This is a genomic window from uncultured Tenacibaculum sp., assembly GCF_947495995.1.
Taxonomy (GTDB): domain Bacteria; phylum Bacteroidota; class Bacteroidia; order Flavobacteriales; family Flavobacteriaceae; genus Polaribacter.
Genome location: NZ_CANMAX010000006.1, coordinates 1 through 57,671 on the forward strand (window position 1 = coordinate 1; position 57,671 = coordinate 57,671).

Annotated in this window: 47 protein-coding genes and 5 tRNA genes (1 of these 52 running past the window's edge); 21 read left to right on the plus strand and 31 right to left on the minus strand. The window is 30.8% G+C overall.

Translation table 11 applies throughout. The features are described 5' to 3' along the window. The 26 genes from Q1A15_RS15110 to Q1A15_RS15235 form a co-directional block, all read right to left on the minus strand. Positions 1 to 3,728, minus strand: a 3,728-nt coding sequence (locus Q1A15_RS15110) for a VCBS domain-containing protein (RefSeq protein WP_299625747.1), incomplete at its 3' end; no start/stop codon positions are given. 737 nt (positions 3,729 to 4,465) lie between these two features. Beyond that, positions 4,466 to 6,439, minus strand: a complete 1,974-nt coding sequence (locus Q1A15_RS15115) for an OmpA family protein (protein WP_299625750.1) — start codon at positions 6,437 to 6,439, stop codon at positions 4,466 to 4,468. 339 nt (positions 6,440 to 6,778) lie between these two features. Beyond that, positions 6,779 to 7,087 (minus strand): DUF3467 domain-containing protein, encoded by a 309-nt coding sequence (locus Q1A15_RS15120; RefSeq protein WP_299625754.1) that lies wholly within the window; start codon positions 7,085 to 7,087, stop codon positions 6,779 to 6,781. A gap of 50 nt (positions 7,088 to 7,137) precedes the next feature. Beyond that, positions 7,138 to 11,409, minus strand: a complete 4,272-nt coding sequence (rpoC, locus tag Q1A15_RS15125) for a DNA-directed RNA polymerase subunit beta' (protein ID WP_299625757.1) — start codon at positions 11,407 to 11,409, stop codon at positions 7,138 to 7,140. A 98-nt stretch (positions 11,410 to 11,507) separates the two neighbouring features. Then, positions 11,508 to 15,317 carry a DNA-directed RNA polymerase subunit beta gene (rpoB, locus tag Q1A15_RS15130; RefSeq protein WP_299625760.1) on the minus strand — a complete coding sequence of 1,270 codons (3,810 nt, stop codon included), beginning with the start codon at positions 15,315 to 15,317 and terminating at the stop codon, positions 11,508 to 11,510. Between the two features lie 221 nt (positions 15,318 to 15,538). Next, positions 15,539 to 15,913 carry a 50S ribosomal protein L7/L12 gene (gene rplL / locus Q1A15_RS15135; protein WP_299625763.1) on the minus strand — a complete coding sequence of 125 codons (375 nt, stop codon included), beginning with the start codon at positions 15,911 to 15,913 and terminating at the stop codon, positions 15,539 to 15,541. A gap of 45 nt (positions 15,914 to 15,958) precedes the next feature. Then, positions 15,959 to 16,477, minus strand: coding sequence for a 50S ribosomal protein L10 (gene rplJ / locus Q1A15_RS15140; protein WP_299625766.1), 519 nt, complete (start codon positions 16,475 to 16,477; stop codon positions 15,959 to 15,961). A gap of 21 nt (positions 16,478 to 16,498) precedes the next feature. Then, positions 16,499 to 17,191 carry a 50S ribosomal protein L1 gene (rplA, locus tag Q1A15_RS15145; RefSeq protein WP_299625769.1) on the minus strand — a complete coding sequence of 231 codons (693 nt, stop codon included), beginning with the start codon at positions 17,189 to 17,191 and terminating at the stop codon, positions 16,499 to 16,501. A 17-nt stretch (positions 17,192 to 17,208) separates the two neighbouring features. Then, positions 17,209 to 17,646 carry a 50S ribosomal protein L11 gene (gene rplK, locus Q1A15_RS15150; protein ID WP_299625772.1) on the minus strand — a complete coding sequence of 146 codons (438 nt, stop codon included), beginning with the start codon at positions 17,644 to 17,646 and terminating at the stop codon, positions 17,209 to 17,211. A gap of 68 nt (positions 17,647 to 17,714) precedes the next feature. Continuing rightward, complete coding sequence (gene nusG, locus Q1A15_RS15155; RefSeq protein ID WP_299625775.1) at positions 17,715 to 18,263, minus strand: transcription termination/antitermination protein NusG; 549 nt, start codon at positions 18,261 to 18,263, stop codon at positions 17,715 to 17,717. A gap of 2 nt (positions 18,264 to 18,265) precedes the next feature. Then, entirely contained in the window at positions 18,266 to 18,457 is a 192-nt protein-coding gene (gene secE / locus Q1A15_RS15160) for a preprotein translocase subunit SecE (protein ID WP_299625778.1), read from the minus strand. 15 nt (positions 18,458 to 18,472) lie between these two features. Further along, a tRNA-Trp gene (locus Q1A15_RS15165) sits at positions 18,473 to 18,545 on the minus strand. A gap of 53 nt (positions 18,546 to 18,598) precedes the next feature. Next, positions 18,599 to 19,786, minus strand: coding sequence for an elongation factor Tu (gene tuf / locus Q1A15_RS15170; RefSeq protein ID WP_299625781.1), 1,188 nt, complete (start codon positions 19,784 to 19,786; stop codon positions 18,599 to 18,601). Between the two features lie 62 nt (positions 19,787 to 19,848). Beyond that, positions 19,849 to 19,921, minus strand: a tRNA-Thr gene (locus Q1A15_RS15175). Positions 19,922 to 19,990: 69 nt separating this feature from the next. Next, positions 19,991 to 20,063, minus strand: a tRNA-Gly gene (locus tag Q1A15_RS15180). A gap of 20 nt (positions 20,064 to 20,083) precedes the next feature. Next, a tRNA-Tyr gene (locus Q1A15_RS15185) sits at positions 20,084 to 20,166 on the minus strand. Positions 20,167 to 20,208: 42 nt separating this feature from the next. Then, positions 20,209 to 20,282, minus strand: a tRNA-Thr gene (locus Q1A15_RS15190). 97 nt (positions 20,283 to 20,379) lie between these two features. Next, on the minus strand, positions 20,380 to 20,688 hold the full coding sequence (locus Q1A15_RS15195; RefSeq protein WP_299625784.1) for an HPF/RaiA family ribosome-associated protein: 309 nt from the start codon (positions 20,686 to 20,688) through the stop codon (positions 20,380 to 20,382). 5 nt (positions 20,689 to 20,693) lie between these two features. After that, positions 20,694 to 21,581, minus strand: a complete 888-nt coding sequence (locus tag Q1A15_RS15200; protein WP_299625787.1) for a tyrosine-type recombinase/integrase — start codon at positions 21,579 to 21,581, stop codon at positions 20,694 to 20,696. 83 nt (positions 21,582 to 21,664) lie between these two features. Next, positions 21,665 to 21,862 carry a 30S ribosomal protein S21 gene (rpsU, locus tag Q1A15_RS15205; protein WP_299625790.1) on the minus strand — a complete coding sequence of 66 codons (198 nt, stop codon included), beginning with the start codon at positions 21,860 to 21,862 and terminating at the stop codon, positions 21,665 to 21,667. A gap of 139 nt (positions 21,863 to 22,001) precedes the next feature. Next, on the minus strand, positions 22,002 to 23,390 hold the full coding sequence (locus Q1A15_RS15210) for an alpha-amylase (RefSeq protein WP_299625793.1): 1,389 nt from the start codon (positions 23,388 to 23,390) through the stop codon (positions 22,002 to 22,004). A 294-nt stretch (positions 23,391 to 23,684) separates the two neighbouring features. Further along, the gene (locus Q1A15_RS15215) at positions 23,685 to 24,842 is read right to left on the minus strand and encodes an acyl-CoA dehydrogenase family protein (RefSeq protein ID WP_299625796.1); all 1,158 of its coding nucleotides are present in this window, start codon (positions 24,840 to 24,842) and stop codon (positions 23,685 to 23,687) included. 35 nt (positions 24,843 to 24,877) lie between these two features. Continuing rightward, positions 24,878 to 25,762, minus strand: a complete 885-nt coding sequence (locus Q1A15_RS15220) for a helix-hairpin-helix domain-containing protein (protein WP_299625799.1) — start codon at positions 25,760 to 25,762, stop codon at positions 24,878 to 24,880. Positions 25,763 to 25,778: 16 nt separating this feature from the next. Continuing rightward, positions 25,779 to 27,374: an alanine/glycine:cation symporter family protein gene (locus tag Q1A15_RS15225; protein WP_299626221.1), complete on the minus strand. Its 1,596-nt coding sequence runs from the start codon at positions 27,372 to 27,374 to the stop codon at positions 25,779 to 25,781. Between the two features lie 162 nt (positions 27,375 to 27,536). Next, positions 27,537 to 28,541, minus strand: a complete 1,005-nt coding sequence (locus tag Q1A15_RS15230; protein WP_299625802.1) for a potassium channel protein — start codon at positions 28,539 to 28,541, stop codon at positions 27,537 to 27,539. Continuing rightward, on the minus strand, positions 28,538 to 28,759 hold the full coding sequence (locus Q1A15_RS15235) for a PspC domain-containing protein (RefSeq protein WP_299625805.1): 222 nt from the start codon (positions 28,757 to 28,759) through the stop codon (positions 28,538 to 28,540). The genes Q1A15_RS15230 and Q1A15_RS15235 overlap by 4 nt, the downstream gene beginning before the upstream one ends. 106 nt (positions 28,760 to 28,865) lie before the next feature. On the opposite strand from Q1A15_RS15235, the gene uvrA reads away from it, so the two are divergent. The 6 genes from uvrA to Q1A15_RS15265 all read left to right on the plus strand — a co-directional run bounded on the left by uvrA (position 28,866) and on the right by Q1A15_RS15265 (position 33,272). Beyond that, on the plus strand, positions 28,866 to 31,688 hold the full coding sequence (gene uvrA / locus Q1A15_RS15240; protein WP_299625808.1) for an excinuclease ABC subunit UvrA: 2,823 nt from the start codon (positions 28,866 to 28,868) through the stop codon (positions 31,686 to 31,688). Positions 31,689 to 31,944: 256 nt separating this feature from the next. Continuing rightward, entirely contained in the window at positions 31,945 to 32,196 is a 252-nt protein-coding gene (locus Q1A15_RS15245) for a hypothetical protein (protein ID WP_299625811.1), read from the plus strand. 175 nt (positions 32,197 to 32,371) lie between these two features. Further along, positions 32,372 to 32,545 carry a hypothetical protein gene (locus Q1A15_RS15250; RefSeq protein WP_299625814.1) on the plus strand — a complete coding sequence of 58 codons (174 nt, stop codon included), beginning with the start codon at positions 32,372 to 32,374 and terminating at the stop codon, positions 32,543 to 32,545. A gap of 77 nt (positions 32,546 to 32,622) precedes the next feature. Then, positions 32,623 to 32,784: a hypothetical protein gene (locus Q1A15_RS15255; protein WP_299625817.1), complete on the plus strand. Its 162-nt coding sequence runs from the start codon at positions 32,623 to 32,625 to the stop codon at positions 32,782 to 32,784. A 20-nt stretch (positions 32,785 to 32,804) separates the two neighbouring features. After that, a complete protein-coding gene (locus Q1A15_RS15260; RefSeq protein WP_299625820.1) occupies positions 32,805 to 32,972 on the plus strand; it encodes a hypothetical protein in 168 nt (55 codons plus the stop codon). Positions 32,973 to 33,074: 102 nt separating this feature from the next. Continuing rightward, complete coding sequence (locus Q1A15_RS15265; RefSeq protein WP_299625823.1) at positions 33,075 to 33,272, plus strand: hypothetical protein; 198 nt, start codon at positions 33,075 to 33,077, stop codon at positions 33,270 to 33,272. Between the two features lie 53 nt (positions 33,273 to 33,325). Here the strand turns inward: Q1A15_RS15265 and Q1A15_RS15270 are convergent, their stop codons facing one another. Then, positions 33,326 to 34,108, minus strand: coding sequence for a tetratricopeptide repeat protein (locus tag Q1A15_RS15270; RefSeq protein ID WP_299625826.1), 783 nt, complete (start codon positions 34,106 to 34,108; stop codon positions 33,326 to 33,328). Then, the gene (locus tag Q1A15_RS15275) at positions 34,105 to 34,665 is read right to left on the minus strand and encodes a sigma-70 family RNA polymerase sigma factor (RefSeq protein ID WP_299625829.1); all 561 of its coding nucleotides are present in this window, start codon (positions 34,663 to 34,665) and stop codon (positions 34,105 to 34,107) included. Before Q1A15_RS15275 ends, Q1A15_RS15270 begins: the two co-directional genes overlap by 4 nt. A 105-nt stretch (positions 34,666 to 34,770) precedes the next feature. Here Q1A15_RS15275 and Q1A15_RS15280 point away from each other — a divergent pair, with 105 nt between their 5' ends. The 7 genes from Q1A15_RS15280 (at position 34,771) to Q1A15_RS15310 (ending at position 48,065) form a co-directional block, all read left to right on the plus strand. After that, complete coding sequence (locus tag Q1A15_RS15280; RefSeq protein WP_299625832.1) at positions 34,771 to 35,190, plus strand: hypothetical protein; 420 nt, start codon at positions 34,771 to 34,773, stop codon at positions 35,188 to 35,190. Positions 35,191 to 35,617: 427 nt separating this feature from the next. Beyond that, positions 35,618 to 37,885 (plus strand): CHAT domain-containing protein, encoded by a 2,268-nt coding sequence (locus Q1A15_RS15285; RefSeq protein ID WP_299625835.1) that lies wholly within the window; start codon positions 35,618 to 35,620, stop codon positions 37,883 to 37,885. Positions 37,886 to 37,960: 75 nt separating this feature from the next. Then, the gene (locus Q1A15_RS15290; protein ID WP_299625838.1) at positions 37,961 to 38,395 is read left to right on the plus strand and encodes a hypothetical protein; all 435 of its coding nucleotides are present in this window, start codon (positions 37,961 to 37,963) and stop codon (positions 38,393 to 38,395) included. Between the two features lie 57 nt (positions 38,396 to 38,452). Next, on the plus strand, positions 38,453 to 41,140 hold the full coding sequence (locus Q1A15_RS15295) for a CHAT domain-containing protein (RefSeq protein WP_299625841.1): 2,688 nt from the start codon (positions 38,453 to 38,455) through the stop codon (positions 41,138 to 41,140). Between the two features lie 723 nt (positions 41,141 to 41,863). Next, a complete protein-coding gene (locus Q1A15_RS15300; protein WP_299625844.1) occupies positions 41,864 to 42,571 on the plus strand; it encodes a TIGR00730 family Rossman fold protein in 708 nt (235 codons plus the stop codon). A gap of 99 nt (positions 42,572 to 42,670) precedes the next feature. Then, positions 42,671 to 45,487 carry an aminopeptidase gene (locus Q1A15_RS15305; RefSeq protein ID WP_299625847.1) on the plus strand — a complete coding sequence of 939 codons (2,817 nt, stop codon included), beginning with the start codon at positions 42,671 to 42,673 and terminating at the stop codon, positions 45,485 to 45,487. Positions 45,488 to 45,611: 124 nt separating this feature from the next. Further along, a complete protein-coding gene (locus tag Q1A15_RS15310) occupies positions 45,612 to 48,065 on the plus strand; it encodes an alpha-ketoacid dehydrogenase subunit alpha/beta (protein WP_299625850.1) in 2,454 nt (817 codons plus the stop codon). A gap of 76 nt (positions 48,066 to 48,141) precedes the next feature. On the opposite strand, the gene Q1A15_RS15315 is transcribed toward Q1A15_RS15310, so the two are convergent. From Q1A15_RS15315 to Q1A15_RS15325, 3 genes are all read right to left on the minus strand, one after another. Beyond that, positions 48,142 to 48,909: an SH3 domain-containing protein gene (locus Q1A15_RS15315; RefSeq protein ID WP_299625853.1), complete on the minus strand. Its 768-nt coding sequence runs from the start codon at positions 48,907 to 48,909 to the stop codon at positions 48,142 to 48,144. 103 nt (positions 48,910 to 49,012) lie between these two features. Next, complete coding sequence (gene ppk1 / locus Q1A15_RS15320) at positions 49,013 to 51,010, minus strand: polyphosphate kinase 1 (RefSeq protein ID WP_299625856.1); 1,998 nt, start codon at positions 51,008 to 51,010, stop codon at positions 49,013 to 49,015. Positions 51,011 to 51,119: 109 nt separating this feature from the next. After that, positions 51,120 to 52,394: a DUF2851 family protein gene (locus Q1A15_RS15325; protein ID WP_299625860.1), complete on the minus strand. Its 1,275-nt coding sequence runs from the start codon at positions 52,392 to 52,394 to the stop codon at positions 51,120 to 51,122. A 38-nt stretch (positions 52,395 to 52,432) separates the two neighbouring features. On the opposite strand from Q1A15_RS15325, the gene Q1A15_RS15330 reads away from it, so the two are divergent. The 8 genes from Q1A15_RS15330 to Q1A15_RS15365 all read left to right on the plus strand — a co-directional run. Continuing rightward, on the plus strand, positions 52,433 to 53,260 hold the full coding sequence (locus tag Q1A15_RS15330; protein WP_299625863.1) for a redoxin domain-containing protein: 828 nt from the start codon (positions 52,433 to 52,435) through the stop codon (positions 53,258 to 53,260). Between the two features lie 98 nt (positions 53,261 to 53,358). After that, positions 53,359 to 53,994, plus strand: a complete 636-nt coding sequence (locus Q1A15_RS15335) for an NAD(P)H-dependent oxidoreductase (RefSeq protein ID WP_299625866.1) — start codon at positions 53,359 to 53,361, stop codon at positions 53,992 to 53,994. A gap of 100 nt (positions 53,995 to 54,094) precedes the next feature. After that, positions 54,095 to 55,537, plus strand: coding sequence for a sodium:solute symporter (locus Q1A15_RS15340; protein WP_299625869.1), 1,443 nt, complete (start codon positions 54,095 to 54,097; stop codon positions 55,535 to 55,537). Next, complete coding sequence (locus Q1A15_RS15345) at positions 55,530 to 55,712, plus strand: hypothetical protein (RefSeq protein WP_299625872.1); 183 nt, start codon at positions 55,530 to 55,532, stop codon at positions 55,710 to 55,712. The genes Q1A15_RS15340 and Q1A15_RS15345 overlap by 8 nt, the downstream gene beginning before the upstream one ends. Next, on the plus strand, positions 55,690 to 56,190 hold the full coding sequence (locus tag Q1A15_RS15350) for a cupin domain-containing protein (RefSeq protein WP_299625875.1): 501 nt from the start codon (positions 55,690 to 55,692) through the stop codon (positions 56,188 to 56,190). Before Q1A15_RS15345 ends, Q1A15_RS15350 begins: the two co-directional genes overlap by 23 nt. A gap of 2 nt (positions 56,191 to 56,192) precedes the next feature. Further along, the gene (locus tag Q1A15_RS15355) at positions 56,193 to 56,687 is read left to right on the plus strand and encodes a hypothetical protein (protein WP_299625878.1); all 495 of its coding nucleotides are present in this window, start codon (positions 56,193 to 56,195) and stop codon (positions 56,685 to 56,687) included. Between the two features lie 82 nt (positions 56,688 to 56,769). Continuing rightward, positions 56,770 to 57,210: a hypothetical protein gene (locus Q1A15_RS15360; RefSeq protein WP_299625881.1), complete on the plus strand. Its 441-nt coding sequence runs from the start codon at positions 56,770 to 56,772 to the stop codon at positions 57,208 to 57,210. Positions 57,211 to 57,310: 100 nt separating this feature from the next. Next, positions 57,311 to 57,671: the 5' portion of a Crp/Fnr family transcriptional regulator gene (locus Q1A15_RS15365; RefSeq protein WP_299625884.1), read on the plus strand. The gene runs 206 nt beyond the window's last position; 361 of the gene's 567 nt are visible here — the first part of the coding sequence; it begins with the start codon at positions 57,311 to 57,313; the stop codon falls past the right edge of the window.

Here is a 57,671-nt window from a genome sequence, read left to right on the forward strand (position 1 = left end):
GCACCTGGAATTGTAAAAGTAGCTCCCGTTAAACTTGTATTGGTTGTAACATCACTAAAACCTGCTGCCTCGGCTGCTGCATTATAATCTATCGTATACTGAGTAGGTGTTCCTGTTGTAGCTGTTACCGTTAAGGTAGCTGATGTATCTCCTACACAAACTGATGGATCGTTTACTGTAGCTACTGGATTGGCATTAATCGTAACTGTAAAAGCATCTGTACCACTACATCCATTCGCATCGATATAAGTGATCGTACCACTATAAGTATTCGCAGCAGCAGCTCCTGGAATTGTAAAAGTAGCTCCCGTTAAACTTGTATTGGTTGTAACATCACTAAAGCCTGCTGCTTCGGCCGCGGCATTATAATCTATCGTATACTGAGTAGGTGTTCCTGTTGTAGCTGTTACTGTTAGTGTAGCTGAAGTATCTCCAACACAAACTGATGGATCATTTACTGTAGCTACTGGACTAGGATTAACTGTTGTTAAAGTTACTGTATCTTCTTGTGAACACGAATTACCAGTGGTTGTAACTTCTACTCTATACACATTTCCAGCCAAACCACTAGAGGCTGCTATTGTTAGCATTGATGTACTAGTTCCTGAATATGGTGCTACATCTGTTAACGGTGTAGTACTTGCTCCGAGATACCAACGATATGTATAATCTCCTGCGGGTATAGCAATTGTTGTATCATCTCCAGTCCCTCCTGTTGCTCCAAAATCTGTAACTCTAGTTCCTGTGGCCGTGGCTGTAAAAACAAAATCTTCTCCATCACAAGCTATTCCTGGATCTGGAGTTATTGCAACTGTAAAAGTATCACTTACGATTTCACTTCCATTTGCTCCGTTATAACCTCCTTCTGTACTTCCGTTAGTTACTTGTCCTGGTGTCGCTGTTCCAATACCGTCAACGGTAGGATGACCATTCAAACGGCCATCATCATTATCGTCATTTCCTCCAGATTCAACTACATCATCACAACCATCATTATCACTATCTAAATCTAAATAATCTGGAGTTCCGTCCATATCTGTATCTCTTGCGAAACAATAGCTAAACTCAGTAAATTGCATAGTAACATTTCCTCCATTTCCGTTTCTCTTTCCTGCTACTATGATTATTGTATCTACGGCACCTAAAGATGTTACTGAAACCGCATTATCTGGTGCATTTGCTCCTCCAGCAGTACTTAAAACAGATTGAGGTCCATCAGGTTGAGAAAAATTAGCTCCAGGTATATTAATATTAGCTACTTCTAAAGGTACATTTACACCACTTAGTGAAGCTGAAAAATCTACACGATCGCTATTATCAATTCCTGCCCATTTAAAATCTGCTACCTGTATTGGTTTATCAAATGTAAACGTATATACTGCAACATCTAAAGTCGCAGCATCTGCTGGATATGATGTTCCTGCTGGAAAATTCGTTGTTTGTGGTTGGACATTAATGTAATTTCCGTCGACTCCTGCTGTTGGGCCTTGGCTTCTAACACCAGAATTCCAAACTGCATTGTTTAATACTTGAAAATTAAAAGTTCCTGTTACGGTATTTTCACTGTAAACATTATTTACTGTTCCAGAAGCACTTCCCCCTGCAGTCGTACCAGTATCGACTTGTGTAAATGTTTGTCCTAAAGCCACGAAGGTACCTGAAGGACAATCAAACTCTTCAGTATCTAAAATTCCATCATTATCATCATCTAAGTCTACTACATCAGAAATCCCATCTAAATCAGAATCTGTTCCAGAACCATTTATAGTAATAATTAAGTTTGCGTTATCAGTATTAAATCCATCAAATAAAGTATAGTTAAATGTATCAACTAATGATTGTCCGGATAATAAATTTTGAACAGCTGGATTAGATGTATCAATAATATAGTCATAACTACCATCTGCATTCATAATGATACTACCATATGTACCCGCATAAGAAACACCTAAATTACCTGCACTTCCATCAACTTGTGTAATTTGAATTGATGATTCTCCTTGCCAAAATATATCTGAAATACCTGCTAATTGTAAACCTTTATCGATGTCAGTTGCGTCTGGACCATAGTTATAACTTAAAACTAATTGATCTATAGGTTGATCGAAAAATACATTTACATTACCCGTAGCATCTTCTGGAACAGCGTTTCCTGTACCATAAAAAGTTCCTGTTGATGGATTAACAACTCCACCAGTTGTGATAAAATTAAAAGGAACAGAAGTGCTTGATAAAGATCCTTGTATATTAATCTGATCTTGCCATGTAGTACCTTGTGAATAATCGATATCAACTACTAAAAAACCTAAATTAAATACAGGTTTATTAAAATCTATCGTTAATGTAACATCAGCAGTTGGGCTGGTACTTGGATCGATTGTATATCGAAAATACCCTGTATGACCTCCGTTTGTTTGAGTTCTAAACACAACTAAATTTTGATCAGCTGCTCCAACATTATCTGGATCTTCAGTTGTAAAAGTTAGCGTTACATCGTTAGGTGCTGTACCAATAGTTCTCATTTCTCCATTTATTGATGCAGATACATCTACAAAAACGCCTCCATTAACAAATTCATTTTCCCAAACTAAAGTGTTTAAACCTCTATCTATTGCATCTACTGCGCCTCCTGGTCCAGGATCTGTAATTACATTCCCTACAGCGTTTGGATCTACAAAAGCAGTCATAGATTTTGTATTATCAACTGCATTAGGTAATTCATCTACTCCATTAATTGTAATTGTTAAATACGCATAATCGAAAATTGCACTATCTACGGACCGTTGTACTGTATATGAAATAATATCGTCAATACTTTCACCAGATCGTAAACCTGTTACTGCTGGATTTGTTTCATCTACATCATATGTATAACTTCCATCTGAATTAATAGTAATTGAACCAAATAAAGTCGTGTAACTTGTTCCAACAGAAGTTGGATGGACATCTACTTCACTAATTATTAAAGTTCCTGAAGGTGGTGCTGCTTCGTTAGCTAACACATTACCTGCGATAGTACCTGTATTATTTGCCATGACACTATTTGTATCATCTACAGCTACCAAGGTTGTATCAAATGCTCTAATTGTAGTTTGTGCACTTGCTGTGTCTGAATTTGTATCTGTTATTGTTATCAACATAGTTCTAACACCTTCTGTATACGGACTAGCTAAGTCTCCATAATAAAGTGTTTGTAAAAATGCTTCAAAATCTGCATTTGGTATAGCTCCACCAAATTGTCTTGTTACTGAAAATGTTGTGTCGGTTAATTGTGTAACTACGATAGTAGTACTTCCAACAAAATAAGTAAATGTATCATAAGGTGTATTGAAATAATATAAATCAAAACCTCCATCATTAATAGCCATTAACTCTTCATTGGGTGTATCTACTATGCCCGAAAAACTTATTGTAGCACTTACTATTCCTGCATCAGAAGTAACAGCAGGAGAGCTTGCTACCAAAAATACTCCCGTAGTCGTAGGAGTTATCAGAATACTATTATCATTACCAGCTGTATTTGTATTTAGATCTATTGTTGGTAATGCAAATATCGAAAATGGATTGGCATTATTCGAAGTGTTTATAGTTGAAGTCTTAGGCTTATAAACATAATAATGATTTGATCTATTATTATCTACCTGAATACTATCTTTATTTATAGATAATTCATACTCACCTCTATTATTAGCAAAAGCATTATTAAAGGTTAGCAGTGTAAATAGCACAAGTGTGATTGAGTTTTTTGCTATTAAGCTGAAATGCTTAAAAAAGCTAAGAAAACTTTGATAAAAAAATACTTTGTTAGTTCTGTTGTAAATATTAATTTTGAAACCTTTTAATTTACAAAGAACTATAGGGATTAACTTCCTAAAATAAATAATCATAATGATCAGTTTATTAATTGATTGTTACAACGCCCTGCTTTTGTATGTGCTCGCCAAAGTGTTACAATTGCGGGGTTTTTTATTTATGTCTAATTAATAAAAATAATTAGTGTATGTATATAGATGTATAACTACATATTATGTACGATTTAATCCAGTTAAAACAATATGTTTTAATTGCATTAAAAAGTTAGTATTAAAATTGAATAAGTAGTTAGTAAATTAAGATGTGATGTTCTTAAAAAATATCTTTTCCCGATTTAAGTTTTAAGATCATTTTAGCAAAATTGTCTGGAATAGTAATTCTTTTCATGTTTCGAGGGGCTTGTGAATTTTAATTATTAAAATATTTAAACTGATGATTTAGTGAATAATCATCTCATCTAAAAATAGTCATTAAATTTTAAATTAACAAATTTTAACAACTTACATTTACACACATTAAACTAAATATAGTTAATAATGTTAAGATCAGCGTATGCTTTTTAATAATTATTTAGGGGCTTGTTTTTGGTTTGTGAGTAGTAACTCAACATTACTAATATAGTAATTTTTTTTAAAAAATCAACTTTTTTGAATTAATTCTTAGGTTTTTGATTTGTAGATGAAACATTTTTTGCGCCTTTGACTATATAGAAATATGATCTTCTATTTTGTTGATGTTCTTCTTTTGAACAACGTTTTTGATTAGCGTCATCACAATGATTTAATAAACGATCTTCACCATATCCTATAGCACTTTCTATACGGTTAGCTGCTATTCCTCTAGAAATAATATAATCTCTTGTTGATTTAGCTCTATTTTTAGATAATGTTCTATTATATGCTTTTGTTCCTCTACTATCAGTATGCGACTCTATACGAATTACCATATCTGGATTATTATTCATAACCGTTACAATATGTTCTAATTCATATTCTGCATCTTCACGAATATTATATAAATCAAAATCAAAATAAATTGGATTGATAACTATTTGTGATTGCTCTTCAGGATTATCAACTATTAATGACTCTAAAGTTAAATCTGCTTGAATTGTCTTTTTATCAACATCTTCTGTAGCAGTATCTTTTTTATCGTTTCTATAATCTTCTTTAGACGCAGCTACAGTATAGTTATTTTCACATGCGATATCTTTGAAAGTATATCGTCCATCATTTTTTGTGATTTGTTGACTGACAGGCTCTCCTTTTTCATCTATTAAACGAACTGTAGCTCCTCCGATTGGATCTCCTGTTCTAGAATCTGTAACTATTCCTGTAATATCTTCTTTACATCTATAAATAACAAAACTGTAAATATCGTCATCTCCTTTTCCTCCTTTTCTATTCGATGAGAAATATCCATAAGATTTATCGTCACTAATCACAAAGCTAAAATCATCTAATGGACTATTTACTGGACTTCCTAAGTTAACTGGTTTTGTAAATGTAGCTTCTGATATTTTAGATTCGAAAACATCTAGTGCTCCTAAACCTAAATGACCATCTGAAGCAAAGTATAACGTATTATCTTTATCCACATAAGGAAACATTTCTCTACTTTCAGTATTGATTGTTTTACCTAAATTTTTTGGTGTTCCAAAAGTACCGTCATCTGCAATAGCAACACTATAAATATCTGTTGCTCCAAAACCACCAGGCATATCTGAAACAAAATATAGAGTTTTTTCATCTGAACTTAACGCTGGATGACCACAAGAATAATCGTCATTATTGAATGATAATTCCTCGAAGTTCTTCCATTCACCATCTATTTTTTGTGCCTTATATATTTTTAAGTGTGTAACTCTATCTTCGTCTCCTTTTAATTTATCTCCATCGTAATTATCTCTAGTGAAATAAAGCGTATTACCATCTTCACTTAATACTACGTTAGATTCATGGTAGCGAGTACTTATCTCTAAAAACTTTTGAGGTTCAGCTAATTCTAAACCTTCTGCAATATCACTAAATTCTTCTTCAGCAGTATATACATTTAAGAAAGGTTGATTATTCCATTTATACCTTCTTCTAGTTTTAGTATCGCCCGGTTTTGTAGAAGCAAAGTATAATTTACTATCGTAAATAAATCCACCAAAATCTGAAAACTCAGTATTTACAGATAAATTTTTAACATTTACAAACGTCTTCTTTCTATTGGAATATTCTACAAAATAATTTCGATTATTGACTAAAGCTAAAGCTCTGGAATCGTCACTATCTCTATCTTTTAATTTCTCTAACCAAAGATCAGATTCTTTAACCTTACCATTACTTTTTAATGTTTGTGCATATCTGAACAAATACTCTGGAGATACCTGATCTGAGTATTTTTTCATTAATATCTCATACCATTTTTCAGCTTCGTTCGAGTTTGTATTATAATAATAAGAATCTCCTAAACGGCTTATTACCAACTGAGAACTATCTCCTTTTTCATAAATGACTTTGTATAATTCTGCAGATTTCTTATAGGCAAATTCATTAAAATAGCGATCTGCCGCATATCTTCTTTGTGAATTAGACAATAGACTTACTAATACAAGACTAACAAATAAAATTCTTTTCATCGGTTCTCAATTGAAACTTAAGAGTATTTTTAACTTGCTCTAATGTTTATACTATATACTTTAGCTAAGTTATTAACTTAACTAATCTTTTAATTTCTAATATTTATAAGGTGAATCTTCTTAAGTTGAGGGGGATAAAAAAAGATTCTAAAAACAAAGTAGTAATAGTTTGGTTATGTTTTTAGAAGCTACTCAATACTTACATTATTTTTGGGATTACTATAGTTCTAAGCCACAAATATAATTTTTTTTACATAAAAAGTGAAAATAATACAAACTTTTAAGTTTCCTTAGTAATTGATAATCATAAAAAAAACGAGATAAATCTCGTTTTACTTTTTATGCTTCCCCCGTAGTTCCTCCAAAATTCATTGGAATTGGTGGTTGCTCATATTCTTTAATTTCACCATGAACTTGCTCAAATTTTCGCACATTATCGGCTAATGCTTTCGTTAATCTCTTAGCATGTTGTGGTGTTAAAATAATTCTAGATTTTACTTTAGCTTTAGGTACTCCTGGCATAATATTGATAAAATCTACAATAAACTCTGAAACAGAATGATTAATAATAGCCAAATTACTATAAGTTCCTTCAGCTACGTCTTGATCTAATTCTATATTAATTTGTGGTTCTTTATGATCTTCCATATTGATTTAAGAAAAAAAGACCTCTTAAATTAAGAGGCCTTTATATTGACTTATAAACTTTGTTGTATTTCATCTTTTGGTCCAACAATAATCTGCTCGTATCTTCTGATACCTGTACCTGCTGGAATTCTCTTACCAACAATTACATTCTCTTTCAATCCTTCTAGATTATCTATTTTTCCATTAACAGCTGCTTCATTTAATACTTTCGTAGTTTCCTGGAAAGATGCAGCAGATATAAATGATTTCGTTTGTAACGAAGCTCTTGTAATACCTTGTAATACTTGCTCTGCAGTTGCAGGTTGAGCATCTCTAGCTTCAACTAAGTTTTTATCTGCTCTACGTAAAATAGAGTTTTCATCTCTTAATTCTCTAGCCGTTACTAACTGTCCTGCTCTTAAATTCTCAGAATCACCAGCATCTTCAACAACCTTCATTCCATAGATCTTATCGTTTTCTTCGATGAAATCATTTTTATGGATTAATTGGTTCTCTAAGAATAATGTATCTCCAGAATCAATAATCTTAACTTTACGCATCATTTGACGTACAACTACCTCAAAGTGCTTATCGTTAATTTTTACCCCTTGTAAACGGTAAACATCTTGGATTTCGTTTACTAAGTATTCTTGAACAGCTGAAGGTCCTTTAATTCTTAAGATATCAGCTGGAGTTGTTGCTCCATCAGATAAAGGCATACCTGCTTTTATGAAATCGTTCTCTTGAACTAAGATTTGATTCGATAACTTTACTAAGTATTTCTTAATCTCTCCTGTCTTAGTTTCTACAATAATTTCACGGTTACCACGCTTAATTTTTCCGAAAGCCACAACACCATCTATTTCTGCAACTACAGCTGGGTTAGAAGGATTACGTGCTTCGAATAATTCTGTTACACGTGGAAGCCCCCCTGTAATATCACCTGCTTTACCAGATTTTCTAGGAATCTTAACTAAAGTTTCACCTTCTTCTACCTTATCTCCATTGTCAACCATTAAGTGTGCACTAACAGGCAAACTGTATGAACGTAATGCATTTCCGTCAGCATCTTCAATAATTAAAGATGGAATAATCTTCTTATTCTTAGAATCTGTAATTACTTTTTCTTGCTTACCAGTTTGCTCATCAATTTCAACAGAGTAGTTAATTCCTTGCTCTAAATTATCGAACTTAACTGTTCCACCGAATTCAGAAACAATGATACCGTTAAATGGATCCCATTGACAAACTACATCACCTTTCTTAATTGAAGTTCTTTCTTTTTCGAAAATAGTAGAACCATAAGGAATATTATTAGCACTTAAAGTAATACCAGTTTTCTTATCTACAATCTTAAGTTCAGCAGTACGAGAAATTACGATATCAATCTCTTTTCCTTCGTTATCTTTACCTTTAACTGTACGTAAATCTTCAATTTTAACATTACCTTCAAACTTAGCTATTAACTTGTTATCTTCAGAAATGTTTCCTGCAACCCCTCCAACGTGGAATGTACGTAACGTTAACTGTGTACCAGGCTCTCCAATCGATTGAGCTGCAATAACTCCAACCGCTTCACCTTTTTGTACTTTCTTAGCTGTAGATAAACTCTTACCGTAACATTGAGCACAAATTCCTCGTTTAGATTCACAAGTTAATGGAGAACGAACTTCTACTCTATCAATTCCTGCACTCTGAACATTTTTAGCTAATTTCTCAGTAATTAAATCTCCAGCGTTTAATAATACTTCATCAGTAGTTGGGTGATAAACATCGTGTAAAGAAACTCTACCTTCAATTCTATCAGCTAAAGATTCAACGATTTCATCATTTTTCTTAAGTGGAGTAATTTCTAATCCTCTTAATGTACCACAATCTTCTTCATTGACAATAACATCCTGAGATACATCTACTAAACGACGAGTTAAATATCCTGCATCGGCAGTTTTTAATGCTGTATCGGCTAATCCTTTACGAGCACCGTGCGTTGAGATAAAGTATTCTAAAATTGATAATCCTTCTTTAAAGTTAGAAAGAATTGGGTTTTCAATAATTTCTCCACCTCCTGCAGTAGACTTTTTAGGTTTCGCCATTAATCCACGCATACCTGTTAACTGACGAATCTGCTCTTTCGATCCACGAGCCCCTGAATCTAACATCATAAACACAGAGTTAAATCCTTGTTGATCTTCACGTAAGCGCTTCATTGAAAGTTCAGTAAGCTTGTTATTAGCTCTACCCCAAATATCAATTACTTTATTATAACGTTCTTTTTGAGTCAATAATCCCATGTTATAATTCATTATAATTCCATCCACTTCGTTATTAGCTTCAGCAATCATTGAATGTTTTTCTTCTGGAATAATGATATCTCCTAATGAGAATGATAAACCACCTTGGAAGGCAAATTTATATCCCATGTTTTTGATTTGATCTAAGAACTCTCCTACAGCTGGAATATCAGTAACTTTTAAGATACCACCAATAATTCCTCTTAAAGATTTTTTAGTTAAAACTTCATTAATGTATCCTGCTGCTTCTGGAACAACTTCATTAAATAAAACTCTACCTACTGTAGTTTTAATAATCTTAGTTACAACTTCACCATCTTCAACATCTTTCGTACGAACCTTAATTCCTGCATTTAAGTCTACTCTACCTTCATTGAAAGCAATAGTAACTTCTTCTGGTGAATAGAATGTTAAACCTTCTCCTTTGATTATTAATTCAGGAGTAGATTTACGCTCTTTAGTCATGTAGTATAATCCTAATACCATATCCTGAGATGGTACAGTAATTGGAGCACCATTTGCAGGGTTTAAGATATTATGAGAAGCTAACATTAATAACTGAGCTTCTAAGATAGCTTCTGGTCCTAAAGGTAAGTGAACCGCCATTTGATCCCCATCGAAATCGGCGTTAAATGCCGTACATACTAATGGGTGTAAACGAATCGCCTTTCCTTCTATTAATTTAGGTTGGAATGCTTGAATACCTAAACGGTGTAATGTAGGGGCACGGTTTAATAAAACTGGGTGACCTTTAATTACGTTTTCAAGAATATCCCAAACTACAGGCTCTTTTCTATCTATGATTTTCTTTGCAGATTTAACTGTCTTAACAATACCTCTTTCGATTAACTTACGAATTACAAAAGGCTTGTATAATTCAGCTGCCATATCTTTTGGCAATCCACATTCGTATAATTTTAATTCTGGTCCAACAACAATTACAGAACGTGCAGAGTAATCAACACGCTTTCCTAATAAGTTCTGACGGAAACGTCCTTGCTTACCTTTTAACGAGTCAGATAAAGACTTTAATGGTCTGTTTGATTCTGTTTTTACTGCTGATGACTTACGTGTATTATCGAATAATGAATCTACTGATTCTTGTAACATACGTTTCTCGTTACGTAAGATTACTTCAGGAGCTTTAATCTCCATTAATCTCTTTAAACGATTGTTACGGATAATTACACGACGATAAAGATCATTTAAATCTGATGTTGCAAAACGACCTCCATCTAATGGAACTAATGGACGTAATTCTGGTGGAATTACCGGAACTACTTTCATGATCATCCATTCTGGCTTATTCTCTCTATTCTTTTGAGAATCTCTGAATGCTTCAACAACATTTAAACGTTTTAAAGCTTCATTTTTACGTTGCTTAGACGTTTCTGTATTTGCTTTATGTCTTAATTGATAAGATAACTCATCTAAATCGATACGAGCTAAAAGTTCAATTAAACACTCAGCCCCCATCTTAGCGATAAACTTGTTTGGATCTGAATCTTCTAAATATTGGTTATCTTGTGGTAAAGAGTCAGCAATATCTAAATATTCTTCTTCAGTTAAGAAGTCTAATTTTTGTAATGGTTCACCTTCAGCATTTTTAGCAATACCTGGTTGGATTACTACATAACGCTCATAGTAGATGATCATGTCTAACTTTTTAGATGGTAATCCTAATAAATATCCCATCTTGTTAGGTAATGATCTGAAGTACCAAATGTGAGCTACTGGTACAACTAAGTTAATGTGACCTACTCTATCTCTACGAACTTTCTTTTCAGTTACTTCTACTCCACATCGATCACAAACGATTCCTTTATATCGGATTCTTTTATACTTACCACAAGCACACTCATAATCTTTTACAGGACCGAAAATTCTTTCACAGAAAAGTCCATCTCTTTCAGGTTTGTGCGTACGGTAATTTATTGTTTCTGGTTTTAAAACCTCCCCTTTAGATGCCTCTAAAATAGATTCAGGAGATGCTAAACCAATTGAAATTTTGTTAAATTTCTTAACAGTGTATTTTTCGTTCTTTCTTGCCATAATGAATTTGCAAAATGCTTTAAGCTATATTGCTTAAATTATAAATTATATAAACACTGAAACCTAGATTGTTTCTCAACAATCTAGATTATCTTTTTTTACTCTTCTAATTTAACGTCTAACCCTAAACCTTTAAGTTCGTGCATTAATACGTTAAATGATTCTGGTAATCCAGGTTCTGGCATAGTTTCACCTTTAACTATACTCTCGTAAGCTTTAGCTCTACCTAATACATCATCAGACTTCACTGTTAAGATCTCACGTAAGATACTTGATGCTCCATATGCTTCAAGAGCCCATACCTCCATCTCTCCAAAACGCTGACCTCCAAATTGTGCTTTACCACCTAAAGGCTGTTGTGTAATTAAAGAGTATGGTCCAATAGAACGAGCATGCATTTTATCTTCAATCATGTGTCCTAATTTGATCATATAAATTACTCCAACTGTTGCTGGTTGATCGAAACGTTGTCCAGTACCTCCATCATATAAATATGTATGACCAAATCTTGGAATTCCAGCTTCGTCAGTTAATTTATTGATTTCATCTAGAGAAGCTCCATCAAAAATTGGTGTCGCATACTTCTGACCTAATTTTTGACCTGCCCAACCAAGAACAGTTTCATAAATCTGACCAATGTTCATACGAGATGGTACCCCTAATGGGTTTAATACGATATCTACAGGTGTTCCGTCTTCTAAGAAAGGCATATCTTCTTGACGAACAATACGTGCAACAATACCTTTGTTTCCGTGACGTCCTGCCATTTTATCTCCAACTTTTAATTTACGCTTTTTAGCAATGTAAATTTTAGCTAGTTTTAAAATTCCTGCTGGTAATTCGTCTCCTACAGAAATTGTAAATTTCTCACGACGTAAAACTCCTTGTAAATCGTTAACCTTAATCTTATAGTTGTGGATTAATTCTACTACTAAAACATTAAGTTCTTTATCAGTTGTCCAAGTACCACTTAAGTGTGTGAAATCATCTACAGAATTTAACATCTTCTGTGTAAATTTCTTTCCTTTAGGTAATACTTCTTCTCCTAAATCGTTAAATATACCTTGAGAAGTTTTTCCACTTATTAAATGGAATAACTTTTCTATTAAACGATCTTTTAAATCTTCGAACTTAGATACAAAAGATGCTTCTAAAGTAGCTACTGCTTCTTTATCTCTAGCTCTCTTGTTCTTATCTTTTACAGCTCTCTTAAATAATTTCTTATTAATTACTACTCCTTTTAAAGATGGAGAAGCTTTTAAAGATGCATCTTTTACATCTCCTGCTTTATCACCGAAGATAGCTCTTAATAATTTTTCTTCTGGTGTTGGATCACTTTCTCCTTTTGGAGTAATTTTTCCAATTAAGATATCACCAGGTTTAACTTCAGCTCCAATACGAATCATTCCGTTTTCATCAAGGTCTTTTGTAGCCTCTTCTGAAACGTTAGGAATATCGTTAGTTAATTCTTCAGCTCCTAATTTAGTATCACGAACATCTAAAGAATATTCATCGATATGAATAGAAGTAAAGATATCTTCACGAACAACTTTTTCAGAAATCACAATCGCATCCTCGAAATTATACCCTTTCCAAGGCATAAAGGCTACTTTCATGTTTCTACCTAAAGCTAATTCTCCTTGCTGAGTTGCATATCCTTCACAAAGAACTTGTCCTTCTTCAACTCTATCTCCTTTTCTTACGATAGGCTTTAAGTTGATATTAGTTCCTTGGTTTGTTTTTCTAAATTTAATTAAGTCATAAGACTTTTCGTCAGAATCAAAACTTACTAAACGCTCATCATCAGTTCTGTCGTACTTAATAGTTACTTTGTTAGCATCTACGTATTCAACAACTCCATTACCTTCTGCGTTAATTAAGATTCTAGAATCTTTTGCTACCCTTCTTTCTAATCCAGTTCCTACGATTGGCGCATCAGGTCTTAATAATGGTACTGCCTGACGCATCATGTTAGATCCCATTAATGCACGGTTGGCATCATCATGCTCTAAGAATGGAATTAAAGATGCTGAAATAGAAGCGATTTGGTTTGGCGCAACATCCATGTAATTTACAACATCTGGAGTTACAACTGGGAAATCACCTTCTTCTCTTGCAATAACCTTTTCTCTATCGATTTTACCTTCTTCAGTAACTTCAATATTAGATTGTGCAAACTTCATTCCTTCTTCCTCCTCAGCACTTAGGTAAATAGGCTCTTCGTTAAGAACTGTTCCTTCAGATACTTTCTTGTAAGGAGTTTCAATGAATCCCATTGGATTTACTTTAGCGTAAACTGATAAAGAAGAAATTAATCCAATGTTTGGTCCTTCTGGTGTTTCAATCGGACATAAACGACCATAGTGAGTATAGTGAACATCACGAACCTCGAAACCTGCTCTTTCTCTGGATAAACCTCCAGGTCCTAATGCAGATAAACGACGTTTATGTGTAATTTCAGCTAATGGATTTGTTTGATCCATAAACTGAGATAACTGATTTGTTCCGAAGAAAGAATTAATTACAGAAGATAATGTTTTCGCATTAATTAAGTCAATTGGAGTAAACACCTCGTTATCACGCACATTCATTCTTTCACGAATTGTACGAGCCATACGAGCTAAACCTACACCAAACTGACCTGCTAGCTGCTCACCTACTGTACGTACACGACGGTTAGATAAGTGATCAATATCATCTACTTCTGCTTTTGAGTTAATTAACTCAATTAAGTACTTAACAATAGTAATGATATCATTCTTTGTTAATACTTTTTGATCTATATCTTCATTTAACTGAAGTTTTGTGTTCATTCTAAAACGACCAACTTCACCTAAGTTATATCTTTGCTCTGAGAAAAATAATTTATCAATAATACCTCTTGCAGTTTCCTCATCTGGCGGTTCTGCATTACGTAATTGACGATAAATATGTTCTACTGCTTCTTTTTCAGAGTTTGTTGGATCTTTTTGAAGTGTATTATGAATAATAGCATAATCTGCCATATCATTATCTTCCTTGTGCAATAAAATTGTTTTTGCACCAGCTTCAATGATTTCATCAACGTGCTCTTTTTCTAAAATAGTGTCTCGATCAAAAATAATCTCGTTACGCTCAATAGAAACTACCTCACCAGTATCTTCATCTACGAAATCCTCGTGCCAAGTTTTTAATACCCTAGCAGCAAGTTTTCTTCCTAATACTTTTTTTAATCCAGCTTTAGAAACTTTTATTTCTTCTGCTAAATCAAAAATCTCTAAGATATCTTTATCTCTTTCGTAACCAATTGCTCTAAATAATGTTGTTACAGGTAACTTTTTCTTTCTATCGATATAAGCATACATTACCTGATTAATATCCGTAGCAAATTCAATCCAAGAACCTTTAAAAGGAATTACCCTAGCTGAATATAATTTTGTTCCATTAGCGTGGAAAGACTGACCGAAGAATACTCCAGGAGAACGGTGTAACTGTGATACTACAACTCTCTCTGCTCCATTAATAATAAATGTTCCTGAACCGCTCATGTAAGGAATAGTTCCTAAGTACACATCTTGAACAATGGTTTCAAAATCTTCATGTTCAGGGTCTGTACAGTATAACTTTAACCTTGCTTTAAGAGGTACACTATATGTTAAACCTCTCTCGATACATTCTTGAATACTGTATCTTGGTGGATCAACAAAATAATCTAAAAATTCTAAAACGAATTGATTTCTTGTATCTGTAATTGGGAAGTTATCCATGAAGGTTTTATATAAACCTTCTTCTCCTCGTTCTTCAGCTTTTGTTTGTAATTGGAAAAAATCTTGGAAAGATTTAATTTGAATATCCAAAAAGTCTGGATAATCTGCCCCAATTCGTGAAGATGCGAAGTTGATTCTTTCAGTAGTTTTTGTCGTTGCCAAAAGAGTAACTATTTTTGAATTAAAAATATCTTATTAAACTAATAAAGTTTTTTTCTAAAATTTACAGTAGGTAATAAAATTAAGACCTATTACTGCAAAACACAAATAATTAGCTTGTGATTTTAAGAACAAATATATACACAAAATGGTTTAGGCCTAGAACAATTGTTCCAGAACCTAAACCTGTATTTTGTTATCCCACTTTATTGTGGGGAGTAAGCTTACTTTAACTCTACTTCAGCTCCTGCCTCTTCTAAAGACTTCTTAAGACCTTCAGCCTCATCTTTAGATACTCCTTCTTTTACTGGAGCTGGTGCGCTATCAACGATTCCTTTAGCTTCTTTTAATCCTAAACCAGTTAATTCCTTAACTAATTTTACTACTGCTAATTTAGAACCTCCTGCTGCTTTTAAGATTACGTCAAACTCAGTCTTCTCTTCTCCTGCATCAGCTCCAGGTCCTGCTGGTCCTGCTACTGCTACTGCTGCTGCTGCTGGCTCAATACCGTACTCCTCTTTTAAAATATCTGCTAATTCATTAACTTCTTTTACTGTTAAGTTAACTAATTGTTCTGCGAATTCTTTTAAATCTGCCATTTTAATTGTTTTAATTTTTTATTATTAGTTTATTAGTGCGCGTATTTATTTTTCTGATAACGTCTTTAAGATACCAGATAATTTACTACCTCCTGATTGTAATGCTGAAACAACATTCTTAGCTGGAGATTGTAATAATGTGATAATATCACCGATAAGTTCTTCACGAGATTTGATGTTTACAAGAGCATCTAATTGATCGTCTCCAATATAAACAGCTTCCTCAACAAAAGCTCCTTTTAACAAAGGTCTTTCTTTTGATTTCTTTCTGAACTCTTTAATTACTTTTGCAGGTGCATTTGCAGCTTCTGCAATCATCATTGAAGTGTTACCACTTAATACAGTAGGTAATTCTCCAAAATCTTTATCTGAAGCTTCCATTGCTTTTTCTAACAATGTATTCTTCACAACAGCCAATTTAACGTTAGCTTTAAAACAAGCTCTACGTAAGTTAGATGTAGTAATAGCATCTAAACCAGAAATATCTGCTAAATAGATTGTATTAGTATCTGCTAATTGTGCTGTTAAATCTTGTATTACTTGTGATTTTTCCTCTCTAGTCATGATATATAGATTTTAACCGCCTTATGAAACAGATTTCACATCTACAGGAACACTAGGACTCATAGTTGAAGACATAAAGATACTCTTTATATAAGTTCCTTTTGCTGCTGTTGGCTTTAATTTAATAAGTGTTTGAAGTAATTCATTTGCATTTTCAGCTATTTTAACAGCATCAAACGATGATTTACCTATAGCAGCATGAACGATACCAGTTTTATCAACTTTAAAGTCAATTTTACCAGCTTTCACTTCTTTTACTGCTTTTGCAACATCCATAGTTACAGTACCTGTTTTAGGGTTTGGCATTAAACCTCTAGGACCTAAAATACGACCTAAAGGACCTAATTTACCCATAACGCTAGGCATAGTGATGATAACATCTACATCTGTCCAACCTCCTTTAATTTTTTGAAGGTATTCATCTAATCCAACATAATCTGCACCAGCTGCTTGAGCTTCTGCTTCTTTATCTGGAGTAACTAATGCTAAAACTTTTACATCTTTACCTGTTCCGTGTGGTAATGTTACAACTCCACGAACCATTTGATTAGCTTTACGAGGATCTACTCCTAAACGTACTGCTAAATCAACAGATGCATCAAATTTTACATTTGTGATTTCTTTAATTAACGCTGATGCTTCACTTAAGTCATAAACTTTAGAGTTGTCAATCTTAGCACGAGCTTCCTTTTGCTTTCTTGTTAATCTTGCCATTATAATTCTCTTTTAGTTTAAGCAGGTGCATCACCTGTTACTGTTAATCCCATAGAGCGAGCTGTTCCTGCGATCATTCTCATTGCTGATTCAACTTCAAAAGCATTTAAATCTGCCATCTTGTCTTCTGCAATAGTTCTTACTTGATCCCAAGTAACGCTTGCTACTTTTTTTCTATTAGGCTCTCCTGAACCTTTCTTAATTTTGGCCGCTTCTAATAATTGTACTGCAGCTGGTGGAGTTTTAACAACAAATTCGAATGATTTATCAGTATATACTGTAATCACTACTGGTAATACTTTACCTTGCTTGTCCTGTGTACGAGCATTAAACTGCTTACAGAACTCCATGATGTTAACTCCGGCAGCACCTAAAGCGGGTCCAACTGGTGGCGACGGATTCGCAGCACCTCCCCTAACTTGTAGTTTAACTAGTTTACTTACTTCTTTTGCCATTGTTTAAGATTTAGTGATGTATTAATTTATGGAAGCTAATACACCTTTAAAATATATATGTGTAACAGTTATATTTTCTCTACTTGCATGTAGCTTAATTCTAATGGAGTTTTTCTTCCGAAAATCTTAACCATTACTTCAAGCTTACGCTTCTCTTCGTTTACTTTCTCAACTATTCCGTCGAATCCATTAAAAGGACCATCTACAACCTTAACAGTTTCACCTACAACGTAAGGAATAGCTACATTTTCTTCATTAACAGAAAGCTCATCTACTTTACCTAGCATTCTGTTAACTTCAGATTTTCTCATTGGTACAGGATCACCACCTTTTGTTTCACCTAAAAAACCAATTACACCTGTAACTGATTTTATTACGTGAGGCACCTCACCAGCTAAATTAGCTTCTACCATAATGTAACCTGGAAAATAAACTCTCTCTCTATTTATTTTTTTTCCGTTTCTGATTTGAACAACTTTTTCAGTCGGAACTATAACTTGACTTACATAATCAGACAAACCGTGTCTAGCGATCTCGGTTTCGATGTAAGACTTGACTTTATTCTCCTGTCCACCTATCGCTCTCACGACATACCATTTCATTACTGAATCAGCCATTATTAAAATAAATTAAAGAATTTATCTAAACTAGATTGAAAAACTTTATCAATAAAAGCAACAGCTAAAGCAAATACGATAGTAAAAACTGCTACTACTACTGTAGACTTTTGGGCTTCTTCTCTAGAAATCCATGTCATGTTAGTACTTAATTCTTCAAAAGAATCTTTAATGTATTGTATAAAGTTGTTCATCACTTATAAAATTTGCACGGGTTGAGAGGCTCGAACTCCCGACACCTGGTTTTGGAGACCAGTGCTCTACCAACTGAGCTAAACCCGTATTATAAAGACGTCCCGGCTGGGACGCCTCTAGTGTTTATTTACTAATTCTAATTAGTCTAAAATTTCAGTTACCTGACCAGCACCTACTGTTCTACCTCCTTCACGGATTGCGAACTGTAAACCGATGTTTAATGCGATTGGTTGGATTAAATCAACTGTAATAGTTAAGTTATCACCAGGCATTACCATTTCTACTCCATCAGGTAAGTTAATATTACCAGTTACGTCAGTTGTACGTACGTAGAATTGTGGACGGTAGTTATTATGGAAAGGAGTGTGACGACCACCTTCTTCTTTCTTTAAGATATAAACCTCAGCTTTAAATTTAGCGTGTGGAGTTACTGATCCAGGCTTAGTAATTACCATACCTCTTTTGATATCAGTTTTATCAATACCTCTTAATAAGATACCAGCGTTATCTCCAGCCTCACCTCTATCTAAGATTTGACGGAACATTTCAATACCAGTTACAGTAGAAGTTAACTTCTCAGAACCCATACCGATAATCTCTACAGCATCTCCAGAGTTGATGATACCAGTCTCGATACGACCAGTAGCAACAGTACCACGACCTGTAATTGAGAATACATCTTCAATTGGCATTAAGAAATCTTTCTCAGTATCTCTTGGTGGCTCTTCAATCCAAGTATCAACAGCTTCCATTAATTCTAATACTGTATCAACCCACTTTTGCTCTCCATTTAAAGCTCCTAAAGCAGAACCTTGGATTACAGGACTATTATCTCCATCATACTCGTAGAAAGATAATAATTCTCTAACTTCCATTTCAACTAGCTCTAATAACTCCTCATCATCAACCATATCAACTTTGTTTAAGAAAACAACGATACGTGGAATACCTACCTGACGACCTAATAAGATGTGCTCACGAGTTTGTGGCATTGGCCCATCTGTAGCAGCAACTACTAAAATAGCTCCATCCATTTGTGCAGCACCAGTTACCATGTTCTTTACATAATCGGCGTGACCTGGACAGTCAACGTGTGCGTAGTGACGGTTTGCCGTAGCATACTCTACGTGAGAAGAGTTAATTGTAATACCTCTTTCTTTCTCCTCAGGAGCGTTATCGATTTGATCGAATGCTCTCTGCTCAGAGAATCCTGCATCTGCTAATACTTTTGTGATAGCAGCAGTTAATGTAGTTTTACCGTGATCTACGTGACCGATAGTTCCAACATTTAAGTGTGGCTTCGAACGATCGTAAGTTGCTTTTGCCATGATTATTAATTTTAATTCTTAGTTAAATATATTTAGTGTTATCGTAAACTCTATTTTATTCGAGCCAATGACGGGACTTGAACCCGTGACCTCATCCCTACCAAGGATGCGCTCTACCAGCTGAGCTACACCGGCGTCACATTTACAGCTTTACTTTAATTTATACTCTATTACTAAAAATTAAAAACCGTAAATGATTTTTTGAGCGGGAGACCGGGTTCGAACCGGCGACATTCAGCTTGGAAGGCTGACGCTCTACCAACTGAGCTACTCCCGCAATATTGCATTAAGATTTTGTGGGGAGAGCAGGATTCGAACCTGCGAAGTCGAAAGACAACGGAGTTACAGTCCGTCCCATTTGGCCGCTCTGGAATCTCCCCTAGAAATCTTGATAATATTTTAATGAACTTTTGTTTTCTTAGAGCCGATAGAGGGACTCGAACCCACGACCTGCTGATTACAAATCAGCTGCTCTAGCCAGCTGAGCTATATCGGCTTATTGTTATAAAAAAACAATCCGTTATTTCTAACGGACTGCAAATTTAAAAAGTAATTTTGAATATATAAAACTTTTTGCATCTTTTTTATAAACTTTATAAAACTAAAGATACTCTTTTCTTCTCTTTTGACTTCTTTAATTGTCTCTTTAACGACTCAACGCCAAGACTTACGCCCTCTTCAAAGGTCTTGTTCATTTTTTTTACAATTAATTCATTTCCGGGGATATTTATTTTAATCTCTGTAAATTTATTTTCTTTATCACTTGTTTTTTGAACTTTCAAGAAAACTTCCGCATCAACTATCTTGTCGTGAAACTTATCTAAACCTCCTACTTTCTTTTGAATGAAATTAACTAAATCTCCATCTACTTTAAAATTTACGGATTGCGTGAATACCTTCATAATCTTCAGTCTTTTTTTTTGCTCCTAGGATGAGCTTTGTTAAACACTTGTTTTAATTGCTCCAAGTTATTGTGAGTGTAAACTTGGGTTGAGGCTAAACTAGAATGTCCTAGTAATTCTTTAACCGAATTTAGATCCGCACCTTGATTGAGTAATTGTGTGGCAAAAGTATGCCTAAGGATGTGCGGACTCTTTTTTGTCTTCGTCGAGACCTTACTAAAGTAACGATTTATTACTCGATAAACAAGTGTTTCATAAATTTTATTTCCTTTTTCGGTAATCAGTAAGTGTTCAGTATTTGTATTTATTTCTCTCTTTTCAGCAAGGTATTTTTCTAATGTTTCAATCACCGTTGGTATTAATGGAACTATCCGTTCTTTATTTCTTTTACCTAACACTTTAATTGTCTTACTACTTAGACTAACATCTGATCGTTTAATATTAATCAACTCTATTCTTCTCATTCCTGTCGAATAAAATAACTCTACTATGAGTTTATCTCTCAACGAAACAAAATCATCTTCATTAAATTCTACAAATACATTTTCCATTTCTTTAATTGAAAATGGTATTTCTTGCTTTTTTTGAGTTTTTAATGCCTTGTGTTTAGCCAAAGGATTAACTTCAATCTCTTCTATTTTCTGTAGAAACTTATAAAAAGTCTTTAAACTACTAACCTTTCTATTGATAGTTCTATTTGTAACACCTTGATCAACCAAACTAACAATCCAATTTCTAATTTGATTGTAATGAACATTCTCTAAACTCTCTTGATCAAATTCAACAACACAGAAATCTTTAAATGCGATTAAATCTGTTTTATAAGCTAACACAGTATGTGAAGAATATTTTTTCTCTAAAGACAAATACTCTAAAAAAGCATCAATAAACATAAGTTATGCGTAGTATTAATAAGCTAAAAATAAAAAAACCTGTACAAAATGCACAGGTTTTAATCTTATAATTAGAAATTGGTTTAACCAACTTCTTCTTGTGTTCTTAATCTTTGGATGTAAGAAGCTTTAATCATTTGAGCTCTTTTCGCTACAGATGGCTTTGTATACTGCTTTCTAGCACGTAAGTTTCTCATAGTTTTCGTACGATCGAATTTACGCTTGTAACGTTTTAAAGCTCTATCGATATTCTCACCTTCTTTTACTGGAATAATTAACATGGTTTTGCACCTCCTCTCATACGTATCTTTTATATTTTTAACTTAAAATCAGAAACTTAACTGATTTTAAAGATTGTAATCTTATTTTTTCGGACTGCAAAGATACATATTAAATCATATATTCCAACTAATCAATAATTTATTTTGGAGACCAAACCGTGTAACTTTTTGGTGGTGCTTGAATTTTAACCCACTTACCTCCTTGAGTTACAGGTTGCCAATTAGAGTTACCTGTATAGTCTTTTATTCTAGTATTAGACCAATTAGTTTCAATCCATCTTTCTTTCCAAGAATTAGAGTTATTTATATAAACCACTAAACCAGCATTATTATGACCATTTCTTCTTGCTACATATTCATCATTATCCACATGAAGAATAGATGTACTTCCTCCTGCTAAATTATTATGAATCCATATTAAGTTATTTAACTTCGTTTTACTTAACCACTCTTCATAGTCTCTGTAGAAAATAGTCGGGTAACCTTCGTGAGTTAAAATGTAAGCATAAGCTAATAATTTACCATTGTAAATTTCATCTGTATCATGATTTGCAACAAACGTTACTGCTTTACTAGAATTTCTTTTCCAAAGCATATCATCGTTTAATCTATTTAGATTATTTCCTTGAAAAGCATCTCTCATTCTATAATAACAAGCAAAATCGAAAGCAGAAACTTGTGCTTCACCTGACCACCAATCTAATGTACCAGCATTTCCATCCCAATACTCTCCAACAGAAAAACCTCCAACTGCGTTTTTCCACTCTCTTACGACCCAAGGTGCAAATCCTTTCACATAATCAAATCTCCAACCATCGAATCCCATAACATTTTTATAGTATTTAGCTACACTATTTGATCTTTTCCATAACCAATCTTGAACATAAGGTTGGCAATGACTTAAATCTGGGAAACCACCAAAAACTCCTGAATCGCTATTACAATTTGCATTTGGGTGGAAATCACTGTTGCTTCTGAAAAACTTACCTGATTTCGGATTAAAATCTGTGTAATAAGGTGTGCCTGTGTAAGGGTTATCTTCTAAAGCTCCTCCACTATTATGATTAATTACAATATCAGCAATTACACTTAACTTCGCATTGTGTGCACTACTAATTAAACTTTCTAACTCTGTTTTTGAACCGAAACGAGTTTCTACACTTCCCATTTGATCATACTGACCGAAATCGTAATAATCGAAAGGATCATATCCCATAGAAAAAGCTCCGTTTTGCGCTTTAGAAACCGGTGGTAACCAAATTGCATCTATTCCTGCATCACTCCAACTTTGTACTTTACTTTCAACTTTCTCCCACCAAGTACCACCAGCAGGAACATCCCAATAAAATGCTTGCATCATAACACCAGTACCAATAGGTTTTAAACCTTGTCTGGCTTTGAGGTTTCTTTCTTCTGAACTATTTTCCGATGAAGTTTCATTGTCAATTATAGCAGTATCTGTATCATTTGTTGAACAGGAATAATTGACAAATAGAAGAATTACTAAAAATTTAATAAGGGTTTTCATATTGATTTGGTTTTTGTTTTGAATCAAGGTATTCAATGAAAACCAGATTACGAAATCGATGTCGATCCGAAATCGATTTCGTGTTAATAAATTAAACAAATCGTAATGAAAACAATCTAAAAATACTGTTTTAACAAATTATAAAACCAAAAAAAGAGAATACCTAAGTATTCTCTTTTTTCTAAAATTATCACCTACTACTGTTTTTAAGTTGCAGGCTTATACTCTTTTTTATCAATTATCATTTTTGCAATGTGAGGACACATTTTTGCAAAAAAGAAATTGATATTTAGCTTACGTAGCTGGCTTGTACTCTTTTTTATCAATTATCATTTTTGCAATAATCTCTTTTAAGATTTCAGATGTTCCACCACCGATTGGACCTAATCTACTATCTCTAAACATTCTTGCTAATGGATAATCTTCCATGTAACCGTATCCACCTAATAATTGAAGTGCGTCATAAATTACTTCATCAGCTATCTTAGTAGATAAGAATTTACTCATACTAGCTTCTTTTACGACATAAGTACCATCGTTCAATCTTTTTGTAATCGAATAATTGTACTCTTTACACATATCAACCTTAGAAGCCATTTCAGCTACTTTATGTCTTAATGCTTGGAATTCGTTAATCTTTTTTCCAAAAGCTTCTCTTTCGCTCATATATTGTAATGCATACTCAAGTGCATATTCTGCTCTTGCATGTGCATTTACTCCCATAATTAAACGTTCTAAAGCAAAATGTTGCATAATGTAAGGAAAACCTTTTCCTTCTTCACCCATTAAGTTTTCTTTTGGAATAACTACATTATCGAAAGCAATTTCTCCTGTATCAGAAGCTCTCCATCCTAATTTATTTAACTTAGTTGATGAAACCCCTTTAGTATCTCTATCTACCAAGAAAATACTCATTCCTTTATATTTATCGTTAGGATCTGTTTTAGCAGCAACGATTAAATAATCTGAGTACACTCCGTTTGTGATGAATGTTTTAGATCCGTTGATTACGTAGTTATCGCCATCTTTAATTGCTGTAGTTCGCATTCCTGCAACATCACTTCCTCCAAAAGGTTCAGTAATACATAAGCAACCAATCATTTTTCCTTCAATACTTGGTGTTAAGTATTCTGTTTTAATTCTATCATCTCCTTCTTTTTTTAGGTGTGTCATTGCTAGATAAGCATGCGCCCACATAGCAGCAGCGAAACCTCCAGAATTAATTCTTTGTAATTCCTCTAAAAAGATTACTGTATAAAATAAATCTAAATTTAATCCTCCATATTCCTCTGGTTGGTACAGACCGAAATATCCCATTTCACCGAACTTCTCCCAAATAAAGCGATCTATAGTTCCTGTCTCTTCCCATTTTTCAATGTGAGGAACTACTTCTTTCTGTAAAAAGTCTCTGAAACTTTTACGAAATGATTCATGTTCTTCAGTAAAATACATACTGTTAATAAGTTTTAATTAAGTTGTTGTTTGTTTTATTCTGCCATCAAATATAAGACTATTCTCTGGTATTTTTTTTGAGGGAAATCTTTAATATTTCTTAATTCTTCTATATTTTGAAGTTCAGCAACCTCATCTCTGTAATCAAAAATTTTCTTACATAGCTCATAATCAATATAAGGCAAATTTAATATTTCCTTGAAAAAAGCTGTATTTACATTGATTTTTTGAATCTTAGGTTTGTCTTTGATTTCGAAATTCTGAAGAATTTCTCTAGCTAAACCTTTGTCTAAGCCCCAAACTTCATAAAGTTGATCTTTGAAAGTAAATCCTTTTAATTTAGAACGGTACTTAATAATTCTCTCCGCAATTACTTCTCCAACACCGTTTACGGTAGTAAAATCTTTTAAATTAGCTTTATTAATATCGTTTGTAGAAGCAACAACTATTGAAATCTTTTCTGATTTTTGTAATTGAGACTTATTTTCTTTTTTGGGTACTTTCTTTTTTACCCAATCTGGAAATTTAAAATAAGGAGAAATGACATTTAGCAAACTATCGGAAACTTTCGTTACCTCTTGAAACTCTTCAGCAGAATTCACATATTTATTCTGTTCTCTAAATTTATGCAGCCTATCTATTTCTTCTAGAGACATTCCCAATCGTTCTCCTTTGTAGTCTGATATAAAATTAGGATTGAATGGAAATACTTTATTTTGCTTCTTTATCTTTTCTTCTTTTAAACTATCAATTTCCGATTGTAGCGTAACTACTTCATCAGAATTAACATCAATGACATTATCTGGAGTCACATCAATAAAAAAGTAAGCAAGTTGAAATATTACTATGAGCAGCAATAAAACAAAAATCCCATTTCGTTGGCTTTTTGTATACCAGAAATGGGATTTAAAATTTTTCATATGATAATTTTATTCACTATCCTTTGATAGCGTCTAAATATCTTTTTAATTGTTTTTTAACTACAGGCATTAAGAAGTATAATCCTACCATATTTGGGAATACCATAGCAAAAATCATTGCATCTGAGAAAGCCCAAATAGATCCCATACTTGCAGCTGCACCGATTACCACAAAAGTTAAGAATAAAACCTTGTATGTTAAATCAGCTTTCTTACCTCTACCGAATAAGAATTTCCAAGATTGTAATCCGTAGTAAGACCAAGAAATCATAGTCGATACTGCAAATAATACTACTGCTATTGTTAAGAACACGTTAGAATAAGGAATATATTGAGCAAATGCTTTAGATGTAATTCCAGCTCCTTCATAAGCTACACCGTCAATTAATACAGCTCCTGTTCCGTCTCCTCCATATTCAAAAACTCCACCTGTATTGAAAATAATAATAACTAAAGCAGTCATTGTACAAATTACAACTGTATCAATAAATGGCTCTAATAATGCTACTAATCCTTCTGATGCTGAATATTTAGTTTTAACAGCAGAGTGAGCAATTGATGCAGAACCAGCACCAGCTTCATTCGAGAATGCTGCTCTTTTAAAACCTTGTAGTAATACTCCAATAAAACCACCAACAGCTATTGACTTAGGGCTAAATGCTTCACTGAAAATTAATCCGAAAGCATCATCTACTAAAGAGAGATTACTAAAAATAATATATAAACATGCAAGAATATAAACTACAGCCATAAGAGGAACTACTTTCTCTGTTACAGTGGCAATACGCTTAATACCACCGATAATAATGATACCAACTACTAAAGCTAAAACTAAACCAATAATTGCTCCTGCACTAGTACTTTGTAATCCTAATAAATCTTTAATTACTACTGTTGCTTGATTCGATTGTGCAGCATTACCTCCACCAAAAGAACCTCCAATACAGAAGATAGCAAATAACACTGCAGAAATTTTACCTAACATTTCAAAACCTCTCTCCTTTAAACCTTTTGAAAGGTAATACATTGGTCCACCATAAACAGTACCTTCCTCATCTACATCTCTATATTGTACACCTAAAGTACATTCAACAAACTTTGTTGACATTCCTAACAAACCACAAACGATCATCCAAAATGTAGCACCTGGACCTCCTAATGCGATTGCTAATGCAACTCCTGCAATATTACCATTTCCTACAGTACCAGACACTGCAGTTGCTAAAGCTTGGAAGTGAGTTACCTCTCCTTCTTTACTTTCATCTCTAATAGTTTCAATTGAATCACCACCTGGAGTTGAATCACCATAAGCAGTTTCAACTACCGCTTTGTCTAAATCGTCGTATTTTCCTCTTACTACATTTATAGAAGTTAGAAAGTGACGAATATTTGGAAAACCGAAATAAATTGTAAAAAATGCAGCACTAAAAACTAATAGTACTAATACGAATGGAATATTTGGATCTTTCCAAACAGGAAAGAAAATTACTTCACTAAAAAAATTAGAAATTGGTTGAAATGCCTCATCAATTTTTTGATCTAAACCTTTCTCCTGGGCGAAAGTTAGCATCGGCAATAACCCCAATAGTAATGCCGTTAGTTTTTTATTCATCATGTGTAAATAATAGTTTTGTTGAATTAGTAGCTCGCAATATCTTAAAAAACTGAACTTTTAACAAGTTTTTCTCGTTAAAACTAATTTTTATTGCTTTTTAATTCAAATCGTTCTGAAAATTTTATGAAGTAAAATGAAATATTAGAAATGCTCTATTTATTAGAATAATTCTCTCAATTTAGTAATTTGTTCTGGTCTTCCTAATACAATTAGATTTCCGTTTCTTTCTAGTTTCAATGAAGCATCTGGATTTATAATATACTCCTTATCAGGTGTTTTATATCCTATTACTGTACATCCTGTTTTCTTTCTTAAATCTAAATCTAAGATTGTTTTATTAATATATTCTTTAGGTAAATCATTAATTGCTATTTCCTCTAAATTAGCTGTAGTATCACCTTCTATAGTTAATCGGTCTACAAATTCAATAACATCAGGAGTTACAACCAAAGAAGCCATATGTGCACCACCTAATTTATCTGGCATAATAACATTGTTAGCTCCTGCAATTTTTAATTTACTATAAGTACTTTCCTTTGATGCTCTACTAATAATCTTACATGATTTATTTAATTGACTTGCCGTTAGAACCACAAATAAATTATCAGCGTCTGAAGGTAAAGCTGTAATTAAATATTTTGCTTTTCCAATTCCTGCTTTAATTAATGTTTCATCTGAAGTTGCATCACCTTCTACGTTAAGTACTCTTTTTTCGTCTAACTGTTTTATAAGCTCCTTGTCTTTCTCTATAACAACTACTTTCCTTTTATAACTTTTTAATTTTGCTAAAGCTTGTTTTCCATTTCTACCAAAACCACAAACAATAGTATGTCCTTGTAATTGTTCAATTTGTTTTTGCACTCTCTTATTTTTTAGATGACGAAAAAAATCTCCACTAATTAAATATTCTGAAAACGACGAAACAGCATATCCAAAAGTGAATAGACTTGATAATATTAAAAATGTTGTAAATATTTTTTCTTCTGTAGAAAAAGGATGGATTTCTCCAAAACCAACCGTAGTAACAGTAATTACTGTCATGTAAAAAGCATCTACTATTGAATAATCAAACAATAATAAATACCCTAAAATACCAACAGAAAAGATTATTCCTGTAAAAAAAAGTGCTTCATGCAATCTTGATTTTAAAACTAATCGAATCATAGGTCAAACACAGAAGTTCTTTTGGTATAAATTTTATCTTTCAATTTTAAGACAAATGCTAATATTAAATACAAACCGAATGATAAACCTACGGTTACAAAAGAAAAGTAAATAAAGAATAATCGAACGTTTACCACACGCATTCCTAATCGATCTCCTAATCTTGAAGAAACATCAAAACCATATCTTTCAAAAAATTGTCTAAGCGACACTACCATAACCCTCAAATTTATATGCAAGATACAGTTAAATTTATTTGTTATCAAGATCAATTTAATAATCAGATTGTATTCAGTAAATTTGTGTTTTGTCAAATTGATTACATTGAAAGAACAAGAATTCATTGAAGTATACGGAGCAAGAGCTCATAACTTAAAGAATATTGATATTAAAATCCCTCGTGAAAAACTAGTTGTAATTACTGGTTTAAGTGGTAGTGGTAAGTCTTCTTTAGCTTTTGACACTATTTATGCTGAAGGTCAACGAAGATATATTGAAACTTTTTCTGCTTATGCGAGACAATTTTTAGGTGGATTAGAACGGCCTGATGTTGATAAAATTGACGGATTATCTCCTGTAATTTCGATAGAACAAAAAACTACGAATAAAAGTCCGCGTTCTACTGTTGGAACAATTACAGAAATTTACGATTTCTTACGTCTTTTATTCTCTAGAGCTTCTGATGCATATTCGTATAATACAGGAGAAAAAATGATTAGTTACTCTGATGATCAAATCAAAGAATTAATCTTAAAAGATTTTGACAACAAACGAATTGCAGTTTTAGCACCCTTAATCAAATCCAGAAAAGGTCATTATCGTGAATTATTTGAACAAATTTCTAAACAAGGTTTTGTTCGTGTTCGTGTAGATGGTGAAATTAGAGAGATTGAAAAAGGCATGAAATTAGATCGATATAAAACTCATGATATTGAAGTCGTTATCGATCGTCTTGTGGTAAACAAAGATGCAGAAAAGCGTTTAGAAGAAACTATAAAAACAGCTTTATATACTGGAAACAATATCTTAATGGTTATTGATGTAGATGATGTACAACCAAGATATTTCAGTAGAGAATTAATGTGTCCAACATCTGGAATTGCGTATCCTAATCCAGAACCTAATACATTTTCTTTTAATTCACCAAAAGGTGCTTGTGAAAAGTGTAACGGACTTGGTATCACCAATGAAGTTAATCTTAAGAAGGTTATTCCTGACGATACTGTTTCTATAAAAAATGGTGGAATTATTCCGTTAGGAGAGCAAAAAAATAGTTGGATTTTCAAGCAACTTCAAAATATTGCAGAACGTTACAAGTTCAAACTAACCGATCCTATCAATAAAATTCCAAAAGAAGCTTTAGATGTTATTTTAAATGGAGGAAAAGAAACTTTTAAAATTCAATCTAAAACAGCAGGAGTTACTCGTAGTTACGAAATAGATTTTGAAGGGATTATTTCATTCATCACAAATCAATATAAAAACTCAGATAGTTCTTCTATTAAAAGATGGGCTAAAGGTTTTATGGATGAAGTAAAGTGTACAAAATGCGAAGGAAAAAGATTAAAGAAAGAAGCATTACACTTTAAAATTGCTGATAAAAACATTAGTGATTTAGCTCAAATGGATGTTAACGAACTAGCAAATTGGTTTGCTAATATTGAAAAGAAATTGAGCGAAAAGCAAATTACAATTGCTTCAGAAATATTAAAAGAAATTAGAACCAGAATTCAATTCTTACTTGATGTTGGATTAGATTATCTAACTCTAGATAGAACTTCGAAATCTTTATCTGGTGGTGAAGCACAGCGTATTCGTTTGGCCACTCAAATTGGTTCTCAATTGGTTGGTGTGTTGTATATTTTAGATGAACCAAGTATTGGTTTACATCAACGAGACAATCAAAAATTAATTGACTCTTTAATTAAATTGAGAGATGTTGGTAATTCTGTTTTAGTCGTTGAACACGATGAAGACATGATTAAACATGCAGATTATGTTTTAGATATTGGTCCGGGAGCTGGTAGACATGGTGGTGAAATTGTAAGTAAAGGATCTTTTGAAGATTTAACAAAACAAACAACATTAACTGCCGATTATATTGCGAAAAGGAAAGCTATTGAAGTTCCAAAGCAACGAAGAAAAGGAAACGGGAAATCTATTAAGCTAACTGGAGCTTCTGGAAATAACTTAAAAAATGTTTCTGTTGAATTTCCTTTAGGAAAAATGATTTGTGTTACAGGAGTTTCTGGTAGTGGAAAATCTACATTAATTAATGAAACCCTTTACCCTATTTTAAACGCTCATATTTATCGTGGTGTAAAAAAACCAATGCCATACAAAAACATAAAAGGTTTAGAGCATATTGATAAAGTTATAGATATAGATCAATCTCCTATTGGTAGAACGCCACGTTCTAATCCGGCAACTTATACTGGTGTTTTTGGAGAAATCCGTAGTTTATTTGCTAAAACTCCTGAAGCTTCTATTCGAGGATACAAACCTGGCCGTTTCAGTTTTAATGTAAAAGGAGGGCGATGTGAAACTTGTCAAGGTGGAGGATTGCGTGTTATTGAAATGAATTTCTTACCAGATGTTCATGTTGAATGTGAAACTTGTCAAGGAAAACGTTTCAACAGAGAAACACTAGAAATTCGTTATAAAGGAAAATCTATTTCAGATGTTTTAGAAATGACAATTAATGAAGCTGTAGATTTCTTTGAACATATTCCTAAAATCTATAGAAAGTTAAAAACTATTCAAGATGTTGGTTTAGGTTATATAACACTCGGACAACAATCTACTACATTATCTGGAGGAGAAGCTCAGCGTATTAAGTTAGCTTCTGAACTTTCTAAAAGAGATACTGGAAACACCTTTTATATCTTAGATGAACCAACTACGGGTTTACACTTTGAAGACATTCGTGTATTAATGGAAGTTTTAAATAAACTAGTAGGAAAAGGTAATACCGTTTTAATTATTGAACATAATTTAGATGTAATAAAATTAGCCGACCATATTATAGATGTTGGTATGGAAGGTGGAAAAGGTGGAGGACAAATTCTTGTTACTGGAACTCCTGAAAAAGTTGCAAAACATAAAGAAAGTTACACCGCTAAATTTTTAAAGAAAGAACTAAATTAGAATTCTTTCTTCATTAAAAAAAACATAAAAACCATTGATGATATTTAATCATTAGTGGTTTTTTATTTTTATATTTATCCGGTATGAAAGAGTAAAAAAAATTGCATCCTCTATTTCATTTTTTATCTCAAATAACAACAAATTGAATCCTGTAATCTATATAGATTATGGTATAAAATATTTTTCGCGAAGAATAGACACAAACCTTGAGTGTCTTTAAATGTTCAAGGATTGAATCATTTTTAATTTAAAATTTATGAAAAAATCAATCTTAAACTTAGGAAAAGCTTTAAATAAAGCTGAACAAAAAAACATTAGTGGGGGTATGTTTAACCCATTTTGTTCTTGTTCTAGAAATTACCAATTAGGAGACGAGTATAACAATAATGGAAGTGTTATACAAGAATGTACATTTGCTCCAGATCAAAGCGGACCAGGCGAACCTTTCTTTGGTGCTTTATGTTTAGGTGTAGTACACAATAACAATATTTGTTGTCCATTTTTTTAATCTAAAATTTTAAAGGAACATAAACTGTACTGATAAAAGTACTGGTTATCTTATTTATAAATTTCATTGAACTAATATTACTATGATATGTATATATCACTTGTTCTATTATGTTCATGAATGGATAATGCTACATATTTTCCAAAAAAATTAACCTAATTGAATATCAAAAATTATGAAAAAATCAATCTTAAATCTAGGAAAAATATTAAACAAGGAAAGTCAACAACAAATAACAGGTGGATACAATTTAGGTAGATGTATCGATAGTTGTTATGAAAGACATACAGGAGAAGAAGCTATTGAATGTGAAATGACTTGTTATATCGCACACGGAAGTACTTTTTAAATCAACAAAAACAAGACATGAACCTTGGTGTCTATAAAATATTCAAGGATTTAACCCAAATTTAAAATCAAGAAAAGATGAAAAAATCAATCTTAAACTTAGGAAAAGCTTTAAACAAAATTGAGCAAAAAAACGTTAATGGTGGAACACAATATTATTGTCCTGGAGGTTACAATCCACCTGGTGTTGTATTACCTAGATGTCCTGCGTTTTGTATTCAAGGAAACTGCTTATTTTAAACAATTATAACTTATAAAATATGGAAAAATCAATTTTAAAATTAGGAATTGCTTTAAACAAAGCAAAACAAAAATCAATTCAAGGAAAAGGTCCTGTTTATAGTTTAAGAGCATGTGAATGTGGTTTTTTTGGCGTTGTAAAATTCCAACCTTGTGATTGGCATAATCGTCATATTAACTGTGGCTAACTTTTAAATAAACCTTAGTCATATTAATAAAACAGAACCGGAATTTATTATTTCTGGTTCTGTTGATACAATCAATAAAATTAATCTCAAATTATTATCAACATGAAAAAAACAATTTTAAACCTAGGAAAAGCTTTAGCTAAAAATGATCAAAAAACAATTTCAGGAGGAAGTAGTAATTGTGGAGGATATTACTGTTATGCTCCATCATCTGCTAATTGCGGAACTTGTGAAGAATTCTTAGCATTATCTTTAGAATGTCAATTACGTGTTATTTCTCATGCAGCTTGCTACCAATAGAAATAATAATTAATAAAAGAAGCGCCAAAATGAATTCATTTTGGCGCTTTATGTTATATATTTTTTAAAATCTCTTCTGCTTCTTTAAATTTAAAGAGTTTCTCTTTTACTATTTTACTAAATACTTTTTTAGCAGATTTTTTATTGTCAGACTTTAAATACAAAAGTCCTTTATACCAATATCCTTTTTCCGCATCTATTAAATCACTTTTAATCAACTGATCTAATGTTTGCTCTGCCTCTGTAAACTTTCCTAATTCAATTTCAGTAATTGCTTTATAGATAAATAGGTTACTATTTTCTTTACCTTTTGCTTCTGAAGTAAAAATTGTTAATGCCTTTTCATAATCCTTGGCTTTAAATAATTTTTCAGCTTCTACTAACTTATTGTCTGAAGTTTCACTTCTAGTAACAAAAGAAGGAAGATTCTCTATTTGAATATTATCAGCGTATAATGTTTGAGAATCTATATCTGCTTTCAGAAAAACATTAAGCGTAAGAATCAAAGCAACTGCGGCAGCAAAACCAGAAACTAAAGCTATAACTTTACTATTACTTACTCTTTTTTCTTTTGATGCTTTTTGTATAGCTTGTTTGATTTTATCTACTTCAGGACTCTTATATAAATCTTCATATTCCTTCAGTTCTTCTACATCAATATTTTCAGCAAAGCTCCAACTTTCATCATTTAATGATTCAAACAACTGCTTTTCCAGAAGATAATTCGATTTAAATTCACTATCATCTTCTATTCTTTTTAAGAAACTACTTTTTTCATCTTCTGAAAGCTCATCTCTTAAAAAACGTTCTATTAATATGTCGTCTTCTAAATTCATAATTCTTGTAACGAGAGATATCTTTTATCTCCTCTAATTAGGTCGGTTAATTTCTTTTTGCACTTAAACACTCGTTGTCTCACAACCGTTTCAGAATTATATTCTGTACTTTCAACAATCTCTGCATACGGTACTTTTGCAAAGAAAAGTGATAGTATCTTCTTACAGTTATCTGAAACTAGATTTAATTTTTCTAGAAACAATTCGTGTCTTTTTTGTTCAACTAAAGCATTTGCATTTTCTTTAGCGTCACTTACTAGTTCAATAACCTCCTGATTTGTTACCCGATTTTTTTTACTATTTAACTCTCTACGCCATAAATTTTTACAAACAGTAAATAAATATGCATCAAAATTACTATTGATTTGTATACCTTCTTTCTTATGACGAACTGCGATTTGCAATAACGCTTTTTGAAAAACATCTTCAGCATCTTCTACTCCTCCTTTATTTTGAAGTATGAATCTTTTTACTTGAGTAAAGTTTGTACTATAAATTTTTGAGATGATTCTTGAATTTCCTTCAACTAGCGCATTTAAATATAAACTACTATCCATTTTTTCAATCTGATACACAAAAATAAAATTTTATACTTTTGCGCGGGTAACATTTTAAAGTTTTATAAACAAGGGGACAACGAATATATATAAAAACAAAATATTATGAAATTATTACAATTAGTAAATCGTACAATTTTAGCTTTAGTCTTGTTAGTGTGTTTTAGTTTTGTTGATAAAGACACTAAAGAAATCAATTCTAAAACTACATCTACAGTTGAGTGTATTAGAATCTGTTATAAACCTGGTATAACAGATAATGAGAAAGCAAATATTAGAGAATGTATTGCTAAATCTAATCATTTTACTTTTATAAGAAAAAAACACGTACAAGGTTTGCTAGGTGATTGTGAAATCTGGGAATTCCAAAGATATACTCCAATATTTCACAAAGATCATAGAGTCATCTCTGACAAAAGGGACAAAGAGGTAATATGTGATCATAGCGACTTAAGATCAGCTTATATTTTTGATAACTGCCCAGAAGAAACAGATGAAGATGAACCGTCAATATCTAATTTTTAATATTAAATTTTTAATAATTATTTTGACTGTTAGTTTTAAAACTAACAGTCAAAATAATTTAAATCTAACAGATTATTTTAAAACCAAAAGTTTTAATGAAACTAAAGCTGATAGTGTTTTGGAAACTCTGAAGAAAGATTCTTTAACCTATACTAATTTTGCTTTTCAATGTTCTAGATATTTTTACAAGAAAAAGAATAATTTTAAATTAGCAATAAAATATGCAAAATTAGAATTGTTTTTTTTAGAAAAAACAAATTCTAAAATTAATAAGCACTACCATAGCTCAATATATCGACTAGGACTTTATCAACTATATAACAACGATATAGAAAGTGCAATAAAAAATTTCAAAAAATCAAGTTTATTAAAAAAATCCCCTTTAAGAACAGGGCAATCGCTATGTCAATTAGGCTATTGTTATCAAATGAAAGGAGATTTTTTGAATTCTTTTTCGCATTATAAAAAAGGAATAGATTTACTTCATAAAAATGAAGAAATATATAGTGCTACTGTACATTCTTTAAACCTTACACAAACCATACTTAAATTAAAAGATAAAAATTTTGTGTTAAAAGCTATAGATCTTGTAGAAAAATCAGCTAATTTGATTTCTAAAACTGATGAAAAAAACAGTTTAATTGAAAGAATGATTAAATTAAGTCTTGCTAGCTTATATTCAGAAAAAGGAATTGACAATTTTGAGAAAGTTAGTTTTCTTTATAAACAAGCAATAGCTTTATCAATTAAAGCCAACGATAATCATACTGCAGCATTGGCATACATGAACATAGGAGAACATTATCTTGAAAAACAAAAAGATAGTGCTTTATTCTTTCTAACAAAAAGCTCAGATTACACTTCTAAATTTTCCAATCAAGAAGTAGATTATATTAAAGCCGGAACTTTTCTAAATAAAGCTAAATATTTTGAATTTAAAAAAGATCTTAACTCTAGTTTAGAAAATATTGACAGATCTATAAACACTTATTTTTCAAAAAAAAATAATGAAATAGAATATATTAATTTCTCAAAAAATTATTACAAAAAAAACACACTTGAAGCTTTAAGATTTAAAGTTTTTTTACTGACTAAAAATTATAATAAAATTAAAAATATTTCTCTTTTAAAAGAGGTAATAAGAATAATTGAAATTGCAGATAAACTTGTAGAAATAATACTAGAAGATAGTACAGAATCTAGCACACAATTTTCTTGGAGAAATGATGTATCTAAAATATACAATTATGGTATTTATGCAGCTAGAACTTTAGGTAATGATGATTTACAATTTCAGTATTTAGAAAAAAATAAAGCTTTTTTGTTAACACAAAGTATTAATGATAATAACTATTCTTTAAACCTGCCTAACCACATTGTTAACAAAGAAATAGAGTATAAAAAACAAATTTTAGAGCTAGAGAATAAAGCTTCTATAAACAAACAATTAAAAGATTCTTTGTTTGATATAAAATTTAATTATCAAAACTTTAAAGATTCTATACAATTAGCGTATCCTAAACATTTTGAAAGTAAACAAAAAGTACAATTAACTTCTTTAGATAAAGTACAAAAAACTATAAATGATAATACAATTATTATTTCCTATGCTTTACAAGATGAAGAAATTATTGATAATATTTCTTCTGGTTTACTAATCTCAAAAAACCAAACAATTCCTTTTGCTATTTCAAATATTGATACGTTACAAAAAAAATTAAATCTATACCGTCAACTTGTTGCTAAACCTTTAAATACAAAGGAAGAAATTAATCAGTTTAGTAAAGTATCTCATTATTTGTATCAAAATTTATTTCCAACAAAAGAAATTCAAGAACTTATAAAAGGAAAACAACTTACTATTATACCCGACAATCAATTACAAAATATTCCTTTTGAAGCTTTTATTACTGATACATCTTCTAATTCTTATTTAATTGAAAGTAATAATATTAGTTATGCGTACTCAATGTCTTTTTCTGATATAAACAACAATATAGAAAGAACTCAAACAAAAGAATTTGCTGGTTTTGCCCCGATTAACTTTGAGAATCAAAAATTAACTTCTCTCGAGTACTCTGAAAAAGAAATAAATACTATTAGCAATAATCTTAACGGATTAAGTTTAACTGGAAACAGTGTTACTAAAGACAGTTTCTTTAAAAATGCTTCAAATGCTAAAATTATTCACCTAGCAACACATGCTGATATTTCTAAAAAACCTGTCATACATTTTAGCAAAGATTCTTTGAATTTACATGAATTATATACTTATAAAAATAATGCTGATTTAGTTGTATTAAGTGCTTGTGAAACCAATCTTGGTGAACTTAAAAAAGGGGAAGGTATTTTAAACTTAGCTCGTGGTTTCTTTTACTCTGGATCTAAATCTGTAGTTTCTTCTTTATGGAAAGTAAACGATGTTGCCACAACTTCATTAATGTCAGATTTTTACGCTAATTTAAAAAATCATCAATCTAAATCAGAAGCCATAAATAATGCGAAACGTAATTATTTAAAGACACATACACTTTCAGAAAAATCACCATATTATTGGGCGTCTTTTATATTAATCGGTGACACTACTCCTACTTTTGAAAGTGATTATACAATCTATTGGATTATTGGTAGTTTATTATTTGGTGTTTTACTCTTTTTTTTAGGAGTTAAAACTCTAAAAAAGAAAGAAAAATAATTTTTATAATTTCGCGAGGGTAACATTTTAAAGTTTTATAAACAAAGGGGAAACAATATATAAAAACAAAATATTATGAAATTATTACAATTAGTAAATCGCACAATTTTAGCTTTAGTTGTATTGTTGTGTTTTAGTTTTACATCTGAGTCAAACCTTTTTAATGAATCAGAGAAAAGTAAAAATATAAATTCAAATTATCGTTACATAAGAATTACTAAAATAAATGGTGAAACACCTTATGATTTTGACCCTCGTTGCTTTGAGAATATTTTTCTATTTATTAGAAAAATAGATGAAGGTGCTTTTGTAAAAGGTGATCAAATATGGGAAGTTATAATTAAACAAGAACAAAATACTTATCGCGCTTTGGGACTTGGGGATGATCTAGAAGACGATCCTAATAAACCAGATCCAACTATTTGCTCAGAATTCAGATATCAATTCATTCCTCCACCTAATGTTTCAAAAGATATTATTTTCGGTAATAATCATATAAGTCAAGAATAATTTAAAAAACATTAATTTATATAGCTTCATGTAAATTAATGTTTTATTTTTCATTTTATGTTCTATAGAAAAATACTTTTTGCAAGCTTATTAACTTGTATTAACATTTATTCTCAGTATTCATCTGTTAATGATATTTTTATTCTAGAAGAAAAACTAGCTGTGAATCATAAAACTATTGATAGCATTACATCTAAACTAAAAAACATCAATAAAAAAACTTTGTTTTTAAATAGTATTTCAAGTTTTTTCTTCAAAAAAAAGCAATATGATTTAGCTCTTAAATACGCAAAAAAAGAATTAGAATTTTATCCAAACAATGAGCTAAACGATTCCGATTACCATAATGCTTTATATATTACTGCTTTTTACAGTAAAAAAAATGGTGACCTTAATAATGCTTTGATTCTTTTTAAAAAAGCATCCAGATTAAACTTTTTCCCCAAAAAAAAAGCTCAAGCTTTATGTGAAATTGGATATTTATATAGATTATACGGAGAAAATAAAAAATCTTTAGACTACTACATTAAAGGTGTAGAACTATTAAAAAAACATGGAACATTAGGAAACGTAATAACTAACTCTGTTAACTTATCATTAAGTTCTTATAATTTAAACGATAATAAAGACATAGAAACTGGAGTATATTATTTAGAAAATGCTAAAACTCTTTTAAAACAAAATCCTCAATTATATACTAATAGGAGACAAAATGCTATTTATACTTGTCTTGCTAACTTATATGCCAAATTAAACAATTCATCCAAAGCATCTTTTTTTTATAAAAAGATAATATCCCTAGCTATAAAAAAAAATAATTATTATCAATTAGCTTTGAATTACATGAATTACGGGGAACTTTTACTTCTTTCTAATAAAAAAGAGTATATACATTATATTAATAAAAGTTTAGAAATAACAAAAAACTACGATATAAAAAACAAAAAATTAATTAATGCAGAAAATTATAGAATATTAAGTAAAAGCTCACTGAATTCAAATAATCTTTTACAGGCATATCATTATATAAACAAATCAATACAACTAAGTTTAAATTTAACTAACGAAAATCTGACACCAAACAAATCTCAATTAATCAAAACTATCGATCGACTAAATCTATTAACAGCTCTAAGTACAAAAATAAAAATACTTAAACAACTCTATTTAAAAAAGAAGAATTCTAAATTTTTAAATCAAATAATAGAAACAGTAAACATTAGTGATCAACTTGTTGAAATAATACTAGAGGATAGTACAGAATCTAGCACACAATTTTCTTGGAGAAACGACGTATCCCAAATATACAATTATGGAGTTTATGCAGCTAGAGTTTTAGGTGATAAAGATTTACAATTTCAATATTTAGAAAAAAATAAAGCTTTCTTATTAACACAAAGTATTAATGACAATAATTATTCTTTAAACTTGCCTAACCACATTGTTGAAAGAGAACTTCAGTATAAAAAGCAAATTTTAGAGCTAGAGAATAAAGCTTCTAAAAACAAACAATTAAAAGATTCTTTGTTTGATATAAAATTTAATTATCAAAACTTTAAAGATTCTATACAATTAGCGTATCCTAAACATTTTGAAAGTAAACAAAAAGTACAATTAACTTCTTTAGATAAAGTACAAAAAACTATAAATGATAATACAATTATTATTTCCTATGCTTTACAAGATGAAGAAATTATTGATAATATTTCTTCTGGTTTACTAATTTCAAAAAACAAAACAATTCCTTTTGCTATTTCAAATATTGATACATTGCAAAAGAATTTAAATTTATACCGTCAACTTATTGCTAAACCTTTAAATACTAAGGAAGAAATTATTCAGTTTAATAAAGTATCTTATTATTTATATCAAAATTTATTTCCAACAAAAGAAATTCAAGAACTTATAAAAGGAAAACAACTTACTATTATACCCGACAATCAATTACAAAATATTCCTTTTGAAGCTTTTATTACTGATACATCTTCTAATTCATACCTGATTGAAGACAATGATATTAGCTACGCATATTCAATGTCTTTTTCGAATATCAACAACAATATCGAAAGAACTCAAACAAAAGAATTTGCTGGTTTTGCTCCGATTAATTTTGAAAATCAAAAATTAACTTCTCTTGAGTATTCTGAAAAAGAAATCAATACTATTAGTGACAATTTAAATGGATTAAGTTTAACAGGGAATAGTGTTACTAAAGACAGCTTCTTTAAAAATGCAGCTAATGCTAAGATTATTCATTTGGCGACACATGCAGATGTTTCTAAAAAACCTGTAGTACATTTCAGCAAAGATTCTTTAAACTTACATGAGTTATATACTTATAAAAATAATGCTGATTTAGTTGTATTAAGTGCTTGTGAAACCAATCTTGGTGAACTTAAAAAAGGGGAAGGTATTCTAAACCTAGCACGTGGTTTCTTCTACTCTGGATCTAAATCTGTAGTTTCTTCATTATGGAAAGTAAATGATGTTGCCACAACTTCATTAATGACCGATTTTTACTCTAATTTAAAAGATCATCAATCTAAATCGGAAGCATTAAATAATGCGAAACGTAACTATTTAAAAACACATACACTTTCAGAAAAATCTCCATACTATTGGGCTTCTTTTATCTTAATTGGAGACACTGCTCCTACTTTTAAAAGTGATTATACTTTATACTATATCATAGGCTTTTTCGTACTTTCTCTTCTTTTTTTATTTTTTTTCAAAAAAAGAGGGTAACAATTTCATACCAAATGAACATAAGGGTGTAAATAACAAATTTCAAGAGTTATTTCTCATTACATATAGTTTATATGTTTGTTTGGTTTAATCAAAAAATTGCTAGAAAAAGAAACAAATTGTTATGAAACATCAAACGGGGAAATTGTGAAGGGAAAAAGTTTATGAAAAGGAAAACGTAAAAAAGTTAGTGATGAAAAAGAAATCTTTTTTACAAAACAAAAGGAGAAACCAATGTTTCTCCTTTGTTTGTTTATAATACTTCGTAATTTGAAAAATCATCATATTATCAGATACAACTTATACTAATTAAAGATATTTTACTTCTGAAGATGATTGTACTTAACTATTTCATAGGATTTATAGGCTTTATTTACTTTTTTCATTTTTTTTCAGAAAAAGAGGGTAACAATTTCCTTCCAAATGAACATAAGGGTGTAAATAACAAATTTCAAGAGTTATTTCTCATTACATATAGTTTATATGTTTGTTTGGTTTAATCAAAAAATTGCTAGAAAAAGAAACAAATTGTTATGAAACGTCAAACGGGGAAATTGTGAAAGGAAAAGTTTATGAAAAAGAAAACGTAAAAAAGTTAGTGATGAAAAAGAAATCTTTTTTACAAAACAAAAGGGGAAACATTAGTTTCTCCTTTGTTTGTTTTTAACACTTCGTAATCTAAAAAAAAGCACTAAATTAGCAAGTCCTTTAAAAATTGATAAAATGACAAACGACGATAGAAAAATCCGTGAAAAGCTACAGCAAAAAACATGGAATGAGGTAAAAACAAATGATTCTTGGGCTATTTTTAAAATCATGTCTGAGTTCGTTGATGGATATGAGAGATTAAGTAAAATTGGACCATGTGTTTCTATTTTTGGTTCTGCAAGAACTAAACCTGATCATAAATATTATAAACTAGCTGAAGAAGTTGGTTATCAACTTACACAAAACGGATTTGGTGTAATTACAGGTGGTGGACCAGGTATCATGGAAGCTGGTAATAAAGGAGCAAATAGAGGAAAAGGTACTTCTGTTGGTTTAAATATCGAATTACCTTTCGAACAACACGATAATCCTTGGATTGATCCAGGAAAGAGTTTAGATTTCGATTACTTTTTTGTTCGTAAAGTAATGTTTGTGAAATATTCTCAAGGTTTTGTGGTAATGCCTGGTGGATTTGGAACTATGGATGAGCTTTTTGAAGCGATTACATTAATTCAAACACATAAAATTGGTCGTTTCCCAATTGTTTTAGTTGGTAAAAAATTCTGGAGCGGATTATTAGATTGGATTAAGAATACTTTATTAGAAGAAGGAAATATTAGCGAAGGTGATTTAAAATTATTTAGAGTGGTTGATACTGCTGAAGAAGCTGTTGAGCATTTCAATAAGTTCTATGCGAAGTATCAATTAAAACCAAACTTCTAATACGCTTACTGTTAAAAAAACAGAACATACTTAAGTTTAAAAAATAAACTTTATCTTCAACTCGTTGTTTTTACAACGAGTTTTTTATTTGAATGTAAGTTGATTAAGAAGATACTATATACTACCCTCCTATCATTATCTTTCTTTGCTGTAAGTCAGGAAAATTCACATGAGATTTCTGCAAGCTTAGACATGGATAAAAACCTACTCCATGTTGAGCAAAAAATCATGTATCATAATACATCAAAGAATTCTCTAACTAGCATTTTTCTTCATAACTGGAGTAATAGTTTCAAAAACAATAATACTCCTTTAGGAAAAAGATTAATTAAAGACTATAAGAAAGATTTTTATTTCGCAGATGATAAAGATCGTGGTTATTCTAAAATACATACTCTAACTAGTAACAATCAAGAATTAGATTTTCAAGAAGTGAGAAATCAAAACGATATTATTGAAATTCAACTGAATTCTTCTTTACAACCGAAAGACAGCATAGCAATATCTGCAAATTACACTATTAAAATTCCAAAAGCACAATTTACAGGTTACGGTAAAACTGGCGATGGTTATCATTTACGTTTTTGGTATTTAACTCCTGCGATTTATCAGAATGGCTGGCAATTAATGAGTAATTTAAATATGGATGATTTGTATGAAAATGTTGCAGATTTTTCAATAAACTTAGATATTCCAAAAGATTATTATTTAGAAAGTAATCTGTATCAATACGAAACAGAAAAAGCTAATTCGAAAAACTATTACTTGATAGGAAAACGAAAAAAAGACATTATTTTAAGTATTAGTAGACGAAATAAATTCCGTGTTTTCAAGACTATATCTTCTCAAATCAAGACTGATATTTTTGATAAACGGATCGACTTAACTCTAGCTAATAAAATTGTAAATCGCCAAATATCTTTTATTGAAGATTTTATAGGAACTCACCCACACGTAGAAATTCTAGTAGATGGAAATACTGTAAACAAAAATTCTTTGAAAGATATTTATGGTATTCCTAATTGGTTACGACCTTATCCTGAAAATTTCAAATGGGAAATCAGATTTTTTAAAGCTTTAACTAACAAATATATTAACGATGTTCTTTTGCTAAATGACCGAAAAGATTATTGGTTGTGTGATGGAATTGAAACATTCCTAATGATGGAATACATTAATAAATATTATCCTGATGTAACTGTATTTGGTCGTTTTTCTAAAATATGGGGATTCAAAAGTTACAACTTAGCGAAATTAAAACAGAACGATCGATATTCATTTTTCTATCAATTTAGCGCAAGACGATTTTTCGATCAGCCTTTAACAACGAGAGCAGATTCATTGTCTAATTTCAACAGAAAAGTGGTGAGTCAGTATAAAGCAGGTTTAGGATTCAAATATTTAAAAGATTTTATTGGTAACGATATTCTTAAAAAGTCATTTAAACAATTCTACAAAAACAACGCATTAGAACTTACTAGTTCAGAAACATTCAGAAAGATATTAGAAAGTAATACAGATAAAAAACTAGATTGGTTTTTTGGCGACTATGTAAATACAAGTAAAAAAATTGATTATAAACTTAAAAGAGTTCAGCAGTTAAAAGCTGAAGATTCGCTACTCGTAACAATTAAGAACAAACGTAATATTACGGCACCAGTTTCTCTGTATGGAATTAAAAATGATTCTATACGCTTTAAAACTTGGGTTACCGATGTAGATAGTGTAAAAACTGTAAAGATTAAAGCTGGTGACTATGATAAATTGGCTTTAAACTATGAACAAATTTATCCGGAGTATAATTTCTTGAACAATTATAAAAAACCGAATAATGCGTTCATTAGTAAACCTATTCAATTTCGATTTTTAAAAGATATTGAAGATCCAAATTACAATCAAGTATTCTTTAATCCAAATGTAAAATTTAATTTATACGACGGAATGATTCTCGGTGTAAATTTTAACAACAGAGCAATTATTCGCCATAACTTCGATTTTAGTATTACACCAAACTATGCATTCAGAAGTGAAAATTTAACCGGATCTTTTTCTTTAGGATACGATCATTTTTTGGAAGAATCTAAAATTTATAAAATTAGATATGGAATTAGCGGTAGTAATTTCCATTATGCACCAGAGTTGAGCTACAACACCTTCTCTCCTTTTGTAAACATTCAATTTCGAAGGAATTCTCTCCGTGATGTTGGAACTAAATTTTTACTTTCTAGAATTGTATACGTAGACCGTGAAATAAATCCAACCGATACTGAAGTAGAAAGTGATAAATATCAAATTTTAAACTTTAGATATATTTATAGCAAACCTGATGTTATTAAGCGTTTTCAATATGCTATTAACGGAGAATTTGCAGATAATTTCACAAAATTCTCTACAGATATTCGCTATTTAAAATTCTTTACAGAAAAACAAAGTTTTAATCTACGCTTCTTTGGTGGTGTTTTCTTGTATAATAATTCTGAAGGTGATTTTTTTAGTTTTGGTCTGAACCGTAGTTCTGATTATTTATTTGAACAAAATCTATTCGGAAGATCAGAACGATCAGGATTATTCAGTCAACAATTTGTAGTTTCTGATGGAGGTTTTAAATCCTTTTTTAAAACTCCTGTTTTTGCAAATCAAATGTTACTATCTGCCAATACAAGTGTAAGTGTATGGAGATGGGCAGAAATATATAATGATTTAGCAATGTTAAAGAGTAAGAATCAGAATGCCAAATTCTTCTATGAAAATGGAATTCGATTAAACTTTGTCCCTAATATCTTAGAATTTTACTTTCCAATTTATACCAATGAAGGTTTTGAAGTGAATCAAAGAGCATATCCACAAAAAATCCGTTTTGTGATCACAACGAGTTTAGATCGTATTTATAATTTTTTACGTCGTGGTTTATTATAGATAATTCAACAAAACACCTCTTTTTTTTCTTTTTTTACGATTTATTCAAAAAAAAAGCCAATTTTTAAATTTCATTTAAAAAAACTATCTTTGCAGCAATAGCCAAAATTAAAACTTTTTATATATGACTGTAAAAGTAGCTGTACCAAACTCACAACAGATATCATTCGAAGATTTTAAAAAAGAAGTATTAAATGATTATCGAATCGCTAAACTGAGTCGAGAATGCAGTTTACTCGGTCGACGAGAAGTCTTAACTGGTAAAGCGAAATTCGGGATTTTTGGTGACGGAAAAGAAGTACCACAGTTAGCAATGGCTAAAGCCTTTAAAAATGGTGACTTTAGATCTGGATATTACAGAGATCAAACTTTTATGATGGCCATTGGAGAGCTTACTGCTCAACAATTCTTCGCAGGTTTGTATGCACATACAGACATTAAACAAGAACCAATGTCTGCAGGTCGTCAAATGGGTGGACACTTCGCAACACATTCTATTGATGAAAATGGAAAGTGGAAAAACTTAACACAACAAAAGAACTCTTCTTCTGATATTTCTCCTACTGCTGGACAAATGCCTAGATTATTAGGTTTAGCTCAAGCTTCTAAAATTTATAGAAATGTAGAAGGATTAGAAGGTTTTACAAACTTTTCTAATAAAGGAAATGAAGTTGCTTGGGGAACAATTGGTAACGCAAGTACAAGTGAAGGATTATTCTTTGAAACTATAAATGCTGCTGGTGTTTTACAAGTACCAATGGTAATGAGTGTTTGGGATGATGAATATGGTATTTCTGTTCATGCTAAACATCAAACTACAAAAGAAAGTATTTCTGAAATCTTAAAAGGATTTCAAAAAGATGAAAACACTAACGGTTACGAAATCTTCGTTGTTAACGGATGGGATTATGTAAAGTTAGTTGATACATATAATAAAGCTGCTGAAATTGCCAGAGAAAAGCACGTTCCGGTTTTAATTCACGTAAAAGAATTAACACAACCACAAGGACACTCAACTTCTGGATCTCATGAAAGATATAAATCTAAAGATCGTTTAAAGTGGGAACAAGAATTCGATTGTATTTCTAAATTAAGAGAATGGATTCTTGACTTCGAACTTACTGATGAGTCTGGTAATACTTTACGTTTTGTTGAAAGTGAAGAAGATCTTACTGCTTTAGATAAAGAAATTAAAAGAGAAGTTAGTACTGCAAAACGTAATGCGTGGAATAACTTTGTTAATGAAATTAAAAATGAATTAGGTTTAGCTACAAGAATTTTAGAGCGTGTAGCTGCGAAAAGTAACAATGGTTCATTCATTACAAAATATAAAAATGATTTAGAAGCATTAGTAGAACCTATTCGTAAAGATATTTTAGTAGCTTGTAGAAAGAGTTTACAATTACTTGTAAATGAAAACTTCGCTGAAAAAATAGAGTTACAAAACTTTATTAAAGAACGTATCGGTGATGCTGCTAATAAGTACTCTACACATTTATATAGTGAAACTGAAAAAGCGACTAAAAACGTAAAAGAAGTTTTACCAACTTATGATGCCGAAAAGAAAATGGTTGATGCACGTATTATTATGCGTGATAACTTTGATGCTATTTTCAGCAAACATCCTGAAACTTTAGTATTTGGAGAAGATTCTGGATATATCGGAGATGTTAACCAAGGATTAGAAGGATTACAAGAGAAGTTTGGTGAATTACGTGTAGCTGATACAGGAATTAGAGAAGCAACAATTTTAGGTCAAGGTATTGGAATGGCAATGCGTGGTTTAAGACCAATTGCTGAAATTCAGTATTTAGATTACTTATTATATGCGTTACAAATCATGAGTGATGATTTAGCAACGCTACGTTATAGAACTTTCGGAAAGCAAAAAGCTCCATTAATTATAAGAACTCGTGGTCACCGTTTAGAAGGAATTTGGCATGCTGGTTCTCCAATGGGTGGAATTATAAATAATGTAAGAGGTATTCATGTTTTAGTTCCTAGAAACATGACTAAAGCTGCTGGTTTTTATAACACTGCTTTAGAAGGAGACGATCCTACTTTAATTATTGAATGTTTAAATGGATATCGTCTTAAGGAAGCTTTACCTACCAACTTAGGAGAATTTAAAACTCCAATTGGTGTTGTAGAAACAATTAAAGAAGGTACTGATTTAACTGTAATTTCTTATGGTTCAACTTTACGTTTAGTTGAAGAAGCTGCTAGAGATTTAGCACAAGTTGGAATTGATATCGAAATTATTGACGCACAAAGTTTATTACCTTTTGATATTAATCATGATACTGTAAAATCTGTTGCAAAAACGAATAGATTATTAGTGGTTGATGAAGATGTACCTGGAGGAGCTTCTGCTTATTTACTTCAAGAAATTGTAGAAAACCAAAATGGTTATGTACATTTAGATAGTAAACCACAAACGTTAACGGCTAAAGCACACAGACCAGCATATGGAACTGACGGAGATTATTTCTCTAAGCCATCTGTTGAAGATATTTTTGAAAAAGTATATGAGATTATGCACGAAGCAAATCCAGCAAAATACAAGAGTTTGTACTAAACTCATCATATAAAAGCAAGAACAAAAAAAACCGATGATTAAATCATCGGTTTTTTAATTTATAATAAAGTCTTTTTTACTCTTCTACTTTAACATCCTGAACATCTACAGGAACATTTTTAGACTCGTAATCTTTAATTTTCTCTTGAATTAAACCAATAAAAGAAGATTCAGCAAAATCAGAATTCCCTACAACTTCTTGTAAAGCTTTAATTCTATCAGTCATTGTTGGTTTAGTTAAAGCGATTCCAGCAAATTTAGCTGTAGCAATATCTACTTGCTTATCAGAAATATTGTTAGATTTTACCCAAACCTCTTCAATATATTTTCCTGTAGCTCTTTTACCTTTTACTTGAACCCAATCATCTTGATTTCCAATTACAGCAATAATATCCATTGGACTGAATTCATTTTCAGTTTTAGTTAATAAATCAGGACGCTTGTATACGCTTGTCTTTTGAGTTATCACTCCTACTTTACCGTTTACTGCTAAAAACGGAGCTCTAGACCAACCTTCTTTACCGTCGATTAATTTCACTTTAAAATAATCTTTCTTAGTAACAGAATCGATGTGCTTTTCTCCTGTAAAATATACTTTTTCACCTAAGCTCATAGAAGTAATCCATTTACCTTTAGCTGTTGGTGTTTCTCTTACAGAAAGCTTGTCTAGTAAACAAATTGCATCACCAGATTCATCATTTTCTTTTGAAGATGTATTTTCTGTTTTCTTAGTTTCAGAATTGTCGCTAACTTCTGTAGCTGAGTTGTTTGAAGTATTAACTTCACCTTTACAACTTACTACCATTAAAGAAATAGAAACAACCGCAATAAATATTTTTTTCATTTTATTTGATTTTAATTACAAATATATAATTATAACTAACATTATCTTTTTTTAGTTATTGTAAAATAGTTTTCAATTTATTTTCGCTAGTTTTTAAGCTATTTTAGTAATCTTTTAAGTAAGCATAAATTTTATGTTGAGCACTTTGCTTATAATCTTCAATATTTTCAACATAAGTATTACTTTGAGCTTCGTCTAACATTCTTGCTTTTACTTTATCGTTCAATTGTAAATTGATTATTTTCTTTATTTTCTGTTGAAGATCAATATCGGTAATTGGTGTTACAACTTCAATTCTATGATCTAAATTTCTCGTCATATAATCTGCTGAACCTATAAAGACTTTTTCTTTTCCTTTATTAGAAAAAATAAAAACTCGTGCGTGTTCTAAAAAACGATCTACAATACTTACAACTTCAATATTTTCGCTTTGTAGTTTTACTCCAGGTACTAAACAACATATTCCTCTACAAATAATTTTTATCTCTACTCCTTTATTACTGGCTTTATATAATTGATTAATTAGTTTCTCATCTTGAAGACTATTCAATTTCAAAATGATACTAGCTTCTGTTCCTGCTTCAATATTATCAATCTCGTTTTGAATTAGCTCTGTAAATCCGCTTCTAGTTGTAAATGGAGATACCAATAACTTTTTAGTTTTTGGTGTGATTAAACTTCTATCAAGTACAGCAAACACATTTGCTATGTCTTTAGTTATTTTATTTTTTGCCGTTAGCAAACCAAAATCAGTATAGATTTTTGCTGTTTTTTCATTAAAATTTCCAGTTCCTATGTAAGCAAAACTTTGTTCCTTATCGTTCTTATTTCTTTTCACATAAAGAATCTTAGAATGTACTTTTATTCCTGGATAACTATAAAAAACTTTTACTCCTTTTTCTTCTAAAATCTTCCCCCATTTAATATTATTTTCTTCATCAAACCTAGCTTTGGTCTCTATAAAAATGGTAACATCAATATTATTTTCTACAGCTTTAATTAAAGCTTTGGCAACTTTAGAGTCACTAGACATTCTATATAATGTCATTTTAATTTCGGTTACAAATTTATCTTCAGAAGCTTCATTTATAAATCGTAAAAAACTATCGAACGATTCATACGGATAAGAAAAAAGTCTATCTTTTTCTACAATAGCATCGAACATACTTTTGTAATTATCCAATTCTTGGATTGGTAAAGGTGGTAATTCAGTAAAACTTAAATCTGTAGATGTCGGGTTGGGAAAAGAAAAGAAATCTTTAAAATTATGATACTTCCCTCCTTTTATAATATCAGTATCGTTTACATCTAATGCTACTTCTAATTGTTTTAAATATTCTTTTGGAATTTTTTCATCAACTAATATTCTAGTTACTTGTCCTGTATCTCTTTTTGGCAATGACTCTTTAATTTTCTCTAATAAATTTCCCGAATATTCATTATCGATATACAATTCTGCATCTCTAGATACTTTTACAGCATAAAAATTTACATCAAATTCTTTTAAGAGATTCAAGCGAAAAATATCATCAACAAATAGTATCGAATGTTCTTCATCTTCTGTCTTAGGCAATACAACAAACCTATCAATTTTATCAATTTTCATCCAAAAACTCTTTCCTTCTTTGACAGCATACAAGTAAAGCTTTTCGTTTTCTATGAAAGGTTCGTGACTAACTTCTATTTGTTTATTCTCTATTAGTTTTTCGTAAAAACTAATACAAAATTCTTCTTGAGCTACTGTCAATTTATTTTCATCAACCAGATGTATTTTATGACTTTTAAGCTCTGGTATAATTTGATTTCTAAAAATATCTCCAAAACTAACTTGCTGCTTATCTACTTCTTTCTTTATTAATTTTAAAAGCTTATTTGGTTTTGATATTAATTTTTTTCGAAGTGGTTTATCTAACTCTTTAATTTGACGAATATCTGAAACTCTAACTTTAAAAAACTCATCTAAATTCGAAGAAAAAATAGCTAAGAATTTAATTCTCTCGTAAAGCGGATTTCTTTCATCTGCTGCTTCTTGTAATACTCTATGATTAAATCGTAACCAAGATAAATCTCTATTATAATATTGTTTATTAATTAAGCTCAAGGATTGGTAGTTTAATTCGTTGTAAATACTTATTTATGAAATGAATATCCTGTAAATGTATTATATAAATCTACAACCTTTTTTAATTTATTGTAAACTTATTATTACCTTAATTTTTAAGTAGATAATTACCAATATTACAAGACAAGCATTTTTTATACTCACAATAATTTGTTTTTAATTGAAGCAATGCTTGAGTTTCAAATGCGTTTTCTGATGAAATTTTTAGACTTTCAAATTCTGATATTATTGAATTCTTTTCTGGTTGCAAAGCTTGCATTAAACTCATTATCCCATCTTCATTTGAAATTCCTTTATACTTTTGATACACAAACTTTAAAGGCACAATAGTATTTATAATGAGTAAATCGATAAATGATTTTGTTAATCGTTTTTTACTTGTGTTAGAACTTTTCTGAAATGTGTAATGTGTTTCCCAAAACGAAGCTATATTTATTTTAAAAAGAGTATAAAAATCTTCGGGTGATTCTGAAGTTATAATTTTTGCAAACAAACTTTTATGAGTCACATATAACGAAGCTAGTTGAGCTAATCGTATCGTTGGAAAATTACTAGGACGCATTCTAAAAAATTGAAATGCATTTGGTGCTAATAGTTTCAGTTTAAACTTGTGTTTTAAATACTGATATTCTTTTTTCAAATCTTCTTGATATTGGCATGCTGATATTTCTTCATCTAAAAAACCAGCTTGTCCGAATAGTAATGCATACATTTTAAATTCATCTCTTCCTATCTTTCTTACAATGGAAAAATCTAAAGAGATTGCTAGCTTTAAAAATGCATCACCATTTACTTTCAATCCGAAATTCTTCGCTAATAATTGAAATAAAACAGCTTCAAAATCATAATTCACTTCTTCTAACAACTTTAGTATAAACTCCGATTTTTGTTCTAAGCGTTCTAAATACAAACGTTCCAACCAGTTTTTAAATGTAAAATCATCTACAATACTGATTTGTTTTTCACAAGGAATCCAGTGAGAAATCCCGTTAAAGGTTGTATTGTATTTTTCAATAAAACTAGAAGGTATATAATCTTTCAATTCTAGTGTTGGTAATACTTTATTTCCTCTCGTAAAAACCTCCACGTCGTGCTCATAAACGACATGTAAAATTACCGCATCATAATTTTTATTATTTTCATGATGATGTTGATACCAATCTGAAGATTTTACATGAATTTCAATATGACCAAACCAAATAATATCTTCTATTGCTACTTTAGCGTTAGAAAAATCTGGTCCTGAATTTTCATTTAAAAAACCTGCATTAAAAATTTGAATTGATTCTCCTGAAGTTAGTTTTAGCTCAGATAAACGCAATAGCTTATGCTGCCATATATAATGGAGTATTTTTTCTTTCATAGCCTGTAATTTCTTTTTCTTTTTTCGACAATAAATGTATGAAAAATCTTGCGAAATCTTTTTTTATTAGTGTTTTACCCGTTTTAGCTCTTGTTTATTTTGTTAAAGCTATACTTAACTTTAGTGTTGATTTTAGCTTTTTAGGGATTATACTAATTAGCATACCTATTATTTTATTTTTTAGTTTGCTATTTATAAAACCTGTAGCTAGAACAAGTAAAAATCTAATTGTTTATACGCTTCCTATTATTTTAGGAACCGCAATTTCCTTTTTCTCTTTAGACATAAACATTATTAGTAGCGCTTTAATTTTAGCTTTAGGATGGTTTTTATATATCACTTGGTATTCTAAGTTAGAAAATAGAGAAAACAGTATAATTCAAGTAGGAAAAAAATTACCGCTACTAACTTTTGAAAATGATAAAAAAGAACAGATAGAAATTAGCAACATAAAAAGTGATTTTAAAATCTTACTTTTTTACAGAGGAAATTGGTGTCCGTTATGTATGGCGCAAATAAAAGAGATTGCTGACGCTTATAAAGAACTAGCTCAAAAAAATGCAGAAGTCTTTTTAATTAGTTCTCAACCTCATGAATTTACCAGCAGCTTAGCTAAAAAACATAAGGTTCCTTTTCATTTTTTAGTCGATGTAAATAACAAAAATGCAAAGATTCTAGATTTAGTTCATGAAAACGGATTACCAATGGGATTCCAATTGTTAGGATACGATTCTGATGTTGTTCTTCCTACAGTAATTATAACAGATAAAGATAACTCTGTAATTTTTGCAGACCTTACAGACAACTATCGTGTTCGTCCTGAGCCTGCTACATTCCTAGAAATCATCAATAAACATTCATCATAGAATTCATTGAAATTACTATAGTTTTTTTCAATCCTATTTTTTAAGTACAGAGAAACTATAGTTTAATTTTGCAGTGACATTAGATTTAAAAGAAAGCAATGAATACAACTATAGATAGTTTAAAATGGCGTTATGCCGTTAAGAAATTTGACGAAAATAAATACTTATCAGAAGAACAAATACAAACAGTAAAAGAAGCTTTTAATTTAACTGCAACTTCTTACGGATTACAACCTGTGAGTTTAGTCGTAATTAAAAACAAAGAAATTCAACAGCAATTAGTTGAGCATTCTTGGAATCAACAACAAGTTGTTCAAGCTTCTCACGTACTAGTTATTTGTATTCCAAAAGAACAAACTGCTAAAGATGTTGAACAATATTTTAAGTTGGTAAAAGAAATTAGAAATACTCCAGACGAGATTTTAAATCCGTTTAAAGATTTCTTAATGGATTCTTTTTCTAAAAAGACACAAGAAGAATTATACACTTGGAATAAAAACCAAGCCTACATTGCTTTAGGAAACTTATTAACCGTTTGTGCTGTAGAAAACATCGATTCTTGTCCGATGGAAGGCTTTGTTCCTGAGAAATACGACGAAATTTTAAACTTAGAAGAAAAAAATTTACAATCAGTACTAGTTTTACCGTTAGGTTTTAGAGCTGAAGACGACTATATGAAAGATTTAAAGAAAGTTCGAAAAAATATAGATCAAGTAATCTTTGATATAACGTAAGAATTTAATTGGGGACTATTTTGTTTAAAAGTGCGGGTAATTTTATTATTATCTGCACTTTTTATTTATTCCTATCTTAGTACCAAATAAATTCAGTTTAATGCAACCAATACATATTACACTTTTAATCGTTTCTTATTTTAGTGTACTTATTTTAATTGCCTATTTAACAGGTAAATCAGCAAACAATCAAACGTTTTTTAAAGCAAACAATTCTTCTCCTTGGTATTTAGTTGCCTTTGGAATGATTGGTGCTTCGCTTTCTGGAGTTACTTTTATTTCTGTTCCTGGTTGGGTAGAAAATCAGCAAATGGGTTATATGCAAATGGTGTTGGGTTATATTTTAGGATATGCCATTATTGGTCTTATACTACTACCGTTGTATTACAAACTTAACCTTACTTCTATTTATACTTACTTAGAAGAACGTTTTGGTGAACGTAGTTATAAAACCGGAGCCTCTTTTTTCTTGATTTCAAGAACTATTGGTGCAGCTTTTAGGTTATTCTTAGTAGCAAATGTTTTACAACTGATTTTATTTGATGCTTACGGAATTCCTTTCTGGGTGACTGTAACCATTACTATTTTGCTTATTTGGCTGTATACTTTTAAAGGCGGGATAAAAACAATCGTATGGACAGATACGCTTCAAACTTTATTTATGTTGATTGCGGTTGGTGTTTGTATTCTAGCCATTAAAGATGCGTTACAAATCGAAAGTTTATTCAGTTATGTTTCTGAAAGTAAACTCTCAAAAATTTTCTTCTTTGAAGATGTAAATGCTGGAAATTATTTCTGGAAACAATTTTTATCTGGTGCTTTTATCGCTGTAGTTATGACTGGTCTTGATCAAGATATGATGCAGAAAAATCTTACTTGTAGAAGTTTAAAAGATGCTCAAAAGAACATGTTCTGGTTTACATTAGTTCTAGTAATTGTTAACTTCTTCTTTTTAGCTTTAGGAATTTTATTAACTGATTTTGCTGTTCAAAATGGTATCGATGCACACAAAGATCAATTATTTCCTACTATAGCCATGAGTGGTGAACTTGGTATTGTGGCTTCTTTATTTTTCTTATTAGGTTTAATCGCCGCTGCCTATTCTAGTGCAGATAGTGCTTTAACTTCTTTAACCACTTCTTTTAGTATTGATATTTTAGAAATCGATAAAAAAGAAAACGAAGAAGAAAAAGAAAAAATTAGAAAGAAGATTCACGTGGCTTTTTCTTTTGTTTTAGTGATTACTATTTTGATATTTAAATATTTTATTGCTGATGAAAGTGTAATTGCAAAAATATTTCAGTTTGCTGGTTATACTTACGGTCCGCTTTTAGGATTATATGCATTCGGATTATTTACCAAACTTAAAGTAAAAGATAAATTAGTTCCTTTTGTTTGTGTTATAGCTCCTGTAGCTACTTTTTTAATTAGTAATTACAGTAAAAACAGTTTAGGTTTCGATTTCAGTTTTGCTATTTTAATTCTAAACGGATTCTTAACTTTTCTAGGATTATTATTCATTAAAACTAAAGAGAATGTCTAAAAAAGGAAAAGCTAAAAACACAGTAAATAAAGCTAAACATAGTCGATTAATGAAGCAAAAAGAAAACAAGCTTCGACTAGAAAAGCAAAGAACTAAAGAACGTTTAAAAGCAATTATAAAAAAAGCAAACGAAGTTAAAGCAGAAGAAAACAATGACAGCACAAGAGATAGTTAATAAATTTGATCTTACACAACATCCTGAAGGTGGATATTTTAAAGAAACTTATAGAAGTGACGGAATTATAAAAAATGAGAATTTATCAGAGAGTTTTATTGGTGATAGAAATCACAGTACTGGTATTTATTTCTTATTAACTTCAGATAGTTTTTCGGCATTTCATAAAATAAATCAAGATGAAATGTGGCATTTCTATTTAGGAACAACCTTAAAATTACATATGATTTCTCCTGAAGGTGAATATTCTTTTGTACTTATCGGAAATGACATACTTAACAATGAAGTTCCGCAATTTGTAGTTCCTGCTCAATATTGGTTTGCTGCCGAAGTTGTAAATGAAAACAGTTTTTCATTTACAGGGTGTACTGTTGCTCCTGGTTTTGACTTTAATGATTTTGTATTACCTGAACGAAAGGTATTAATCGAATTATTTCCACAACACGAAGAAATTATTACACGACTTACACATCATTAGAAATGAAAAAAGCGTTCTTAGTTTTAATTTTAATCTCTTGTACTTTTATCGATTGTTCTAACAAGAAAAAAGAACATAAAACGCAACAAAAGTCTCTTAAAATTACAATTGAACGTGGAGCTTTTCATTACGATAAATTTATTCTAAAAGACAGTATTATTTTTTTCTATCCAGAGGAATTAAATAATAATAGTATTGAAGAAAACAACAGTAAATCTCAATATTATCAAAAATCAGAACAAAAAGTTTCTCAGCAACAATTAGAACAGTTAATTCACAAAATAGAAGACAGTAATATCTGGGAATTGAATAATCAATACGGTTGTGATCAATCTTGCACTAGTAGTTTAAAAATTACGATTCAACTAGACAAAAAGCAAAAAATCATTTCATGCGATGATTATAAATGCGGTTGTCCAGAAATACTTCAGTATTTAGAAAATGAATTGATAAAACTCCATCAGAAAGAGTTGAAACGAATTCATTTATCTGGTTAAAGATTTACTAGTTATTCGTGTAGTTGGTATATTTTTTGATTATAGAAAAATTTTAAATCTAATTTTTTAAAACCTTTTTACTATGATTAAGAAACTAACTATTACAGCTATTTTTTGTCTTGCTTTTAATTTTATTAATGCTCAAAAAGTAAAATTATCTAACGGCAAAGTTTATCTCGACGATAAAGTTATTTTAAAGTATGAAAAAAGAACTTTCAACTCAGAATTAAAATTATTCACATTAGATTCTAATGAAGAAATTGGTGACTTTGTTGAATATTCAAGTCGTCGATATATTAATGGCGGATTCAAGAAATTATATTTCACTAAAGAGAATTTTAAAATTGAATCTACTAGACTTAAAGCTAGAGGTTGGAAACATACAATTACTGTACTTATAGAAGAAAAAGTAATTAATACTGAAGGTAAAATAGTGAAAGAAAATCTAGAACGATTCGCTAATAAATATGCTGAAAATTTAAGCGAAATGATTGATCGCCCTATAGAAAGAAACTGCAATTAACAAGATTTAAATTCACCATAAAACACTTATAATTTTCATAAAGCTTTATATTTATAATAGATATATTTCAGAATAATATTCCTGATAAAACACGTATGAAATGGAGCTACTAAAAAATTGTATTAATAATCATATTAGCGTAACTAACGAAACTCTAAATACTATTACCAATGAGTTTGAATCTGTTACACTAAAAAAAGGAACATACTTTTTAAAATCTGGTGTTATATGTCAGAAAATGGCTTTTATTGAATCTGGTTATATTAGAATGTTTAGCATTGCCGATGGAAAAGAAATTACACTTTGGATTGGCAGTGCTGGAAGATTCATCACTTCTGTTGCTAGCTTTGTTTTTCAAACTAGTAATTTTTGGAATATTCAAGCAATAACAGATTGTACACTACAAGTTATATCACGAGAAAAGCATTTTACTTTATGTAAGAAAGAAATGAAATGGTTAG

Coding starts and splice junctions, on each gene's coding strand:
- rplJ (WP_299625766.1), bottom strand. CDS start 16,477: ATGACTAGAGAGGAAAAATCACAAGTAATACAAGATTTAACAGCACAA.
- Q1A15_RS15265 (WP_299625823.1), top strand. CDS start 33,075: ATGAAAAAAACAATTTTAAACCTAGGAAAAGCTTTAGCTAAAAATGAT.
- Q1A15_RS15245 (WP_299625811.1), top strand. CDS start 31,945: ATGAAAAAATCAATCTTAAACTTAGGAAAAGCTTTAAATAAAGCTGAA.
- Q1A15_RS15270 (WP_299625826.1), bottom strand. CDS start 34,108: ATGAATTTAGAAGACGACATATTAATAGAACGTTTTTTAAGAGATGAG.
- rplL (WP_299625763.1), bottom strand. CDS start 15,913: ATGGCAGATTTAAAAGAATTCGCAGAACAATTAGTTAACTTAACAGTA.
- rplK (WP_299625772.1), bottom strand. CDS start 17,646: ATGGCAAAAGAAGTAAGTAAACTAGTTAAACTACAAGTTAGGGGAGGT.
- Q1A15_RS15260 (WP_299625820.1), top strand. CDS start 32,805: ATGGAAAAATCAATTTTAAAATTAGGAATTGCTTTAAACAAAGCAAAA.
- rpsU (WP_299625790.1), bottom strand. CDS start 21,862: ATGTTAATTATTCCAGTAAAAGAAGGTGAGAATATCGATAGAGCTTTA.
- tuf (WP_299625781.1), bottom strand. CDS start 19,786: ATGGCAAAAGCAACTTACGATCGTTCGAAGCCACACTTAAATGTTGGA.
- Q1A15_RS15195 (WP_299625784.1), bottom strand. CDS start 20,688: ATGAAGGTATTCACGCAATCCGTAAATTTTAAAGTAGATGGAGATTTA.
- Q1A15_RS15255 (WP_299625817.1), top strand. CDS start 32,623: ATGAAAAAATCAATCTTAAACTTAGGAAAAGCTTTAAACAAAATTGAG.
- nusG (WP_299625775.1), bottom strand. CDS start 18,263: ATGGCTGATTCAGTAATGAAATGGTATGTCGTGAGAGCGATAGGTGGA.
- Q1A15_RS15230 (WP_299625802.1), bottom strand. CDS start 28,541: ATGATTCGATTAGTTTTAAAATCAAGATTGCATGAAGCACTTTTTTTT.
- Q1A15_RS15335 (WP_299625866.1), top strand. CDS start 53,359: ATGAATACAACTATAGATAGTTTAAAATGGCGTTATGCCGTTAAGAAA.
- Q1A15_RS15355 (WP_299625878.1), top strand. CDS start 56,193: ATGAAAAAAGCGTTCTTAGTTTTAATTTTAATCTCTTGTACTTTTATC.
- Q1A15_RS15275 (WP_299625829.1), bottom strand. CDS start 34,665: ATGGATAGTAGTTTATATTTAAATGCGCTAGTTGAAGGAAATTCAAGA.
- Q1A15_RS15325 (WP_299625860.1), bottom strand. CDS start 52,394: ATGAAAGAAAAAATACTCCATTATATATGGCAGCATAAGCTATTGCGT.
- Q1A15_RS15315 (WP_299625853.1), bottom strand. CDS start 48,909: ATGAAAAAAATATTTATTGCGGTTGTTTCTATTTCTTTAATGGTAGTA.
- Q1A15_RS15220 (WP_299625799.1), bottom strand. CDS start 25,762: ATGAAAAATTTTAAATCCCATTTCTGGTATACAAAAAGCCAACGAAAT.
- Q1A15_RS15285 (WP_299625835.1), top strand. CDS start 35,618: ATGAAAGGAGATTTTTTGAATTCTTTTTCGCATTATAAAAAAGGAATA.
- Q1A15_RS15330 (WP_299625863.1), top strand. CDS start 52,433: ATGAAAAATCTTGCGAAATCTTTTTTTATTAGTGTTTTACCCGTTTTA.
- Q1A15_RS15225 (WP_299626221.1), bottom strand. CDS start 27,374: ATGAATAAAAAACTAACGGCATTACTATTGGGGTTATTGCCGATGCTA.
- Q1A15_RS15200 (WP_299625787.1), bottom strand. CDS start 21,581: ATGTTTATTGATGCTTTTTTAGAGTATTTGTCTTTAGAGAAAAAATAT.
- Q1A15_RS15360 (WP_299625881.1), top strand. CDS start 56,770: ATGATTAAGAAACTAACTATTACAGCTATTTTTTGTCTTGCTTTTAAT.
- Q1A15_RS15215 (WP_299625796.1), bottom strand. CDS start 24,842: ATGTATTTTACTGAAGAACATGAATCATTTCGTAAAAGTTTCAGAGAC.
- Q1A15_RS15350 (WP_299625875.1), top strand. CDS start 55,690: ATGACAGCACAAGAGATAGTTAATAAATTTGATCTTACACAACATCCT.
- Q1A15_RS15250 (WP_299625814.1), top strand. CDS start 32,372: ATGAAAAAATCAATCTTAAATCTAGGAAAAATATTAAACAAGGAAAGT.
- Q1A15_RS15235 (WP_299625805.1), bottom strand. CDS start 28,759: ATGGTAGTGTCGCTTAGACAATTTTTTGAAAGATATGGTTTTGATGTT.
- Q1A15_RS15295 (WP_299625841.1), top strand. CDS start 38,453: ATGTTCTATAGAAAAATACTTTTTGCAAGCTTATTAACTTGTATTAAC.
- Q1A15_RS15280 (WP_299625832.1), top strand. CDS start 34,771: ATGAAATTATTACAATTAGTAAATCGTACAATTTTAGCTTTAGTCTTG.
- Q1A15_RS15340 (WP_299625869.1), top strand. CDS start 54,095: ATGCAACCAATACATATTACACTTTTAATCGTTTCTTATTTTAGTGTA.
- Q1A15_RS15345 (WP_299625872.1), top strand. CDS start 55,530: ATGTCTAAAAAAGGAAAAGCTAAAAACACAGTAAATAAAGCTAAACAT.
- Q1A15_RS15310 (WP_299625850.1), top strand. CDS start 45,612: ATGACTGTAAAAGTAGCTGTACCAAACTCACAACAGATATCATTCGAA.
- Q1A15_RS15115 (WP_299625750.1), bottom strand. CDS start 6,439: ATGAAAAGAATTTTATTTGTTAGTCTTGTATTAGTAAGTCTATTGTCT.
- secE (WP_299625778.1), bottom strand. CDS start 18,457: ATGAACAACTTTATACAATACATTAAAGATTCTTTTGAAGAATTAAGT.
- rpoC (WP_299625757.1), bottom strand. CDS start 11,409: ATGGCAAGAAAGAACGAAAAATACACTGTTAAGAAATTTAACAAAATT.
- Q1A15_RS15210 (WP_299625793.1), bottom strand. CDS start 23,390: ATGAAAACCCTTATTAAATTTTTAGTAATTCTTCTATTTGTCAATTAT.
- Q1A15_RS15120 (WP_299625754.1), bottom strand. CDS start 7,087: ATGGAAGATCATAAAGAACCACAAATTAATATAGAATTAGATCAAGAC.
- Q1A15_RS15290 (WP_299625838.1), top strand. CDS start 37,961: ATGAAATTATTACAATTAGTAAATCGCACAATTTTAGCTTTAGTTGTA.
- rplA (WP_299625769.1), bottom strand. CDS start 17,191: ATGGCAAGATTAACAAGAAAGCAAAAGGAAGCTCGTGCTAAGATTGAC.
- Q1A15_RS15300 (WP_299625844.1), top strand. CDS start 41,864: ATGACAAACGACGATAGAAAAATCCGTGAAAAGCTACAGCAAAAAACA.